Here is a 55,368-nt window from a genome sequence, read left to right as displayed (position 1 = left end):
AATCCGACGAGCAGCGCGATCAGCCCGACGAGGTTGAGGACGACGATACGGCGCGTCAGGCTCGACGAGGCGCGCTGGCCGATCGCGTCCCAGAGGGCGCGGGGCCAGGCGAGCGGGCGGGACAGAGCCTGGGTCAGGGTGGAGCGGTCTCGCGCATCCTCGGCCTGGGCGGGTGTGCGGGCGGTCACGCGGCGGATCCCGAAGGTCACGCCTCCTTGAACCGGTAGCCGACCCCGTACAGCGTCTCGATCATGTCGAAGCTCTGGTCGGTCACCTTGAACTTCTTGCGCAGGCGTTTGATGTGGCTGTCGATGGTCCGGTCATCGACGTAGACCTGATCGTCGTAGGCCGCGTCCATCAGTGCGTTGCGGCTCTTCACGACGCCGGGACGCTGGGCGAGAGCCTGGAGGATCAGGAACTCGGTGACAGTGAGCGTCACCGGCTCGCCCTTCCACGTGCAGGTGTGGCGCTCGGGATCCATCATCAGCGCGCCGCGCTCCAGGGAACGTGCCGCGACCTCCTCGGCCCCGCGCGGCGTGGCGCCGGGCGCTTCCTTGGCGAAGCGGCGCAGCACCGCCTTCACGCGCTCGACCAGCAGCCGCTGGGAGAACGGCTTATGGATGAAGTCGTCTGCGCCCATCTTGAGGCCGAACAGCTCGTCGATTTCCTCGTCCTTCGAGGTCAGAAAGATCACGGGAAGGTCAGATTTCTGCCGCAGGCGTCGGAGAAGCTCCATCCCGTCCATGCGCGGCATCTTGATGTCGAAGATCGCGAGATCGGGCGGGGAATGCCGCAGACCGTCGAGGGCGGAGGCGCCGTCCGTGTAGGTCTGGATGCGGTAGCCTTCGGTCTCCAGCGCGATCGACACAGAGGTGAGGATGTTCCGGTCGTCGTCGACGAGGGCGATGGTCGGCATGCGCGGTCCCTGACTGAACGGGTTCGGGCGCGGTCCCGGCTCAACGCGCAGGCCGCGCCGCGTCCCGGCCCCTGAGGGGCAGACAAGAGCGCGAACCGGGCGGTTTCGGCGCAGCCCGGCGCGCGCAAAGGGACAGGTGCTTTAGTACGGTCACATGGAAAAAGCGAGCGGCGGTCATAGCTTGGCTGTAATGACCAATCGATCGCCTCCTTCCGTGGCCGCTCCCGATGCCGCGGTCCGGTCGGTCCGGCCAATGCGCTGAGCGGTATCCGCTGTGGCACGTGGACCGTTGACGTGGCACGTGCCGTGATGTGACGCGGGCCAGACGTCTCGCGTGGCGCCGGCAGTGCCGTTAACGTGACCGGGCACTGCGGCGGCGATCCGGTTGGGACGGAACGGCATGGGCGAGACGAACGAAGACGCACCCCGGGGCCCGGCCCGGCCGCTGCCGGCGGAGGCAGCCCCGTTCGACGCCATCGGCCTGTCGCGGATCCTTCTGCGCAGCATCCGGTCCGGGGCGCTCGCGACCCTCGACCCGGACGGCACGCCCTTCGCCTCCCTGGTGACGATGGCGACCGACACGGATGGCACGCCGCTGATGCTGCTGTCGCGTCTCTCGGCCCACACCCGCAACCTGCTGGCCAATCCGCGCTGCTCGCTGCTGTTTTCGCAGGGCGGCAAGGGCGATCCCCTCGCCCATCCCAGGCTGACCGTCGTCGGCCGCGCCGTACAAACGGGGGAAGCGCGGGCCCGGGAGCGATTCCTCGCGCGTCATCCCAAGGCCAAGCTCTACGCCGACTTCCCGGATTTCGGGTTCTTCGCCCTCGATCCGGAAACCGGACACCTGAACGGCGGTTTCGCCAAGGCGGCGACGCTCACGCGCGACCAACTCCTTCTCGACCTCTCGGACGCGCAGGCTATCGTGGCGGGCGAGCGAGGCGCCGTGGAGCACATGAATGCCGACCACGCCGATGCCCTGGCCCTCTACGCCTCCGGCTCCGGGGTCGAAGCAGGGCTGCCCTGGCGGCTCAGCGGCTTGGATCCGGAGGGAATGGATCTGATCGCGGGTGACCGCACGGCCCGTGTCACCTACCCGGAGCGCGTGACCGACATGGGAATGCTGCGCAAAAGCCTCGTCGCCATGGCCGCGCGGGCGCGAACGACCGACTCACCGTCATGAGTCCAGAAGGACTTCATCCGGGGGCATGGCGAAACGTCGCTGAATGCCCCATATCGGCCCCATGAGCGACACGCAGACAGATACCTACCCCTTCAGCCTTGACGTTGAGCCGGTCGGCGAGAGCGGCTCGTTGTTCCAGTGGAGCATCCGCAAGCACGGCAAGCTGCACCAGCGCTCGGACCGGAAGCATCCGACCGAGGCTAAGGCGCGCTCCCACGGCGAGGCGGAGATCGAGCGCTTGATCCGGGATCGCGGCCGCTAAGCCGGTCGCCCGCGATTTCGTGCCAGACGCGACCTTGACCCGGGGGCCGGACTATTCCGGCCCCCGTCGTTTCGTCTGTGGGGGCCGACGGGATGGGGCTTTTCGTCATCCCTGCCGCGCAATCGTGGTATCCTAGGACTGAGCTATCGCCTCGACGACGACGCACGTCGGCGCTTAGGCCGCGCTTGGCGCCTTCCCGCCGCGCTGCTATCTCGCGCGGGAGCCGATCCATCCGAACACGTCCAGACGACAGACGGTGCGCGCCGGCGCGCGCCCGAACGGAATGCCGATGACAGCCCCGATCGAATCCATCCGCAACTTCTCGATCGTCGCGCATATCGACCACGGCAAATCGACCCTGGCAGACCGGCTGATCCAGGCCACCGGCACCGTGGCGCTGCGCGACATGAGCGAGCAGATGCTCGACTCGATGGATATCGAGAAGGAGCGCGGCATCACCATCAAGGCGCAGACCGTGCGTCTGGAATACAAGGCCGAGGACGGCAAGGACTACGTCCTGAACCTGATGGACACGCCCGGCCACGTGGACTTCGCCTACGAGGTCTCGCGCTCGCTTGCCGCCTGCGAGGGCTCGCTGCTGGTGGTGGACGCGTCCCAGGGCGTCGAGGCACAGACCCTCGCCAACGTCTACCAAGCACTGGACGCCAACCACGAGATCGTCCCGGTCCTCAACAAGGTCGATCTTCCGGCCGCCGAGCCGGACCGGGTGAAGGAGCAGATCGAGGAGGTGATCGGCCTGGACGCCTCCGACGCGGTGCCGATCTCGGCGAAGACCGGCCTCAACATCGAAGCGGTGTTGGAGGCCATCGTCACGCGCCTGCCGCCCCCGAAGGGCAACCGCGACGCACCCCTGAAGGCGCTCCTCGTGGACAGCTGGTACGACGCCTATCTCGGCGTCGTGGTGCTGGTGCGGATCATCGACGGGACCCTCAAGAAGGGCATGACCATCCGCATGATGGGCGCCGACGCCGTCTACGGCGTCGACCGGATCGGCGTGTTCCGGCCGAAGATGGCCGATATCGGCGAGTTGGGCCCGGGCGAGGTCGGTTTCTTCACCGGCTCGATCAAGGAGGTCGCCGACACCCGCGTCGGCGACACCATCACCGAGGACAAGCGCCAGACCACCGAGATGCTGCCGGGCTTCAAGGAAGTGCAGGCGGTGGTGTTCTGCGGCCTGTTCCCGGTGGACGCGGCCGAGTTCGAGAACCTGCGCTCTGCCATGGGCAAGCTCCGCCTGAACGACGCATCGTTCTCCTACGAGATGGAGAGTTCGGCCGCCCTCGGCTTCGGCTTCCGCTGCGGCTTCCTCGGGCTGCTGCACCTGGAGATCATCCAGGAGCGGCTGGAGCGCGAGTTCAACCTCGACCTGATCTCAACGGCGCCCTCCGTGGTCTACCGCCTCAAGATGCGCGACGGCGAGACCAAGGAGCTGCACAACCCGGCCGACATGCCGGACGTCATGAAGATCGAGACGGTCGAGGAGCCCTGGATCCGCGCCACGATCCTGACGCCCGACGAGTATCTCGGCGGCGTGCTCAAGCTCTGCCAGGACCGGCGCGGCGTGCAGATCGACCTCAACTACGTCGGCAAGCGCGCCATGGTGGTCTACGACCTGCCGCTGAACGAGGTGGTTTTCGACTTCTACGACCGGCTGAAGTCGATCTCGAAGGGCTACGCCTCCTTCGACTACCATGTGTCCGATTACCGCGAGGGTGACCTCGTCAAGATGTCGATCCTGGTCAACGCCGAGCCGGTGGACGCTCTGTCGATGCTGGTCCACCGCACCCGCGCCGAGTCGCGCGGCCGGGCGATGTGCGAGAAGCTGAAGGATCTGATCCCCCGCCACCTGTTCCAGATCCCCGTTCAGGCGGCGATCGGCGGCAAGATCATCGCCCGCGAGACGATCAAGGCGCTGTCGAAGGACGTGACCGCCAAGTGCTACGGCGGCGACATCTCGCGCAAGCGCAAGCTGTTGGACAAGCAGAAGGAAGGCAAGAAGAAGATGCGCCAGTTCGGGCGCGTGGAGATCCCGCAGGAGGCATTCATCGCCGCCCTGAAGATGGACGATTGAGGCAACTCCGCCCTCCCTCTCCCGCAAAGGGAGGGTGGAGCGCGCGGGTTACCCCGGCGGCAGCACATCGACCTGAATTCCAGAATAATACGCGGCCAGATTCGCGATATCGGCGTCCGTCAGATCCTTCGCGACCACGTTCATGATCTCGTTCTGCCGCTTGCCGTCGCGGTACTCGGTGAGCGCCTTTACCAGATATGGCTCGACCTGCCCGGCGAGGTTGGGCGCCTCCGGCAGCTTCGAGAGCCCGTCCATCCCGTGGCAGGTCTGGCAGGCGGTCGCGCGCTTCTTGCCCGCGGCGGCGTCGCCGGCCTGGGCCGCGAATGGGACGAGGGTGGCGATCAGGACGAAAAGCGGACGGATCATCAGGCGGGCTCGGATTGCGCGACGATACGCTCCTCCCCCTTGCGGGGAGGAGTTGGAGGTGGGGGTGGTGTAGGAGGCACCGCTGCGCCTCATCCTGCACCATCCCCACCCTCGATCCCTCCCCGCAAGGGGGAGGGAAGAACCCCTTATTTCTCGTACGAGATCCGGTAGATCGCCCCGGCGGAATCGTCCGAGACCAGCAGCGAGCCGTCGAGCATCACCGCCACGTCCACCGGACGCCCCAGATACTCGCCGTCACCGGTAAGCCAGCCCTCCGCGAAGGGCTTCACCGATTCGACCTTCCCGTCGGCCCCGAGCTTGGCGAACATCACCCGTGCGCCCACCGGCTCGGTGCGGTTCCACGAGCCGTGCTCGGCGATGAAGATCCCACCCTTGTACGAGGCCGGGAACTGCTTGCCGTTGTAGAAGGTCATGCCGAGATCGGCCGCGTGCGGCGGCAGCTCGGCCATGGGGGCGACGGCGTCGGCCGGCGGCGTCTGGTCCTTGTACTCGACCGTGCGGACGGATCCGCCGCCGAACCACGGGAAGCCGAAGTTCTCGCCGGCCTTGGTGGCGTGGTTCAGCTCGCCCGGCGGCTTGTCGTCGCCCATGCCGTCGACCTGATTGTCGGTGAACCAGAGCGTCTTGTCGGCGGCAAAATCCATTCCCACCGAGTTGCGGATGCCAGTGGCGTAGACTTCGCGATTCTTGCCGTCGGCATCGATGCGGATGATGCCGCCGATCCCCGCCTTCTTGTACAAATCCATCTTCTCGGCGGGCGGCACGTTGTAGGGCTGGCCGAGCGCGATGTAGGTCTTGCCGTCGGCACCCACCCGGCAGACCCGGGCGGTGTGGTTGAAGCTCTCCTCGGAGGCCGGGATCAGCTCGCCCTGCTTCACCAGCACGCCGGCGGCGACGTCGGGGTTCTCGTAGAAGAACTCGGCGGCCGGGAAGGCCAGCACCCGGTTCTGCTCCACCACGGTGAGCACGCCGTCCTTCGAGAAGCAGACGCCGTTCGGGATCTTGAACTCGATGCCCGGCGCGAAGGGGCGAACCTCGTCGGCGACCCGGTCCTTGTCGCGGTCGGTGACCGTGTAGATCTTGCTCTTTCGCGTGCCGACAAAGAGCACGCCGGCATTGGGGCCGACCGCGATGGCGCGGGCATCCGGTACGACGGCATAGAGGTCGATCTTGAAGCCGTCCGGCAGCTTGACCTTGCCGAGGTTCTTGCGGATCGCGTCCGCCCGCCGACCGGTCTGCGGCACCTCGGGGGCGGCCTGCGTGTTAGTGCTATGAAAGCCTTCGAGCTTCTCCAGATCGTCGGTCTTGGCCTTCGTCTCGGCCGGGGCGGCGCCCTGCGCCAGAGCGGGCGCGGCGGCGCCGGCCAGAAGTGCGGCGATGATCAATGATCGCATCGGAAACGTTCCTCCCGGCGGCCCTTGAACCTGGGCCTGTCCGGCAGCGAACGATAGAGGCGAGATTTCCAGGAACAAGCCGCGCCGGTGACGCGGCCCGATCCCTGTCGCCTGTCAGGCGACCTTCCGCGGCACGAGCCGCTCGCTGCCCAGCGCGGCCTGCGCGCCCGACACCCCCGCCTCCGTGTACTCGGCGTCCTCGTTGACCTGCCACACGTCGTGCCGGCGCCGGCCGCAGAGGATGTTCTCCACGGTCAGCATCGCGGTCATCATCGCGTGGTCTTGATTGTTGTACTTGTGCATGCCGTTGCGGCCGACGAGGTGCAGGGTCGGGAAATCCCGCTCCAGCTCTCGGCGCACCGTGGAGACGTGGCCGGCATATTCCTCGTCGTAGACCGGGTAAGCCTTCGGCTGGCGGACCACGCAGGCATCGACCACGTCGGCCGGGTCGATCAGGCCGATCTGTCCAATCTCGCGCTTCGCCAGGTCCACGAGGTCGGCATCCGTGGCGTTCCACAATCCGTCGCCCTCGAAGCAGAAGTACTCGAGGCCGAGGCAGGTGTGGCCCTCGTCGGGCACCATCTCGGGCGACCAGGAGCGGAAATTCTGCACGCGGCCGACCTTCACCGACGGATCGTGGATATAGATCCAGTTGTCTGGAAACTCCGTCCGGGATCTGGCGATGAGCGCGACGGTGAGGAAATCCCGATATTTCAGCGACCGCGCGTTGAAGGTGCTCAGCGGTCGCGGCCGCATCGAATCGATCAGGTCCCGCACCGGTGCCGAGGATACGACGTGGCGGGCCGTGAAGGTCTCGCGGGTGCCGTCGGCGCCGCGCGCCGCCACTGTCCAGAGACCTGTACCGGCATCGTAGCTGAGCGAGTCGACGCCGCGGTCCAGGAGCACCCGGCCGCCCTGCGCCCGGGTCTTGGCCGCGGCCGCCTCCCACATCATGCCGGGCCCGCGCCGCGGATAGCGAAACGACTCGATCAAAGTCTTGATCACCGGGCCGCTCGACCGGGCCCGCTTGTGCAGGCCGAGCGAGCGCTTGAGCCCGTCGCGGATCGCGGCGCCGAGGTCGAGCCCCTTGATCCGCTGGGCCGCCCAATCGGCCGATATCGCGTCGCAGGACATGCCCCACACCTTCTCGGTGTAAGTCTTGAAGAAGATGGTGAAGAGCCGCTCGCCGAACTGGTTGCGCACCCAGGCGTGGAAGGTCTTCGGGTCGGCCACCGGCCGCGCGCGGGCATGGAGGTAGGAGGCGAGGCAGGCCACGCTGGTCAAAACGCCGAGGTTGCGCAACGCCTCGAAAGCCTTGAGCGGATAGGCGTAGTAGCGGCCGCGGTAGTAGATCCGTGACAGGCGCGGACGCTCGATGAAATCGTTCGGCAGGATCTCGTCCCACAGATCGACCACAGCCTTCGACTTCGAGAAGAACCGGTGTCCGCCGATGTCGAAGAGGTAGCCGTTGTGTGAGACCGTCCGCGAGATGCCGCCGACCTGGGCCGGATCCCGCTCCAGGACGATGACCGAGCGCCCCTGCTTCGACAGCAGGTAGGCGGCGGTGAGCCCCGCGGGCCCGGCGCCGATCACCAGCGTCTCGGTGTGGTGGCTCATCCCCTGCTCCGGCTGGCTGCCCGGCCGGAACCCGTTCCGGCCCGCCGGTTATCGCAGGCGGATGGTTAAGGAATGTCGTCGCAGCGGATTGACCGGTCCTTAAGCGTCTTCGGAGATAGAGGAGCCGCCGCTCGCCCGCGGCGCGCAGGGGGAAGTGATGCCGTCCGCGGTCGCCGTCATGCCGGGCCGGATCGACCGTCGCGCGATCGTCTGGATGATCGTCGCGCTCTGCCTCGCGACCCTGTACCCGCCCCACGACGTCTGGGAGACGGTTCGTCATCTCCGGTTGCCCGATACCGATGATGCGATGCGGCTCGTCGAGGTGCGCGACCTCCTGGCCGGTCAGGGCTGGTACGACAACGTCCAGTACCGTTTCCTCGCCCCCGCGGGGGTACCGAGCCACTGGTCGCGTCTGGTGGACGCTCCCATCGCCGGGCTAGTCGCGGCGCTGGCCCCCGTCCTGGGCGTGCAACTCGCCCTCGGCGTGACGGCCGTGCTCTGGCCAGCCGCGCTGTTCGGCCTGTACGCCGTCGTGCTGTACCGCGGCACGCGCGCCAGCTTCGGCAGCCGGGCGGCGATCCTGGCCATCCTCGTGGCGACCCAGACCTTCGGGGTGGCCATCCAGTTCCAGCCGGGGCGCGTCGATCATCACAACGTCCAGATCCTCGCCATTCTGGGCCTAGCCTTCTGCATGATCCGCGGCGGCTTTCGGGCAGGCCTCGGCGGCGGGTGCCTGGCAGCCCTGTCGCTCGCAGTCGGGCTCGAGGGCTTGCCAGCCATCGCCCTCGCCGCTCTCTATCTGGTGGGGGATTGGTGCCTGCGCGGCCGTCCCGCCCTGCCAGTGCTGTCGGGCTTCGGCCTCGCCCTCGGAACCGCCGCGCCGCTGCTCTTCGCTGCCCAGACGTCTCCCGGACTCTGGACCGCGCCGCGCTGCGACGCGCTCTCGACACCCTGGCTATGGCTGACCTCCGGCGGCTTCGGCCTCGGATTTTCGGCCGTGATCCTGGCGCCTCACCTTGCCGCGATGCGGGCGCGTGCGGCTCTCGCCGGCCTGTTCGGCACCGTCCTTCTGTCCGGCTTCGTCCTCGCCTTCCCGGCCTGCCTCGGCGGCCCGTTCCCCGGCATGCCTGAGTTGGTAAGGGTCCACTGGCTGCTGACGGTCAACGAGATGGCCTCGGTGCCAAAGTTCGTCGATCACGGGCAGTGGGAGGTCCTGGTCTTCTACCCGGTGGCGCTGCTCGCGGGCCTGAGTGCTGCCTGGATGACGTGGCGCGGCCCGCAGCGGCGCGCGTGGTCCGTTATCGCGCTGTTCCTGTGGCCCGGCCTGATCCTCGGGTACTTCCAGTTCCGCGGCCTCTACATCGCCTCGGGTTTCGTGCCGCTCGTGGGCGGGGCGGTGATCGACCGCGCCGTCACCCGCGCGGGCGAGCCAGGCGGCGGCGCACGGCGCTGGGGTCTTCTGGCGCTGGGCTGCGGCCTCGTGAGCACCCTCTGGATGGTCCCGTCCATGCTTGCCGAGACCCTCGCGCCCGCATCGCGCACGGCCCTCGATCCCGCGGGCGCGGTCGCCTGCCAGAGCGAGGCCGCCCTGCGTCCCCTGGCCGCGCTTCCGCCCGGGACCGTACTGGCGCCGGTCTTCATGGGACCGACGATCCTGCTACGCACGCCCCACAGCATCGTGGCAGCCCCCTATCACCGCGCCATAACCGGCCTCACGGCGGCCATCGAAGGACTGGGCGGGACCGAGGCGGATCTCGACGCCGTGCTGCGGGATTTCGGGATCCGCTATCTCGTCGCCTGCCCGGATCGTCCGGCCGACGATCTCCAGGCCGAGCCCGCCTTCGCGAAGCGGCTCGCCGCCGGGGCGGTGCGATCCGAACGGCTGGAGCCCCTGGACTTGCCAGGCCCATTGAAGGTCTGGCGCGTGCCGCCGCGGTAGGCGCGCGCATCGGTCTGCGACCGCTCCTCGCGTCCGGCGCGCGGCGTCGGGTCAGAGAAGGCGGCGGTCGAGCCGGATGATCCGGCAGGGGTCGCCGGCCCTCGCGGCAGGCTCGTGCGGTAGGCGGAGCAGCAGCGCCTCGGCACGACCGAGGACTGCCAGCATCGAGGAATCCTGGCGCTGCTCCGGCGTCGCCACTGGCAGGCGGCCCGGCTCGACCGCGAGGGTCGCGCGCATGTAATCGGCGCGCCCGTCATTGGCCTGCAGATCGCGGCCCAGAGTCGCCGCCTCGCTGCGGTCTGCGCCCGCCTGGGGATCGCCCTGAAGTGCGCGGATCGCCGGCACAACGAACAGCAGGCCGCAGACGATGGACGAGACCGGATTGCCCGGCAGACCGATGACCAGCATGTCGCCGAGGCGCCCGTGCATCAGCGGCTTTCCGGGCCGCAGCGCCACGCGCCAGAAGCCGAGTTCCAACCCCTCCCTGGCGAGGGCTGCCTGGACGAGATCGTGATCGCCGACCGACGCGCCGCCGAGCGTCACCAGCACGTCGGCCCGCGCGTTTCGCGCGCGCCGGAACGCATCCTCCAGCGCGTCGTGTTTATCCGCCGCGATGCCGAGATCGATGATCTCGGCCCCGGCTTCCACGGCGAGCGCACCGAGCGCGAGGCTGTTCGAGGCGACGATTTGGTCCCAGGCCGGAGCTGCACCCGCCTCAACGAGTTCGTCGCCGGTCGCGAGAATCGCGACCCGTGGCCTGCGCCTGACGGAAAGGCGGGGATGGCCGGCCGCTGCCGCCAGGGCGAGGCGCCGGGCATCGAGGCTCATCCCGGCCGACAGCAGGGTATCGCCGGCGGTGAAATCGAGTCCGGCACGGCGGATGAAACGGTCGGGTTCCACCGGCTCGACGACCTGCACGGTGTCGCCGTCCGTCCGGGCGTCCTCCTGGATCAGGATCGCGTCCGCCCCTTCGGGCACGGGGGCGCCGGTGAAGATGCGCACCGTCTCGCCGGGACCGATCGCGCCAGTGTAGCCGTGTCCGGCCGCGCTGCTGCCGATGAGGCGCAGCCGCGCCCCCACAACATCCGCATCGGCGCGCCGGACCGCGTAGCCATCCATCGCGGAGGCAGGAAACGGCGGTTGGGTGCGCGTCGCGACGATATCGGCGGCAAGCGTCCGGCCGGCGGCCTGGGCCAGCGACACGATCTCGGGTTCGACGGGACCGGCGACGCTCGACAGGACGCGATCGAGCGCCTCCGCGACCGCGATCAGGCCGCTCATGCGGCGGGAGCCCGGTAGGCGCCGGAGCGGCCTCCGTCCTTGGCGACGAGCCTTATGCCCTCGATCCGCATGCCGCGATCGACGGCCTTCACCATGTCATAGACCGTGAGGCAGGCCACCGAAACCGCCGTCAGCGCCTCCATTTCGACGCCAGTGGGACCTTGGACCCGCACCTCGGCGACGACGCGCAAGCCGGGCAGCGCGTCGTCCGGCTCACACTCGACCCGCACCTTCGAGAGGAGCAGCGGGTGGCAGAGGGGAATCAGTTCGTGGGTGCGCTTGGCCGCCATGATGCCGGCGAGGCGCGCCGTGCCGATCACGTCGCCCTTCTTGGCATCACCTTCGCGGATCAGCGTCAGGGTTTCGGGCCTCATCACGATGACGCCCTCCGCGCGCGCGGTGCGGTCCGTGGCGGGCTTGTCGGTGACGTCGACCATATTGGCCGCGCCGCTGGTATCGAGATGGGTGAGCGTCGCGCCGGGCTGCATCGCTCAGCCCTTCTTCTTGACCTTGCCGCCCTTGGGCTCGGTGGCCTTGGCGTTGATCCCCGTTTCCTCGGCCTCGCCGAAGAGCAGCGCCCGGGTCGCCCGGGTGACGTCCGCCTGCCGCATCAGGCTCTCGCCGACGAGCACCACGCCGAGGCCATTCTCCCGAAGGCGCACCACATCGGCATGTCCGCCGATTCCGCTCTCGGCGACGGCGATCCTGTCCGACGGAATCCCCGCACCGAGGCGGATGGCGGTGTCGAACGACACCTCGAAGGTCTTCAGGTTCCGGTTGTTGATCCCGATGAGCGCGGCGCCCAGAGGGATGGCGCGCTCCAGCTCCGCCGCGTCGTGGACCTCGACCAGGACGTCCATCCCGAGGAGGTGCGCTGTCTCGACGAGGTCGACCGCCTCGTCATCGTCGAGGCAAGCCATGATGACCAAGATACAGTCCGCGCCCCAGGCCCGGGCCTCGTAGACCTGATAGGGCTCGAACAGGAAGTCCTTGCGCAGGACCGGCAGCCCGCAGGCGTCGCGGGCCGCCGTCAGGTATTCCGGCCGGCCCTGGAACGAGGGCTCATCGGTCAGGACGGACAGGCAAGTAGCGCCACCCGCTTCGTAGGCGGCGGCGAGTCGGGCCGGATCGAAGTCGGCCCGGATCAGGCCCTTCGAGGGCGAGGCCTTCTTCACCTCGGCGATCAGCCCAGGGCGTCCTTCGGCAAGGTGGGCCCGGATCGCCGCCGCGAAGCCGCGCACGGGCTCGGCCTGCGCGACCTTGCGCTCGAGCTTGGCGAGCGGCACCCGCAGCTTTGCCTCGGCGATCTCGCGGCGCTTGTAGGCCTCGATGCGGGCGAGGACGTTCGGGCGCTCGCTCTCCCCCTCGGGTGCAGCGACCCCCTTCGCCTCATGCGTGATCGCGCTCATCGGCCCTCCGGCCCAGTGGAGTGGTCGTTCGAGGCCCGGATCAGTCGGGCGAGTGTCGCCCGGGCCGCCCCGGACTCCACGGCATCCTGCGCCCGCGCAAGCCCGTCCGCTAGGGTCGCCGCGCCCCCCGCGACGACGAGTGCGGCCGCCGCATTGAGAACCGCGATGTCCCGGTAGGCGTTGCGTGCCCCGGCGAGCACCGCCTCCAGTGACCGGGCGTTGTCGGCCGGATCGCCGCCCCGCAACTCCTCGGGCGCGCGCAGCGGCAGCCCGAGGTCCCGCGGGTCGATGGTGAACCGCGAGATCCGGCCCTCGTCCAGAGCAACCACGCGCGACGGCCCCGTGACGGTGATCTCGTCGAGCCCGTCGGAGCCATGCACGGTCCAGACCCGGCGGCTGCCGAGTTCCGCCAGCACCCGCGTCAGCGGCTCGGCGAGGGCCTCCTGGGCAACACCGAAGAGCTGGTAGGCGACGCCGGCCGGATTGCTGAGCGGGCCGAGCAGGTTGAAGATCGTTCGCACCGGCAGTTCGGAGCGGACCGCCGCCACGTGGCGCATCGCCGGATGGTGCGCCTGGGCGAACAGGAAACAGAGGCCGGCTTCGTCGAGGCAGCGCGCTTGGCTCTGCGCGTCGAGCCCGAGCCGGACGCCGAGGGCGGCGAGCACGTCGGCGGCGCCCGAGCGCGAGGTCGCGGCACGATTGCCGTGCTTGGCCACCGGCACGCCGCAGGCGGCCACCAGGATGGCCGCGAGGGTCGAGACGTTCACGCTGCCGGAATGGTCCCCGCCGGTGCCGACAACGTCGACGGCGTTCTCGGGCGCCGCGACGCGGGTCATGCGTGCCCGCATGGCCTCGGCAGCGCCGACGATCTCCTCCACGGTCTCGCCGCGCACCTTGAGGGCAGCCAGGAAGGCGCCGGCCTGCACGGGCGTCACCTCGCCCGACAGCAGGTCGTCGAAGGCTGCGCGCGCCTCGTCACGGTCGAGGGCGAGGCCTCCGGCGACCTTCGCGAGATGGGGTCTGAAACTGTCCATGCGCTCTGTCGGAAGGCCCTCTCGGCCTCCGGGCGTCAATGCACGTCGACGCGGGTCCTGTCACGCGCCGCGTTCCAGGCGGCGGCCAGATCGAGGAAGTTCTTCACGATCTCCGTCCCGTGCTGGGAGCGGATGCTCTCCGGATGGAACTGGACGCCGTGGAGCGGGCGCTCGGTGTGTTCCAGGCCCATGATGAGACCGTCGGCCTCGGCGGTGACCCGAAGCGATTGCGGGCAGCTCGCACGATCGACCACGAGCGAGTGGTAGCGCGTGGCCTCGAAACTGTCGTTCAGTCCGCGGAAGAGTCCGCGGGCGCCGTGCCGGATTGTCGAGACCTTGCCGTGCAGTGGCAGCGGCGCCCGGACCACGTCGCCCCCGAACGCCTGCCCGATCGCCTGGAGGCCGAGACACACGCCGAAGATCGGGATCTCCTCCGAGAGGTCGCGCACGACGTCGAGGCATATGCCCGCCTCGTTGGGCGTGCAGGGGCCCGGCGAGAGCACGATCGCGTCCGGCGCCTTCGCGCGGATCTCGGGGACGGTGAGCGCGTCGTTGCGCACCACGTCGATCGCGCCGCAGAGCGGACCGATCAGGTGGACCAGATTCCACGTGAAGGAGTCGTAGTTGTCTATGACGAGGACGTTGGGCATCGCGGCGGCACGCTCGGGCATGGGCGCGATGTGACCGCTCGGGACGGAGCGGTCAACCATGCACTGCATCTGGCGACCGGCTTCGATCGGGGTGTCGTTTACTGCCCGCGCTTCGCCTGCGCGGCGAACCGCACCGCCTCCTCGGCCGCCCGAAACAGCGCCTTGGCCTTATTGACGCATTCCTGCTGCTCGGACGCAGGATCCGAATCGTAGACGATCCCGGCGCCGGCCTGGACGTGCATCCGCCCGTCCTTGACCACGGCGGTGCGGAGCACGATGCACGTATCCATCTCGCCGCGCGCGCCGAAATAGCCGATGCAGCCCGCGTAGGGCCCGCGCTTCTCGCGCTCCAGTTCGTCGATGATCTCCATGGCCCGCACCTTCGGGGCGCCCGAGACCGTGCCAGCCGGGAAGCCGGCCGCCAGGGCGTCGAGCGGGTCGTGGCGCGGATCGAGGTCGCCCTCGACGTTCGACACGATGTGCATGACCTGACTGTAGCGCTCGATGAAGAACGAATCGGTCACCCGAACGCTGCTGATCCGCGATACGCGGCCGGCATCGTTGCGGCCGAGATCGAGGAGCATCAGGTGCTCGGCGCGCTCCTTGGGATCGGCGAGGAGTTCGGCCGCGAGCGCCGCGTCTTCCGCCGGGGTCGCGCCGCGGCGGCGGGTGCCGGCGATCGGCCGCACCGTCACGGTGCCCTCCCGAACCCGCACCAGGATCTCCGGCGACGAGCAGACGATCTGGAAGGCTTCGAAGTCGAGGTAGCAGAGGAACGGCGCAGGGTTGGTGCGCCGGAGCGAGCGGTACAGGCTGAAGGCCGGCAGGGTGAACGGGGCGGAGAACCGCTGAGACAGCACGACCTGGAACACGTCGCCCGCGACGATGTACTCCTTGGCCCGCGCGACCATGGCGAAGAAATCGTCCGGCGGGGTGTTCGAGACCGCCTCGGGATGCGCGACCGCCGAGAGGTCCACCCGGGCCTCGATCGGAAGCGGTCCCTCGAGCGCGGCGGCCACCCGGTCGAGGCGCTGCAGCGCATCCTCGTAGGCCGCCCGGGGCGCGACGCCCGGCGCGGGCCGCACCGGCGAGACGACGGTGATGAGATCGCGGATCGAGTCGAAGACGACCATCACCCGCGGGCGGATCAGGATCGCGTCCGGCACGCCCAGGGGATCCGGATTCGGCTCCGGCAGCCGTTCCATGGCGCGGACCATGTCGTAGCCGAGATAGCCGAACAGGCCGGCGGCCATCGGCGGCAGGTCGGCATCCGCCGCGTCGCCGATGGCGCTCTCGGCGATCAGAGCCCGCAGGCTCGCGAGCGGGGCGCGGTCGTCCGGCTCGAAGTGGGTCAGGTCGGCACCGCGGGCGATTGCCGCCGCGCCGTCCTGGCAGCGCCAGACCAGATCCGGGTCGAGCCCGATCATCGAGTAGCGACCGCGAACGGCACCGCCCTCGACGGATTCGAGAAGGAACGCGGAGCCCGTTTGCCGATCCCGCAGCTTGAGGAAGGCAGCGACGGGCGTCTCAAGGTCGGCCACGAGGGTCAGCCCGACGAGACCCGGCTGGCCAGCGTCATAGCGTGCCGCGAAAGCCGCGTAGTCAGGCGCCTCGGCCATGCCTCAGTACTCGCCGCCCAACGCCCGGCGCAGGGCCGTCGCGTCGACCTTCACGCCCGCGTTCTTCTGGACCTCGCCGATGTACTGCGACAGCACGTCGTCGGCGAGTGCCGCCTGGAAGCTCTGGGTGATGGTCTTGTCGCTCGGGCTGTCGGCCACGAAGGCCGGCATCGTCGCCGCCGTGACCTTGAACACCGCGCGCGAATCGCCCGCCGCCGCCGTGCCAGCCTTGCCCACCGCCGTCGCGAAGATCAGGTTGACGTCGTCGGCGGTCAGCATGTCCTTGGCCTGATTGCGCGCGAGATCCTGCACCTCCTGCGCGTTGACGCCGACCTCTTGGACCACCGCCTCGATGGTCTCGCCCTTGTTGAGCTTCTCGACGAGCTCGCGCCCCTTGGCCTGGAGGCGCTTCGCAATCTCGGCGGCGGTCCAGCCGGCCTTCACGCCGTCCTTGACCTGATCGAGGGGCTTGTCGTGCGCGGGGTCGATGTTGGTGACGTCATACCAGACGTAGCCGCCCGCCTTGGTGCGCAGGGGCTCGTTATCGCCGCCGATCTCGGCGCGGAACAAGGCCGGCAGGGTCGTGTCGGGATCGGGGATGTCGGCGACTTTGCGGCCCTCCGGATCCTTGCCCTGGGGATCGATGGCCTTCACGGTCACGATCTTGAGCCCGCGCTCGGCCGCGATGTCGGTGAGCGGCTTGGCGCCCGCGCGCTGGTCCTCGATGGCGTCGCGGGTATTCTCCATGGTGTCGCGCGCCCGGGCCAGAGCCAGCCCCTTGCGGATCTCGCCTTCGACCTGGTCGAAGGGCTTCACTGTCCCGGACTCGATCTTGGTCACCCGCAGCAGCACCGTGCCGAACCGACCCTGGACCGGCTGGCTCACGCCACCCTCCGGCAGCGCGAAGGCGGCGTCCGCCACGGCCTTGTCGAACAGTTCGCTCTTCGTGAGCGTGCCCAGCGTCAGGTCCTTCTCGTCGGTACCCCGCTCGGTCGCCACGGCCTCGAAGGTCTTGGAGCCGTCCTCGATCGCCTTGCGGGCGGTCTCCGCGGCGGCAGCGTCGGGGAAGACGATCTGCTGGATCGTGCGCTTCTCCGGGCTGCCGTAGCGGTCCTTGTTGAGACCGTAGGCGGCGCGGGCGTCGGCGTCGGTGATCGCGTCGGGCTTCGCCATAGCCTCCGGATCGACCACGAGGAGATTGGCGGAGCGGAACTCCGGCGCCCGGAATCCCGATTTGTTGGCCTCGTACCAGGTCTTCAGCTCCTCGTCGGTCGGATCCGGGATCTGGCCGGCGGTGGAGGGCGTCAGCATCAGGTAGGCGGCGGAGCGGCGCTCGGTCGTGTAGCGATGGACTGCCTCGCGCATCGCCACCGGCACGTGCAGATCGGACGAGACAGCCTCGGCCAGCTGCAGGCGGGCGATGACCGAGCGCTGCTCGCGCACGAACATCCCCTCGTTCAGGCCGGCGCGTTGCAGCGTCTGGTAGAAGAGCTGCGGCTCGAACTGTCCCTGCGCGTTCTGGAAGCTCTTCTCGTCGTGAATCGCCCGGATCACCGCGGAATCCGGCACCGCGAGGCCGAGATCGTGCGTCTTCTGGTCGAGGGCCGCCTCGGTGATGAGCTGGGACATGACCTGCCGGTCGAGGCCGAGCATCCGTGCCTGATCGGGGGTCAGGGCGCGCTTCAGCTGCGCCTGATAGCGCTGCAGCTGGTTCTGATAGGCCTGACGCACCTGCTCGGCGGTGATCGGCGTGCTGCCGACGGTGGCCACGCGGTTGCTCGCGCCGCCGCGGAAGAACTCCTCGACGCCGTAGATGCCGACACCGGCGATCAACAGCGTGAAGATGACCGTCAAGATGATCTTGCCGAGCCAGTGCTGGGTTGCGTTGCGGATGCCCTGAAGCATGGTCTGTGATCGAATACCTTCGGCAGCCGCCCGTCGCCGGAGCGGCACCATCCCCGAGAGCCGACCGCGATAGACCATTCGGGTCCACAGGCAAAGGCTTGGCGGCCGAGACCTGTTTGCACGCTCAAGCTCGCTCTGGTAGGCCCCGGCAACGTCCGGCAGGCGGCGTGGCGCGAGGGCAGGAATGACGCAGTCGGGACGCAGGCCACTGGTCGCTGGCAACTGGAAGATGAACGGCACGCGGGCTTCGATCCAAGTGGTCGAAACGATCCGCGACCGGCTCTCGCAGGAGCTCGCTGGCCGGATCGACGTCCTGATCTGCCCACCCGCGACACTGATCAGCTCTTGCGTGGCGGCGTCTGCGGGCTCGCCCATCGCCATCGGCGGACAGAACCTGCACGCCCGCGAGAGCGGCGCCTTCACGGGCTCCATCTCGGCCGAGATGCTGGCCGATCTCGGCGCCAAGTACGTGATCGTCGGGCATTCCGAGCGGCGGGCCTACCACCACGAGACCGACGACGGCGTCCACGCCAAGGCGCTGGGCGCCCGCCGGGCCGGCCTGTGCGGCATCATCTGCGTGGGCGAGACCATCGAGGAGCGCGAGCAGGGCCGCGCCCTCGACATCGTCCGCGCCCAGCTCGCCATCGGCCTGCCGAAGGGCGCCAAGGCGACCGACACGGTCATCGCCTACGAGCCTGTCTGGGCGATCGGCTCGGGCCGCACCCCGACCCCGCGCGACATCGCGGAGGTCCACGCCTCGCTGCGCGAGATGCTCGACAAGCTCGTTGGCGACGAGGCGCAGAAGATCCGCATCCTCTACGGCGGCTCGGTGAAGCCGGGGAACGCCAAGGAGCTGCTGTCGGTCGACAACGTCGACGGCGCGCTGGTCGGCGGCGCGAGCCTCGTGGCCGAGGACTTCCTTGGGATCTGCGCCGCCTACGCGTGAGCGCGCTCGCGCCCTCGTGACGAGCTGAGGAAAGCTTAGATCAAGGACCCCGTCGACGTAGAGCAACGACCCGCGCCGTCAGTTCGGGGCGCCGAAGGCGAGCCCGGAATCCAGAGCCGCTGGCGGTGAAAGTTCTTGCTCGTCGGCGGTTCTTGATCCCGGGTGCCGCTACGCGGCCCCGGGATGATGCGGAGCGGTGGCATCGGTCCGTCATACCTGGAAAAGCACATTCGACGCGGGCGTTGTGCGGTAGCGGCCAGGGACGGAACCTTTGGCAGAAGGAGTGTCGCGAGGCGCGCGAGATCCGACTTCGTGGCGCCGCTCAAACGCTCCGCTCCGGAGAAAGGTCGAACGGCGCCGATCTCAGATCTTGAACGCCTGACGGGCCAGCAGCCGTCAGCGCCCGCCATCCCGGTGCCAGACCTGCATCACGCCGATATGCACCGGGGACGTCTTGCCGTTCGAGACGCTCTCGCCGGTGAAGACGTGCCGGGCGATGGCGTCGTCGCCTACAACCGAGACCGACCGGTCCGACAGGGTGATGCTCGGGAAGCTGGCGCGCTTGGCGGCCAGCGGCGCGATGAAGGCCGCCTTGTCCTGCACCAGCCCGCTGGAATGGCCGTAGCTCAACCCGTCGAGGGTCAGAGCCTCGAGTGCCGGCCCGTCCCCGGCCAGAAGGGCCTGGGTCAGGGCATCGACCGCCGACTCCACAGCGTCGGCCTCCGGGCTCGCGGCGCTTCCCGGACCCGTCCGCAGCAGGACGGGCGTTGCGAGAGCAGCGGCCAGCGCTGCGCGGCGTGAGATCGGCATGGCTTCCTTCCGGGACGGGACGGCTCGTTGGCGGGCCGTCCTTCCCTCGCAGACAGAGCACAGGCCGCGGGATGGCGCGAGACCCGCGGGCGACAGGCGCGACCCGATCATAAAGTTGGCGCCGGATCGCGAGTGGTGTATGGCCGGCGCAGATTTGTGGCCGATGCCGAGGGCAGCGGCCGCCGCGCGCCCGTGCCGGTCCCTGCGACCGGCCTGCCGGGATCGACGCGCGGACCTGAAGACGTTTTCGGAACACCGATGCAGACCGTCCTGATCGTCGTCCACCTCATCATCGTGCTCGCGCTGATCGGCGTCGTGCTGCTCCAGCGGTCCGAGGGCGGCCTGGGTCTGGGCGGCGGCGGGAGCGGCGGGGTGGCCGGCTTCATGACGGGCCGCGGACAGGCCAACGCCCTGACGCGGGCGACCGCGATCCTGGCGGCGCTGTTCTTCGCCACCAGTCTGATGCTGGCGATCCTGTCACACCGCTCGGCGGCGCCGAAGTCGATCCTCGACACCGGCGCGCCGCAGACATCGGGCCAGCCCGCCAAGCAGCCGACCGGCGCCGACAACCTGCTCGACACGCTGCGCCAGCAGCAGGACCGGGTTCCGGCCACGGCTCCGGCCCAGCCCGCGACCCCAGCTCAGCCGGCGATTCCGGACGCGCCGCAATCCCGCTGACGGCCTGCGCCGGGAGCGGCGCAGCGTCTCATCGCGCTTTTTGACGAATCGGCGTCAGCCGGTTCGTGCCATGCGTTCCGCGATCCCCAGCCCATGCACGGGCCGGGGCATCCGTCGTTTGGCAAACGCCAGCAGCTTCTTTATGGACCGACGCCCATGACGCGGTACGTTTTCATCACCGGCGGCGTGGTTTCGTCTCTTGGCAAGGGGCTCGCCTCGGCGGCCCTCGCGGCGGTGTTGCAGGCCCGCGGCTACCGGGTCCGGATGCGCAAGCTCGACCCCTATCTCAACGTCGATCCGGGCACGATGAGCCCGACCCAGCACGGCGAGGTCTTCGTCACCGACGACGGTGCCGAGACCGACCTCGACCTCGGCCATTACGAGCGCTTCACCGGCGTTCCGGCGAGCCGGGCCGACAACATCACCACCGGCCGCATCTATCAGGACATCATCGCCAAGGAGCGGCGCGGCGACTATCTCGGCGCCACGATCCAGGTGATCCCGCACGTCACCAACGCCATCAAGGACTTCGTCCTCGACGGCAACGACAGCTTCGACTTCGTGCTCGTGGAGATCGGCGGCACGGTGGGCGACATCGAGGGCCTCCCGTTCTTCGAGGCGATCCGTCAGCTCGGCCAGGAGCTGCCGCGCGGCACCTGCTGCTACGTCCACCTGACGCTGCTGCCCTACATCCCGTCCGCGGGCGAGCTGAAGACCAAGCCGACGCAGCACTCCGTGAAGGAGCTGCGCTCCATCGGAATCCAGCCCGACATCCTGCTCTGCCGCTGCGACCGGGACATCCCCACCGACGAGCGGCGCAAGCTCGCGCTGTTCTGCAACGTCCGCGAGACCGCGGTGATCGAGGCGCGGGACGTGGCCTCCATCTACGAGGTGCCGCTCTCCTACCGGACGGCCGGGCTCGATCGGGAGGTGCTCGGCCATTTCGGCCTGGAACACGGCGGCGAGCCGGATCTCGGCCGCTGGCGCACGATTGCCGAGCGCGTGCGAAACCCGGAAGGCGAGGTGTCCATCGCCATCGTCGGCAAGTACACGGGCCTGAAGGACGCCTACAAGTCGCTCACCGAGGCGCTGACCCACGGCGGCATCAGCCACCGGGTGAAGGTCAACCTCGAGTGGATCGAGGCGGAGGTGTTCGAGCGCGAGGACCCGGCGCCCTTCCTCGAAGGTCTCAACGGCATCCTGGTTCCGGGTGGATTCGGCCAGCGCGGCGCCGAGGGCAAGATCCGGGCGGCCCGCTACGCCCGCGAGAAGCGCATCCCCTATCTCGGCATCTGCTTCGGCATGCAGATGGCGGTGATCGAGGCCGCCCGATCCCTCGCGGGCATGCCGGAGGCCAATTCCACAGAGTTTGGGGAAACTGCCGAGCCGGTGGTCGGCCTGCTCACCGAGTGGCTGCGCGGCAACGAGCTGGAGCGGCGCGCCGCCGCCGGCGACCTCGGCGGCACGATGCGGCTCGGCGCCTACGAGGCCAAGCTCGATCCGGAATCGAAGATCGCCCAGATCTACGGGTCCGAGCAGATCTCCGAGCGGCACCGCCACCGTTACGAGGTCAACATGGCCTATCGCGAGCGGCTTGAGGCCAAGGGCCTGCGCTTCTCGGGTGTCTCGCCGGACGGGCTCCTGCCCGAGACGGTGGAACATGTCGGGCACCCGTGGTTCATCGGCGTGCAGTTCCACCCGGAGCTGAAGTCGCGTCCCTTCGAGCCGCACCCGCTGTTCAAGGGCTTTGTCGGCGCGGCGATCGAGCAGAGCCGGCTGGTCTGAGGGGGCTCGGGGCGCGGCGGCGCGCCGCTCCTCGCAGGACGGTCCCGCACCCTATATGGACGGGGCCGTGACCGAGATCCTCTTCTACCACATGCAGCGTCAGCCCTTGGAGAAGGTGCTGCCGAACCTCGTCGAGCGCTCGCTGGACCGCGGCTGGCAAGCGGCCGTCCAGGCAGCCAGCGAGGAGCGGCTGCAAGCTCTGGACGATCATCTCTGGACCTACTCCGACGAGAGCTTCCTGCCGCACGGCACCGACCGCGAGCCGGATGCCGGGAGTCAGCCCGTGGTGCTGACCCTGCGCGACGTGAACCCGAACCGAGCCTCGATCCGCTTCCTGGTCGAGGGCGCCGATCTCCCGCCCGATGCGGGTGCCTACGAGCGGATTTGCATCCTGTTCGATGGAACCGATCAGGACGCCCTGCTGCGCGCCCGCGAACAGTGGAAGCAGGCGAAGGATGCGGGTCATGCGGTCGCTTATTGGCAGCAGGACGATTCCGGGCGCTGGAACAAGAAGGCCTGACCGTGACCCTCAGCATCCGTCTCGCGGGCACCGCCCTCGCCCTAACTCTGGCGCTGGCCGCACCCGTGCGCGCTCAGGATGCACCGCACGGCCATCCACAGGGGGAGTCGCGGCAGGAGGCCCGGCCGGCGCCGCGCGGTCCGGAGGGGCGTCGTCTGCCGCCCGACTCGACGACCAAGCACAGCCTGACGCTTCCGGACGGCAAGACGCTCGACTTCACCGCCACGGCGGGAAGCCTGCCGCTCGTCGACGAGGCCGGCAAGCTGCAGGCCGAGATCGCCTACGTGGCCTACACGATGGCACCCGAGGCCGGTCGCGCGCGGCCCGTCACCTTCGCGGTCAACGGCGGCCCGGGCGCGTCGTCGGCCTATCTGAACATCGGCGCGATCGGCCCGTGGCGGCTGCCCGTCGGCAAGGACAGCATCAGCCCGTCGCAACCGGTCACGCTGACGCCCAACGACGGCACGTGGCTGGGCTTCAGCGATCTCGTCTTCCTCGACCCGGTGGGAACCGGCTACAGCCGCGCCGCCGACGGCAACGGCAAGAGTTACTGGTCGATCGACTCCGACGCCTCGACCCTGGCGGCGGTGATCGCCCGCTATCTGCGGGTGAACGACCGGATGGCGAGCCCGAAATTCTATGTCGGCGAGAGCTACGGCGGATTCCGCGGGCCCCTAATCGCCGAGAAGCTGCAGGAGGATATCGGCGTCGGCCTGTCGGGGATGGTCCTGCTCTCGCCGGTGCTCGATTTCGGCTGGCTCGAGACGCCGCGCGCCAATCCGTGGGGCTACGTGCTGAAGCTGCCCTCCCTGGCGGCCGGCGCGCTGGAGCGGGCCGGCACCGTGCCGAGGCCGAACCTGCTGGCCGACGCGGAAGCCTACGCGTCGGGGCCCTACTTGGCGGATCTCCTGAAAGGGCCGGGCGACGCGGCTGCGGTGGCGCGGATGACCGAGAAGGTCGCGCCGCTCGTCGGCCTCGACGCCGGCCTCGTCCGCGCCCAGGCGGCGCGGCTCACGACGCGGAGCGTCCAGCGCGAGATCGACCGGTCGGACGGCCGCGTGACGAGCGCCTACGACACCGGGATCACCGGTTGGGATCCGAACCCGGAGGCCGCGCAATCGAGCTTCGAGGATCCGCAGCTCACCGCCCTGCAGGCGCCGCTCACCAGCGCGATGCTTGATCTCAACGCGCGTACGTTGAAGTGGCCCGTACCCAACATGCGCTACGAGCTCCTCAACAACGCCGTGAACCGCGGCTGGTCCTGGGGGTCCGGGCGTCAGGCTCCGGAGGTGCTCTCGAACCTCAAGGGCGCGCTCGCCCTCGACGGGCGCCTGCGCGTCCTCGTCGCCCACGGCTTCACCGATCTCGTGACCCCCTACTACGCTTCGAAGCTGCTGCTCGCGCAGGTTCCCGCCTACGCCGCCGGCCGCCTCAGCCTTTCGGTCTACCCGGGCGGGCACATGTTCTACACGCGGCCGGATTCACGCACGGCATTCCGGACGGACGTGGAGCGGCTCTACGCGGACGCTGTCCGAGCGCGCGACGCCGAGAGCGCGCCGGCCGAGCGTTCCGCGGACCGGCCCTGAAGCCCGCCGGAATTTAAAGCGAAGCTGAGGGCCTCCGCGAATAGCGACAGATCCTCGGCCACCAAGGCAAGCGCGCCGGGTTACTTCAGCACGAGGCCGGCTGCCGGAATCGGGGCCATGCGGTCGTCGGCCCGGGCGGGCAGGAGAGTCGCCGCACGCGTGGCCGGCGAGCCAGGTCCCGTCGATCGAGGTCCTCGCCGGCCCGAAGCACGATCCGCGACATCGTCCCGATGGCGCCGCCCGGCGCAGACCCTGGATCCTGCGCAGGATTCCACCGCGTCTCCGTTGTGCGGAGGCTGTCATGCGTCTACAACGGTCCCGTGACGGTGCCCCGGCGACGGGGTGAAAAGGGAATGCGGTGAGGGGTGCGAACCTCGAATCCGCGGCTGCCCCCGCAACTGTGAGCGGCGAGTGCCTGCCAGAGTGCCACCGGAGCGATCCGGGAAGGCGGCCGGCGCGCAGAGCCGCGAGCCAGGAGACCTGCCGTCACGACAGGATCCCGAAATGCCGCCGGTGGGGCGGCTGGAGACAGGCAGATGACCACTTCGACCCTCGCCCCCGCCGCCCTCGGCACCCGCGTCGCCGAACGTCCGGTCGCCGTCGCCCTCGCGGCCGTCCTGGGTCTCGGCCTGCTCTTCATGGTGGGCTTCTCGCCGGCGATCGCGTTCCACAACGCGGCGCACGATTTCCGCCATACGCAAAACTTCCCCTGCCACTGACGCCCGCGTCCCAGGGATGATCATCCGGCTTCTGTCGGCGGCTCTGGCCGCCGGCTTCATCGCGGCTGCCGTCGTGAGCGGTCTCGAACTCACGCTGACCTCGCCGCTGATCCTCGCCGCTGAGCGCTACGAGCATGCCGAGCCCTCCCATCAGGCCTCGAAGGCGCTGCCGATCGTGCTCGCCCATGGCGGGCACGAGCACGCCACGCCCGAGGCAGCGCCGGAATGGCAGCCCGCGGAGGGCCTGCCGCGCATGGCCTTCACAGCCCTGGCGACCCTGGTCGGCGGCGTCGGCTACGCCCTGCTGCTCGGCGCCGTGATGCTCGCCTGCGGCCGCGAGCCGACGCCGCCGACCTGCCTCGCCTTCGCGATCGCGGGCTTCGGCAGTGTCGCCCTGGCGCCGGGCCTCGGCCTGCCTCCCGAACTGCCCGGCAGCGAGGCCGCGCCCCTGGCTGCCCGTCAGGCGTGGTGGGTGATGACCGCGGCGGCGACCGGCATGGGACTCTACCTCATCGCGATCCGCCGCTCGCTCATCGCGATCCTGGGCGGCCTCGTCCTGCTGATCGCGCCGCACGTGGCCGGCGCGCCCCAGCCCCCGACGGGCGCCTCCGAGCTTCCGGCCGCCCTCGCCGCCCAGTTCGCGGCCCGCTCCCTGGCGATCAGCTTCGTCTTCTGGGTCATGATCGCGCTCGGGTTCGGCTGGGCGTGGCAGGCCTTCGCCCGCGACAACGCGCGGGGTTCTGCCCGTGCCTGAGACGATCCTGTATGTCTGCACCACCTGCCGCCGGGAGGGCGACGATCCGGACGGACCCCGCGCTGGCGCCCGCCTGCTCGATGCCCTGAGGGCGCGGGTCGGCGACGCGCAGCAACTGCGCATCGAGCCGGTGGAGTGCCTCTCCGTCTGTAAGCGGCCCTGTACGGTGGCGGTGGCGTCGGCCGGCCGGTGGACCTACGTGTATGGCGATATGGATCCCGCCGCCTCCGCCGAGACGATCCTCGGCGGCCTCGGCGCGTACGCCGCCACGACGGACGGCATCGTGCCGTGGCGCGAGCGCCCGGCGGCGTTTCGCACCGGCGTCATCGCCCGCATTCCCCCCTTCCCCGAGCCCCGCCCGCTCCCGGCCGGCACCCTGGAGGCCGCCGAATGACCATCGTGTCTAAGATCCCCTGCACCATCGTCACGGGGTTCCTGGGAGCCGGCAAGACCACCCTGGTTCGCCACGTGGTCGAGAACGCCAAGGGTCGCCGCCTCGCGATTCTGGTCAACGAGTTCGGCGATGTCGGCTTCGACAAGTCGTTCCTGGCGGCCTGCGGCGTCGAGGGCTGCACCGAGGACGCCATCGTCGAGCTGCCCAACGGCTGCATCTGTTGCACGGTGGCGGACGACTTCGTGCCCGCCCTCGAGACCCTGCTCGCGCGCGCCGAGCCGCCGGAGCACATCCTGATCGAGACCTCAGGTCTCGCCCTCCCCAAGCCGTTGGTTCAGGCCTTCCAATGGCCGGCGATCCGCTCGCGCGTGACGGTGGACGGCGTCGTCGCGGTGGTTGACGGGCCGGCGGTGGCGTCGGGCGCCTTCGCGGAGGATCCGGCGGCCCTGGAGGCCCAGCGTGCCGCCGATCAGTCGGTGGACCACGACAATCCGCTGGAGGAAGTGTTCGAGGATCAACTCCTCTGTGCCGACCTCGTGGTGCTCAACAAGGCCGACCTGATCGACGCGCCGACACGCGCCCGCGTCCGCGCCGAGGTGGAGGGCCATCTGCCCCGCGCCGTGAAGGTGGTCGAGACCGCGAACGGCGTCATCGATCCCCGGGTGCTGCTGGGTCTCGGTGCGGCGGCCGAGGACGATCTCGACGCGCGGCCTTCGCACCATGGCGAGGGCGAAGACCACGACCACGACGATTTCGAGACCGTGGCGTTGCCGATCCGCCCGGCAATCACGGCCGGTGACCTCGCGGCCCGTGTAGAGCGGGCGGCGGGGACGGACGGTGTGCTGCGGATCAAGGGGTTCGCGGAGGTTGAGGGCAAGGCGATGCGCCTCGTGGTGCAGGGGGTCGGACGCCGCGTCGTCCACCACTTCGACCGGCCCTGGCGGGCGGGCGAACCGCGCGACGGCACGCTCGTGGTGATCGGCTTGAAGGGCTTCGACCGGGACGCGGTCGCCGCGGCGCTCGCGGGATGATGTCCGTCGCGCGCGCCCGTTCGGATACGCTCTGAGGGGCCGCCGCGATGCATCTGGTGCGCATCGATTCCGTTTCCCTCGACGAGGGTGAGGCAGCTGTGGATCTCGGGCAGGAGCCCGGCGATCTCGTCGTCGTGTCCTTCACCGACACCGACCTGTCCGGGATCGTCCAGGCCCACGCGGCCGAGCCAGGGCTTCCGAGCCTGCGGCTGGCCAAGCTCGCCAAGCTTCGTCACCCGCTCTCGGTCGACCTCTACGTGGATCGGGTGGTGACGCGGGCGAAGGTCGTGGTGATCCGCTGCCTCGGCGGCCTGGATTACTGGCGCTACGGGATCGAGCGCTGCGCCGAGGCCGCCCGTGCACACGGTGTCGTGCTGGCGGTGCTGCCCGGCGACGACCGCCCCGACCCGCGGCTCGCCCCCTTCTCGACCGACCCGGACTTCGCCGACCGCCTCGATGGCTACTTCCGCGCCGGGGGCATCGACAATCTGCGGCGGATGCTGCGGATGCTGGCCGCTCGAACCGGTTCCGGCCACGCGGTCGAGCCACCGCAGCCGCTGCCGCGCGGGTTTGCCTGGTGTGCGGGCTGCGGCGTCCTGCCCGTCGACGTCGCTCTCGCCGCGGCCGGTTCGGCGGTTCCGCTCGCAGCGTCGTCGGCCGCGCCGATGGCCCTGCTGCTGGTCTACCGCTCCGCCGTGCTCGGCGGCGACACCGCACCCTTCGTCGCGCTCACGGCCGCGCTGCGCGCCCGCGGGATCGGCGTCCTGGCGATGGCGGTGTCGAGCCTGAAGGAACCGGAGGCCGCCGCCGCGGTGGCCGACGCCGTCCGGAGGCGCCGGCCCGATCTGGTGATCGCCGCCACGGCGTTCTCGGCCCGCGAGGACGGCATCGACTTCGTCCTCGACGGCGCCGATTGCCCGGTGCTGCAGGCCTTCACCGTGGGGTCTCCGCAAGCGGCCTGGGCGTCGTCGGCCCGGGGCCTCGGCGCGGCTGATCTCGCCATGCAGGTGGCCCTACCCGAGTTCGACGGTCGTCTCTCCGGCTTCCCGATCTCCTTCAAGGAGGAGGCTCCTGAAATCGCTGGCTTCGCCGAGCGCCGGGCCGTCCCCTACGCCCCCGGAATCGGAGCGCTGGCGGACCGGGCCGCCGGCTGGCTGCGCCTCGCCGCCCGGCCCCCGGCCGCGCGCCGTGTCGCAATGGTCCTGTCCGATTATCCGGCCCGCGGCGGCCGGGCCGGGTTCGCGGTGGGCCTCGACACGCCCGAGAGCGCCCGCGCGATCGCCGCCGACCTCGCGGAGGCCGGATACGCGGCGGGCGCCCTGCCGGATGCAGTCGCGCTGATGGAGTCCCTGACCCAAGGGCCGGCGGCGTTCGGCGTACCGCTGGCGGTCTATGCTGCCTGGCTCGGCAGCCTTCCCATAACGAGTCGCGCCGCCCTCGTGGAGGCGTGGGGCGAACCGGAGGACGACGCCACCTGCGTGGACGGTGCGTTCCGCTTCCGGATGGTGGAAGGTTCGCGGGCGGTGATCGACGGGGACAGGGCTTCACCCGACACGGTTGACACAGCCGGTCGCGGAACTCTCGCCGTCTTCCTCCAGCCGGATCGCGGTCGCGACGCGGACCGGAAGGCTGGCTACCACGATCCGGAGCGCCTCCCGACCCACGCCTATCTGGCGTTCCATCTCGGCCTGCGGCAGCACTTCGACGTGCTGGTGCAGCTCGGGACCCACGGCACCACGGAGTGGCTGCCCGGCAAGGCGGTGGCGCTGTCCCCCGATTGCCTGCCGGCTGTGTGCGTCGGCGGCCTGCCGGTGATCTACCCGTTCGTCGTCGATGACCCGGGCGAGGCCGCTCCGCTGAAGCGCCGCCTCGGCGGCGTGGCGCTCGGCCACCTGACGCCGCAGACGACTGCGCATGACCTCCCCCCGGAGGCAGCCCGCCTGCGCGAACTGGTGGAGGAGTATGCCGCCGCCAGCGTCCTCGACCCGCGCCGCGCGGAGATCATCGCCCGCGCCATTCTGGAGGAGGCCGAGGCGGCCGGTCTGCTCGACGGGGCCGCGATCGATGCCGACACGCCGATGGACGAGGCATTGACGCGCCTCGACGCCCACCTGTGTGACCTCGGCGAGACGACGTTCCGCGATGGCCTGCACGTTTTCGGCCGTTCGCCCGACGATGACGACGGACCGGTAGTGGCGAGCGCGGCCGGCGAGCGCGCCGGCCTCCTGGCAGCCCTCGGCGGCCGGTTCGTGCAGCCCGGACCCTCGGGCTCTCCGTCGCGAGGCCGGGCCGACGTGCTGCCCACCGGGCGGAACCTCACGACCCTGGATCCGCGCGCGATCCCGAGCCGCGCCGCCGCGCTGCTCGGCGCCCGGGCCGCGGACGCCGTCGTCACCCGCTATCTTCAAGATGAGGGCGGCTACCCGGCGCGGATCGTCATGGATCTCTGGGCCTCCCCCACCCTGCGCACCGGCGGGGAGGACGTGGCGCACGCCCTGGCGCTCATGGGCGTCCGGCCGGTCTGGGACCATGCCAGCACCCGCGTCACCGGCTTCGAGGTGCTGCCGCTGGCCATGCTCGACCGCCCGCGGATCGACGTGACGGTGCGGATCTCCGGCGCGTTCCGCGACACCTTCCCGGACACGCTGGCGCTGATCGATCGCGCCGCCCGAGCGGTGGCCGGACGCGACGAGCCGGACGATGAGAACCCCCTCGCGGCGGCCCGACGCCGCGGCGAGGCGGCGACACGGGTCTTCGGCGCGGCGCCCGGTCGGTACGGGGCCGGAACCGCCGCCACCGCGCTGGACGGGACCTGGGATGCCCGCGCCGATCTCGGCCGAGCCTACCTCGCGGCGAGCACCCACGCCTACGGTGACCAAGAGGCCGCCGACGCGGATTTCGCGGCCCGCGTGGCGGCCGCCGACGCCTATCTGCACGCCTTCGACGTCGCCGAGCGCGACCTGTTCGACGGGGACGCCGCCGTGGACGCGATGGGCGGCTTCGCGGCCGCCGCCGCCCTGGCCGGCGGGACGCCCGCCCTCTACAGCCTCGACGTCTCCGTGCCGGAGCGGCCGAAGGCGCGAACCGCACGGGAGGATGTGGCGCGCCTGATCGGCGGACGGCTCGCCGACCCGCGCTGGATCGCCGCGCAGTTGCGTCACGGGTACCGGGGGGCGCAGGAGCTGGCCCAGGGGCTCGACGCCGTCTTCGTCCTCGCCGCCGCGAGCGATGCCGTCACGGACGCCGCTTTCGACCGGCTCTATGCCGCCTGGATCGCGGACGCCGAGGTGTTCGAGCGCCTCCGGGCCGCCAACCCGGCCGCCACCCGCGCGATCCTCGAGCGGTTCGACGAGGCCCGGGACCGCGGCCTCTGGCACAGCCGGCGCAACGCCCTCCCGGCGGACGCGCTGCTGCGGGAGGCGGCCGAGTGAGCGCACGCCACCATCGCCGTATGCTGCCGGAGGCACCGGCCCGGCGGAACTGGTGCCCGGGGCTGGCGCGCCCCATGCCCACGGGCGACGGGCTCCTCGCGCGGGTGCATCCGCCGCTCGGGATCCTCACCCTCGATCAGGCCCGCGCCGTGGCTGAGGGCGCGCGCCGCTTCGGCAATGGGCATCTTGACCTGACCGCCCGGGCCAACATCCAGATCCGCGGCGTCACCGAGGCGACACGTGCGCCCTTGGCTGACCTGCTCGGAGACGTGGGCCTCGGCGACGTGCGCGCCGACGGCGGCCCTCAGCGCCTGACGCTCACGAGCCCGCTCGCGGGCCGCGATCCGGACGAATTGGTCGACGTCCCGCGCTTGGCCCGCGCCATCGAGGCTGCAGGGCTCGACATCCCCGGACTGCCGGCCAAGACCCTCGTCGTCGTCACGGGCCGCCGCGACACGGCGCTGCCGGAGGCGGATTGCTCGGTGATCGCGCGCGGTCCGGCCATCGTGGCGATCGCGATCGAGTCCGGACAGGGGCTTCGCGACATCGCGACCTGCGGCGAGGGCGAGGCGCCCGGCCTGATCGGGGCGCTGCTCGCCGCTTTCGCGCGGACCGGCCGACGCCGGATGCGCGACCTGTCGGACGACGAGAGGACGGCGCTGGCCGAGACGCTCGACGTCAAGGTGCTGGCGCAGGATCCCGCTCGTTGTCGGGAGACGGAGCCCGGCGGCATCTCGCGGAGCAGGGTGCCGTTCGCGCCAACGCCCGGCCGTCACGAGGGCAACGCCAGTCAAATCCTTGTCATCGACGCGCCGTTCGGTCGTTGCACCGCGGACGCCTTCGACCGGATCGTGGTCGCCGCCGTCGCGATCGGCGCGAGCGAGATCCGCCTTTCACCGGCGCGCGGCTTCGTGCTGTCGGCCGCGGCGGATGTTCCTGCCCCATCGGTTCTGGAGGGGCTCGCCGACGCCTTCATCACCGCGCCCGACGATCCCCGCAATCGCATCGACGCCTGCACCGGCGCGCCGGGCTGCGCCTCCGGATCGACCCCGACCCTCGCGGACGCGGGTCGCCTCGCGGGGGCGCTCGATCGCGACGTCTCCGCGCACGTCTCCGGCTGCGCCAAGGGCTGCGCCCGGCCGGGCCCGGCGGAGCTGACGCTTGTCGGTCGCGACGGCTTCTACGGAATCATCATCGGCGGCGCGCCCGGCGATGAGCCGGCATGGGATCTCCCTATCGAGGCCGTGCTGGAGCGGTTAGGAAGGGCCAAGACTGTCGGGCTGGCCGCCGCTTTCGCGCCGGATACGGCCGCGACGGAGTTCGGGAGGACCAGGAGACCGGCATGAGCGCGAGCCAGAACGCCCTGCGCCAGACAGGATCGGAGCCGGCCGCGGCCCACGAGACCCCGTCCCGCTACGAGTATGTCCGCGACGGCGGCGCGATCTACGCGCGCTCCTTCGCGATGATCCGGGCCGAGGCCGATCTGGCGCGGTGGTCCGGCGCGGCCGAGCGCGTCGTCGTCCGGATGATCCACGCCTGCGGCATGACCGACCTCCCGGCCGACGTGGAGATGTCGCCCGGCTTCGCCGAGGCCGGCGTCGCGGCGCTCGAGGCCGGCGCCCCGATCCTGTGCGATGTCCGCATGGTGGCCGACGGTGTCACCCGGGCGCGCCTGCCGGCCGACAACCGCGTGATCTGCACCCTGGGCGATCCGCGCGTTGCCGATCTGGCGAAGAGCCTCGGCACCACCCGGTCCGCCGCCGCCATGGAGCTGTGGCGCGAGCACCTGCCGGGCAGCGTCGTGGCGGTGGGCAATGCGCCGACCGCCCTGTTCCGCCTGCTGGAGCTGCTGGACGAAGGGCTGGCGCCCCCCGCCGCCGTGATCGGCATCCCGGTCGGCTTCGTCGGCGCCGCGGAATCCAAAGAGGCGCTGGCCCGGGACGGGCGCGTGCCCTTCGTCGTGGTCCACGGCCGCCGCGGCGGCAGCGCCATGACGGCCGCGGCCGTGAACGCTCTGGCCAGCGAGGTCGAGTGATGGACGGGTTCGAACGGCTGGATTCCCCCGCCGAAGAAATTCTAGTCGCGGCCGTCACCGGCACGCTCTACGGCGTCGGGATGGGCCCGGGGGATCCGGAGCTGCTGACCGTGAAGGCGCAGCGCATCCTGCAGTGCGCGCCGGTGCTGGTGCATTTCTGCAAGCGCGGCCGGCGCGGGAACGCCCGCACCATCGCCGACGCGATCCTGCGCGACCCCGCCCGCGAGATGGCGCTGGCCTATCCCTACACCACCGAGATCCATCCCGAGCATCCCGACTACGTCGCGGCGCTCGCGGGCTTCTACGACGATGCGGCGGGGCAGCTCGCCGACCATCTCGGCGCCGGACGCGACGTGGCGATCCTGTCGGAGGGCGATCCGTTCTTCTACGGCTCGTTCATGCACCTGTGGCGGCGCCTGAAGGACCGCTTCCCGGTCGAGGTGGTGCCGGGCGTGACCGGCATGTCCGGCTGCTGGACCCGGGCCGGCACGCCGATCACCTGGGGGGACGACGTCCTCACCGTCCTGCCCGCGACCCTGCCGCTCGCCGCCTTGACGGAGCGCCTGCGGGTCACGGATGCCGCGGTGGTGATGAAGCTCGGCCGCCACCTGCCGAAGGTGCGCGCGGCGCTCGCCGCTGCGGGCGTCCTGGAGCGGGCGATCTACGTTGAGCGCGGCACGATGGCGGGCGAGCGCGTCGTGATGCTGGCCGACAAGGCGGACGACGACGCGCCGTATTTTTCCATGGTCCTGTTGCCGGGCGAGGGGCGGCGGCCTTGAGTGGCAGCCTCGCCGTCATCGGCCTCGGTCCGGGCGACGCCGGCCTGCTGACCGAGTCGGCGCGCCGCGCGCTCGATGCGGCAGAGGATGTCGTCGGCTATTTTCCCTACGTCGCCCGGGTACCGGAGCGTCCGGGCCTGACCCGGCACGCCAGTGACAACCGGGTGGAAGTGGACCGCGCCCGGCACGCCCTGCAGCTTGCCGCCTCCGGGCGCCGGGTGGCGGTGGTCTCGGGGGGCGACCCCGGGGTGTTCGCCATGGCGGCGGCCTTGTTCGAGGCGGTGGAACACGGCGAGCCGGGCTGGCGCGACCTCGCCATCACGGTGGAGCCGGGCATCACCGCGATGCTGGCGGCGGCGGCGCGGCTCGGGGCACCGCTCGGCGGCGATTTCTGCGCGCTGTCGCTGTCGGACAACCTGAAGCCCTGGCCGGTGGTGACCGCCCGCCTGGAGGCGGTGCTGCGCGCCGATCTGGTGATCGCGCTCTACAATCCGATCTCGACCGCCCGGCCCTGGCAGCTGGGCGCCGCCCTGGAGATCGCCGCAGGGATCCGCGCGCCGGACACACCGGTGATGTTCGCCCGCGCGATCAGCCGGCCCGACGAAGCGATCCGCGTCACGACCCTCGCGGAGGCGCGCGCAGTGCCGGCCGACATGGCCACGATGGTGATCCTCGGCGCCTCGACGACGCGGTTGATTCCCCGAACCGGCCGACTGCCTTTCGTCTACACCTCGCGCCGGGTCGAGGGCGCGGCGTGATCGTCGGCATCGAGCCAGCGAAGCGCGGCCGCGCTGTCGACGACGCTCGGAACGTCGGGTTTGTCCGGCCGCCGCACCATGACGACGGGGATCCCGAGGGCGCGCGCCGCCGCGATCTTGCCGTAGGTCGCCGCGCCGCCGGAATTCTTGCTCACCAGGATCTCGGTGCCGGCCTCGCGCATCAGCGCGGCCTCGGCCTCCGCGTCGAAGGGTCCCCGCGCCGCGATGGTGGTGAGATGCGGCACGCGCAGCACGTCCCGGAGCGGTTCGACCGCCCGCGCGAGATAGGCGTGCTGCGGCGCGGCCGCGAAGGCGGCGGCTTCCTGGCGGCCGATCGTCAGGAACACCCGGCGCGGCCGCGAACCGAGGGCGGCGACGGCCGCCTCCACGCTGCCGACCGCGATCCAACGATCGCCGGGCACCGGGGTCCAGGCCGGACGGCGGATCGCGAGGAGCGGCACCCCCGCCCGTGCTGCCGCGCGCGCGGCATTGGCCGACATGGCGGCGGCGAAGGGATGGGTCGCGTCGATCAGGCGCCCGATCGCCTCGTCGTGCAGGTACCGCGCGAGACCGTCGGCGCCGCCGAAGCCGCCCGCCCGCGTCGGTACGGGCTCTGCCTTCGGCGCGGCGGTGCGCCCGGCCAGCGACAGCATCACGGACAGGTCGCCACGCCCCGCCAGCGCCCGCACCAGGGCGCTCGCCTCGCCGGTCCCGCCGAGGATCAGGATTCGCTTGTCGCGCCGCATCATGGGCGCTTTGTCCATGAGCGGTGAGCCCCTGTCGAGCGCCGGTTCGCGTACCCCGTGGCTGTCGATCGTCGGTATCGGCGAGGACGGTCGGGCCGGACTGAGCCAAGCCGCGACGGCCGCGCTCGATGCCGCCCGCGTGGTCTATGGCGGGCGTCGCCATCTGTCCCTCGCGGGCCCGCTCGCGGCGGAGACGCGGCCCTGGCCGAGCCCGATCCACGAGGCCTATCCGGAGATCCTCGCCGGAAGGGGCGAGCCCACATGCATCCTGGCGACCGGCGATCCGTTTCACTACGGGATCGGCGCCGAGATTGCCCGGCTGGTGCCACCGGCGGAATTTCGCGCCTTCCCGCAACCCTCGGCCTTCACCCTCGCCTGCGCGCGCCTCGGCTGGCCCCTGGCGGAGTGCGGCCTCGTCACCCTGCACGGCCGGGCGCTGACCCGGATCGTGCCGCACCTGCAGCCGGCCGCCCGGCTGCTGGTCCTGTCCTGGGACGGCGCAACCCCGGCGGCGCTCGCGGGGCTGCTCCGCGAGCGGGGCTTCGGCGCCTCGACCCTGACGGTCCTCGAAGCCATGGGCGGCCCCCGCGAACAGGTCCGCGCGGCGCGCGCGGAAGACTTCAACCTCGGAGCCATCGACGCCCTCAACACGGTCGCGGTCGCCGTTTCGGGTGACGGCCCTGCCCTCCCCCTCGCGCCGGGCCTCGACGATGACCTCTTCGAGAATGACGGGCAGCTCACCAAGGCCGAGATCCGCGCCCTCACCCTGGCGGCCCTGCGCCCGCATCCGGGACTGCATCTCTGGGACATCGGGGCCGGCGCCGGCTCGATCGGCATCGAGTGGATGCTGCGCCATCCGAGCCTGCGCACCACGGCGATCGAGGCGCGGCCCGACCGCGCCGAGCGCGTCCGGCGCAACGCCGGGACGCTGGGCGTCCCGGACCTGTCCGTGGTGGTCGGCGCGGCACCCGACGCCCTCGCGGGCCTTGAGATTCCCGACGCGGTGTTCATCGGCGGCGGCGTCTCGGAGCCCGGCCTGCTGCCGGCGGCTCTGGGCGCCCTCCGGTCCGGCGGACGGTGCGTCGCCAACGCGGTCACCCTCCAGGGCGAGGCCGCGTTGCTGGCCGCCTTCGCGGCGCAGGGCGGCACCCTGCGGCGCTTCGCGGTCGACCGGGCGAGTCCGGTCGGCGGCCTGCACGGTTGGCGGCCCGCCATGCCGGTGACGCAGTGGGCCTGGACGAAGCCATGACGGGCGCCGTGGTCGCCGGCATCGGGTTTCGCCGCAGCACCGGTGCCGATGAGATCGTGGCGCTCATCGTCCGCGCCCTCGGCCTCGTCGGAGCCGATGAATCCGACCTCGCCGTCGTCGCCACCGCGGCCGACCGGGCCGTCGAGCCGGCGATCCGCGACGCTGCGGCCTCCTTCGGCCTGTCACCCTGCCCCGTCGCCGCAGAGGCGCTGGAGGCCCGAGACGGGCAGGTCGTGACCCGCTCAGCGCGAATCGAGGGTCTGCGCGGCGTCGGCTCCCTGGCGGAAGCGGCGGCGCTGGCCGCTGCCGGGCCGGAAAGCCGTCTCGCCCTGCCCCGCATCGCGAGTTCCGGCGCGACCTGCGCGCTCGCTGTCCGTCCGACACCGAACCTCGAGCCATGACCGTCCACTTCATCGGCGCCGGCCCCGGCGCGGCCGACCTCATCACCGTGCGCGGGCGCGACCGCATCGCGGGCTGCCCGGTCTGCCTCTACGCGGGATCCCTGGTCGCCCCCGAGATCCTCGGCTGGTGCCCGCCGGGGGCGCGGATCGTCGACACGGCGCCCCTCGACCTCGACGCGATCATGGCGGAGATCGCGGCTGCCCACGCCAACGGGGAGGACGTGGCGCGGCTGCATTCCGGCGATCTGTCGATCTGGAGCGCCCTGGCCGAGCAGATGCGCCGGCTCGACGCCCTCGGCATCCCCTACACGGTCACACCCGGCGTCCCGGCCTTCGCGGCCGCCGCCGCCCTGTTGCGGCGCGAGCTGACCGTGCCGGGCGTCGCGCAATCCGTCGTCCTGACGCGCACCTCCGGCCGGGCGAGCGCCATGCCGGAGCGCGAGACCCTGGCGGCCTTCGCGGCCACCGGCGCGACGCTGGCGATCCATCTCTCGATCCACGTGGTCAGGACCGTCGCGGCCACGCTGATCCCCTTCTACGGCCCGTCCTGCCCGGCGGCGGCGGTGTTCCGCGCCTCCTGGCCGGACGAGCGCGTGCTGACGGGCGAACTCGCCGCCCTGCCCGGGCTGGTCGCGGAGGCGGGCCTGGAGCGCACCGCGCTGATCCTCGTCGGGCCGGCGCTGGGGGCCGAAACTTACCGGGAGAGCGCGCTCTACGCCGCCGATTACGACCGGCGCTACCGTCCGGGCGGCGCTGTCGGGGGCGGCGCGTGAGCGCCCGCGGGATCCTCGTCGCGGCGCCGCGGTCGAGCTCCGGCAAGACCACGGTGGCGCTGGCGCTGATGCGCGCCCTCGCCCGCCGGGGGCTGCGCGTGCGCGGCGCCAAATGCGGGCCGGACTACATCGATCCAGCCTTCCACCACGCCGCGACCGGGCTGCCGAGCTTCAACCTCGACAGCTTCGCCATGGCGACGCCGCTCCTCGATGCCCTCGCCGGCGCGACGACCGCGGAGGCCGACATCGTCGTCGCCGAGGGATCCATGGGCCTGTTCGACGGCGTGCGGGCGGCCGAGAGCCGCACCGGCGCCAACGCCGACATCGCGGCCCGCTACGGCTGGCCCGTCGTGCTGGTCGTGGACGTCTCCGGCGCGGCGCAGTCGGCCGCCGCGGTCGCCCTCGGGTGCAGGCTCTACGACCCGCGGGTGACGATCGCCGGGGTCATCCTCAACAAGGTTGCGAGCGCGCGCCATCGCCGCCTCGTCGAGGCCGGCATGGAGCGCGCGGGCCTGCCGGTCCTCGGTGCCCTGATGCGGGACGCGCAGCTCGTCCTGCCCGAGCGTCACCTCGGTCTCGTCCAGGCCGGCGAGACGAGCGATCTGGAAGCGCGGCTCGACCGCTTGGCCGAGCTCGCGGAGGCGGGAATCGATCTCGACGCCGTGACCGCCTGCGCGGGCGGCTCCGTGCCGGCCTCCACGGGATCGCTGCCGCCGCCGCCGGGACAACGCATCGCCGTGGCGCGCGATGCAGCCTTCAGCTTCCTCTACCCGCATCAAGCGGCTGGCTGGCGAGAGGCCGGCGCCGACCTCATCCCGTTCTCGCCGCTGGCCGACGAAGCGCCGCCGGAGGACTGCGACGTCTGCTGGTTGCCCGGCGGATATCCGGAGCTGCACGCAGGCCGGCTCGCGGCGGCGTCACGGTTCCTCGACGGACTGCGCAGCTTCGCGCGAACGCGCCCGATCCACGGCGAGTGCGGCGGCTACATGGTGCTCGGCCGGACGCTGGAGGATGCCGAGGGCGCGGCGCACCTCATGGCGGGCTTGCTCCCGGTGGAGACGTCGTATCGCCGCCGCAAGCTCCATCTCGGGTACCGCGTGGCGCGACTCTGCGGCGACGGTCTCCTCGGCCTGCGCGGCGCACGCCTCGTCGGACACGAATTCCACTACGCGAGTGAGCTGTCGGCCGCTCCGTCCGAGGCGGAGGCCCTCGCCCGGGTGACGGACGCGGAAGGCACCGATCTCGGTTTCGCGGGCCACCGTGTCGGTACGGTCTCGGGGAGCTTCTTCCACCTCATCGCCGCGGATGGGCCACCCTGACGACAGGATAGGTTCGTGCGAATGACCGGAAACGCCCGTCGTCGCACGCGCGACGTCCGGTCAGCCCCCAATCATCGAGATCGGCGTGTGTCTGCGGCTCGGGAAGAAGTGATCCCGGAATTGGGCCGCTGACTGTGAGCCTGCTCCCGATGTGTTCTCTCGCAGCTCGCGACGAGGCGCTTCGTTTGAAATACCGCCGGGAGCAGCGATCGCCGTCAAGCCGGATCGACGGGTAATGCGCCGCGAACCTGCGCGAGGCGCGCGGCACTGCGGACGAGGGCCAGCACGTCCCGCCGCATTTGTTCGTCCTCGATCTGCGCGTACGCGCGCAGCAACTCGATAGCTCCGTGGGCGCTCAGGAAGCCGAACACGTCTTCCTGGGTCTTCTCGCGCGTCTCGCTCTCCTCGAAGAACGCCGATACCGGCACTTCGAGCAGGCGGGCGATCTCGCGCAGGCGCCCGGCTCCGACCCGGTTCTGGCCCTTCTCGTATTTTTGAACCTGCTGGAAGGTCACGCCGACCGCGTTGCCCAGCGCGGTCTGGCTCATGCCCCGCGCCTTCCGCAGCGCTGTGATACGGATCCCGACCAAACGATCAACGTCGGTGGTCTGCTTCGGCATCGTCTGACCGATCGGGTCCTTCACGGAAGATTGGACTGCGTCCTGCTGCGAACGCGATGTTTTCGCCTCGCCGTCGCGCTGCTTCACCGTCCGCCCCTACGTCCTATGCCGTACAAGTGTATCGCACGACCCAAGAGCTGGCAGCCCGCTTTCGGGCCACCTCAAGCCGTCCGACAGTAGGACACCAAGTTGTCAAGCTTCGCAAGTCAATGATTACACCTTCTAGTTTAAGCGCACACAACTTTGCAACATTGTTGCTGAAATGTCGATGTACGAACTCTGCGCGGATTCTTCGACTGCGCCGTGTCGCCGCGCCGTGGTCGCCTTCGCGCCAGCCGGCTTGTAGGGTCGTCGCTTCGAAGGAGATGTGCATGTTCATCGCGATGAATCGGTTCAAGGTCGTCAAGGACGCGACTGCGGACTTTGAGGCCGTGTGGCTCGGCCGTGACAGCCATCTTGGCGAGATGGAGGGCTTCGTCGAATTCCACCTCCTCCGCGGGCCCGAGCACGAGGATCACGTCCTGTACGCGTCGCACACGATCTGGCGGACACGGGCCGACTTCGAAGCCTGGACCCGGTCCGAACAGTTCCGGAAAGCGCATGGCCGCGTTCCCACGACCAAGCCGCTCTACCTGGGCCATCCGCAGTTCGAGGGCTTCGAGGCGATCCAGACCGTCGGGGGCGCCAGCGACGCGCAGCGGCGGGCGGAGGCGGTCTGAGTCTCACTCTCGCGCCGGAGGGACCGATCGGCCCCGTCCGGCGCGAGGCGTCATCGGCGGGCCGACGCGCACCGGTTGTAGATCTTCAGAAGCATCGCGCCTGAATTGCTATGGGCCACACATACCACGCTCAGCCTGCCTAAGATCCTCGAGGCTGCGCGTCGAGGATTCACTCAGCAACAATCGCCTTATTGCGGGATTCCATAGACCGTACTAGCTGACACCGTTCTTGAGCCGACCAGACAGCGATTCTTCGAGGCCCGCCGCTTGCTCCGTCGCTTGCATCGGCCGGCCCTGAAACCTTTCCTGTTTCAGACTGGTACATAGTCCGATCAGAACGGGACTTGGCGCGCCAGATGTTTCACGAACGGCTCCCGGAAACGTTCCAGGTTCTCCCGAACGCGGCCGAACGCCGTCGCGACGTGTGGTCGGCCCTGATGCCGCGCCGCGGCCAGGCAGTCGCTCGGATCGCCCTCTCGGCGGCGCTGGCAGCCGCCGACATCGCGACGATCGTGGCGATCACCCTGACTCTGGAGCTGAGCTATCATTGCGTCTGGGAGGACGGCTCGGCCTGGGCCAACGGGCTGCGCGGCCTGCGGCTCTCGGCGCTGCTGAGCCTCGTCATCGTCGCCACGAACGCGTTGCGTGCGGAGTACAACCTCGACAACGCGATGACGCAGAAGAGCAATCCGCAGCGGACGATCTCACTGTGGTTCCTGGCCTGGGCGGTCGTCCTCGTCGTCAGCTTCATGACGAAGACCACGAACGACTACTCCCGCATCGTTTCCTTCGGCATCTTCTGCCTCGGCTTGCCGGCTCTGGTTCTCACGCGGGCCGCCATGGTCCGCCTCGTGCGGCGGAGCCTGAGCGCCGGATCGACTTCGGCGAGCCGGGTGCATCTCGTCGGCTACGAGGAGGATATCGCCCGGTTCTACGCGGGCAACGAGGCCGACCACCTCGGACTCCGGATCGTGGGAACCAGCTACCTGCGCCGCGTCGATCCGGGCGCCGACACGGCCGCTCGGCATGACCAGTTACAAGAGGATTTGGACCTCGCGGTCTCGGTCGTCCGCTTCCTGCGGCCGGACGACGTGTTCGTTCTGGTGCCGTGGACGGACGCCGCCGAGGTCGAGCGTTGCATCGACGCGTTCCTGCGCGTGCCCTCGGCGCTGCATCTGCGGCCCGGCGCCGTCCTCGACCGGTTTCCAGATCTGCAGGTTACCCGGGTCGGTGGCGTCTCGGGCATCAACATCGGCAGGCGCCCGCTGAATCTGGGCGAGGTTCTGGTGAAGCGCGCGCTAGACCTGATCGTGGCGACGATCGCCCTGGTGGCGCTTTCGCCGCTGCTCGCGTTGATCGCCCTGGCGATCAAGCTCGACAGCCCGGGGCCGGTTTTCTTCCGTCAGAAGCGCTACGGCTTCAACCAGCAGCCGTTCGGTGTGTTCAAGTTCCGTTCGATGCGCGCGGATGCCGGCGCCGCATTCCGGCAGGCGACACGCAACGACAACCGCATCACCCAGGTCGGCGCCCTCCTCCGGCGGACCAACCTCGACGAGCTGCCACAGCTCATCAACGTCCTGCGGGGGGAGATGTCGCTGGTGGGACCCCGCCCGCACGCCCTCGCCCACGACCGCAGCTTCGAGCGGCGGATCGCCCTTTACGCGCGCCGCCACAACGTGCGGCCCGGCATCACCGGATGGGCGCAAGTGAATGGCTATCGCGGCGAGACTCAGACCGATCTCGCCATGGAGCGGCGCGTCGCCTGTGACCTGCATTACATCGACAATTGGTCGATCTGGTTCGACATCCAGATCATGATCCAGACCGTGATCTCGCGCCGCGCCTACCGGAACGCGTTCTGAGGCGTCAGGGCACCCGCTTCAGCTCGCGGCAGGTGCCACAATCGCCCTCGACCTCAAGGATGCTGTGGACCGGCGTGAAACCGGCCCGCTCCAGCGTCCGCCCGAGACCGCCCTCAACGTCCTCCGTAGACGCCTCGTCGACGCCACCGCAGGTGCGACAGATGAGAAAGATCACGCCCTCGCCCGGGGCGTGGCCGTGGGCGCAGGGAATAAACGCGTTGCGGCTGGCGATCCGGTGCACCAGACCCTGCTCCATCAGGAAGTCGAGGGCGCGGTAAACGGAGACCGGGGCGACGCGCTTGCCCGGCGCGCTGAGGCGCTCGGCGATGTCGTAGGCGCCCTGGGCTTTGCCGGAGACCGACACGGCCTCCAAAACCTCGCGGCGCAACGGCGTGAACTGCAGCCCGCGCTCCCGGCAGATCGTCTCCGCGCGCGCGAGCATGTCATCGGCGCCCGCGTGGCACGCGTCGTGACCCTCGTGGCGGTGCATGATGTCTCCAACGGACAGATCCGCAGGTTGTCCCGCGGGTTTGTTACAGTGTATCACCGCCGCCCCGGACCGCACCAGTACCAGCTGCCCTGCACGGTCCCCGCGCCGGCACGAACGCGCGATGAGGACGCCTTGCCCCGCAGACAGAGCCCGACACGAGTGGCCGCGCCCTCCCTGTTCCGCAGCGGGGTCGGGCCGCGCCTAGCCTTGGCGGGGGCGTTCTCGGCCCTCGTCTGGCTGACCATCGCGTGGGCGCTGGCCATATGACTCCGCAGCACGCCCCGATCCGCCTCGTCGGACTGACCCTGGGCTATGACCGCCACCCCGCGGTCCACCACCTCGACGGGACCGTTCAGGCGGGGGACCTGCTGGCGCTGGTGGGCCCGAACGGCGCGGGCAAGTCGACCCTCCTGAAAGGCATGGTGGGCGAGATCCGTTGCCTGGAAGGGCGCGTCGAGCGGGCGGGCGCCATCGCCTACATGCCGCAGGCCGACGAGATCGACCGAAGCTTCCCGCTGAGCGTCCTGGACCTGGCCGGCATGGGGCTCTGGCAGCGTGCGGGCGCGTGGCGCAGCCTGAACCGGCACCGTCCAGCGATTGAGACCGCCCTCGCGGCGGTCGGCCTCGAAGGCTTCGAGTCGCGGCCGATCGGGACCCTTTCAGGCGGCCAGTTCCGCCGGGCACTCTTCGCGCGTCTGATCCTGCAGGATTGCCCCGTGGTGCTTCTCGACGAGCCCTTCACCGGAATCGACGCCCGCACGGTGGAGGATCTGCTGGCGCTGCTGCGCCACTGGCACGCCGAAGGCCGAACCGTGGTGGCCGCTCTCCACGACCTGTCCCAGGTGCGCGCGCATTTCCCCAGCACCCTGCTCCTCGCCCGCGAGCCGGTGGCCTGGGGTCAGACCGCGCGGGTGCTGACGCCCGAGAATCTCGCCCGTGCGCGCAGCCTTTCGGAGGCCTGGGACGAGGACGCGGCGATCTGCGCCGGGCCGCATGCGAGCGCCGGTCATGCGCACGAACACGCCCCGGGACAGGCTCACGACCACGGTCCGGGCAACCACCATCACCATGAGGACGCCGCGTGATCGAGCCGCTCGGGTCGCTGGTCTCGCCTTTCGTGGAATTCGGCTTCATGCGCCGGGCGTTGGCCGGCTGCTTGGCCCTGTCGGTGTCGGCGCCCCCGATCGGCGTGTTCCTGACGCTACGCCGGATGAGCTTGATGAGCGACGCGATGAGCCACGCGATCCTGCCGGGCGCCGCTGCCGGCTTCTTGGTCGCGGGCCTGTCGCTTCCGGCGATGACGCTGGGCGGCCTCGTCGCCGGCCTTGCGGTGGCGCTGCTCGCTGGCGCTGTGACCCGTGCCACGGTGGTGCGCGAGGATGCCAACCTCGCGGCCTTCTATCTGATCTCGCTGGCGGCAGGCGTGTTGCTGGTGTCGCTGCGCGGTTCGCAGATCGACCTCATGCACTTCCTGTTCGGCTCGGTCCTGGCCCTGGACGACGACGCCCTGACGCTCCTCGGCGGGATCAGCACCCTGACCCTCGTGGTCCTCGCCCTGATCTTTCGGCCGCTCGTGATGGAATGCGTCGACCCGCTATTCCTGCGCACCGTGAGCCGCGGCGGCGGACCGGTGCATCTCGTCTTCCTCGCCCTGGTGGTGGTCAACCTCGTCGGCGGGTTCCAGGCCCTCGGGACGCTCCTGGCGGTCGGCCTGATGCTGCTCCCGGCGGTGGCGGCTCGGTTCTGGGCTCGCGATCTCGGCGGCCTGATCCCGGTTTCGATGCTGATCGCCGCGATCGCCAGCGTGGCGGGCTTGAGCCTGTCCTACCAGTTTGACCTGCCGAGCGGCCCGGCCATCGTACTGGCGGCCGGAACCCTCTACCTCGCCTCCATGCTGGCGGGCCCACAGGACGGCCTGCTCCGCCGCCTGGGACGACCGCGGCACCTCGAAGCCTGATCAGGGCTGATCTTTCAGCGCCGCCAGCCCCTCACGGTAGGTCGGATAGGTGAGATCCACGCCGAGTTCGTCCCGGATCAGCCGGTTTCGGACGCGCTTGTTCTCGCCGTAGAAGCTTCGCGCCATAGGCGAGAGGTCGGCCGTCTCGAAGTCGATCTCCGGTGGCAGCGGCAAGCCGGTCAGGGCGGCGGCGTGCTCGGTTACGGTCTGCGGCGCCGTCGGCTCGTCGTCGGTGACGTTGTAGATGGCGCCGGCCCGCGGCCGGTCGATCGAGGCCAGCAGGGTAGTGGCGATGTCGTCCACGTGGATGCGGTTGAAGACCTGGCCCGCCTTGATAATCCGCTGGGAGCGGCCTTCGCGCAGCTTCACGATCGGGTTGCGCCCCGGCCCATAGATCCCAGACAGCCGGAACACCTGCACGGCCTTGCCGGCCCGCGCTCCGAGAGCGAGCCATGCCGCCTCGGCGTCCAGCCGGACCTTCGAGCGGGCGCTGCGCGGGATGGCCGGCGTCGCCTCGTCGATCCAGGCGCCGCCCTGGTCGCCGTAGACACCGATCGTCGAGAGGTAACCGATCCAGCCGATCCGGCTCACCGTGATGGCGTCAGAATACCGGGCGAGCACCGGGTCGCCGTCCTCGCCGGGGGGCGCCGAGATGAGCAACACATCGGTGTCGGCGAGGTCTTCGGCGATGCCCGGATCATCCGCTTCCGGGCCGAAGGCGCGCAGAGTGAAGCCCGTCTCGGAGGCGAGCCGCGCCGCGGCGGCGGGATCGGTGACGGTGGCGCGGACGCGCCCGAACCGGTTGCGCGCCCGCTCGGCGAAGCGGCGACCGGTGAAGCCCAGACCGAAGATGAAGACGTTCATGCGGCGGATGTCTCGTCCGCCCACGGTTCCGTCAAGCCGGCGGCGGCGCGCCATTCCGCGCGAACGTGGGGATCGGCCTCGCCCGGCCCGTAGCGGCGGTGCAGGGCGCGGACGACTTCCGGCTCCAGCAGCTGGCCGCAGGCCCAGACCGCCATGCCTCGCACCAGCGACGAGTCGTCCGCGAGACGCGCGATGGCCGGGTCCGCGAGATCCCGCGCACCGGAATTGCCGACGGCGATCATCACGTTGCGCAGGAACCGGTCCCGCCCCGTCCGTTTCACTGGCGTCCCGGCGAACAGGCTGCGGAAGGCGGCGTCGTCCAGGGCCGCGAGATCCGCAAGAGGGGGCGCATCCAGCTCCACCCGAGCGGCCAGACGCGTCTCGGCGGAGGTGCGGGCGAACTTGTTCCAGGGGCAGACGGCGAGGCAGTCGTCGCAGCCGAAGACGCGATTGCCGATCGCGGGGCGGAACCCGACGGGAATCGGGCCAGCGTATTCGATGGTCAGGTACGAGATGCAGCGCCGCGCATCGAGGCGGTAGGGCGCAGGGAACGCGTCGGTGGGACAAATATCCAGGCACGCGCGGCACGAGCCGCAATGGTCGCGCCCGGACACGTCGGGCTCGAACTCCGCGCTGGTGTAGATCGCCCCGAGGAGTAGCCAATTGCCGTGCGCGCGGGAGATCAGCACCGTATGCTTGCCCTGCCAGCCGAGCCCGGCCGCCTCCGCGAGGGTCTTCTCCATCACTGGAGCGGTGTCACAGAAGACCTTTACGCGCACGTCGCCCTTGGCCGACAAATAGCCGCCAAGCTCCTTGAGCTTCCCCTTCAAAACCTCGTGATAGTCGCGCCGCTGTGCGTACGCGGCGACCGCGCCTCGATCCTTCAGCGCCACGAGCGCCAGCGGATCGTTCTCGGGACGATAGTTCATCGCGACGACCACGATGCTGCGCAGGCCCGGCCAAAGGCCGGTCGGGCGAGCGCGCTGGTCGGCGCGCTCGCTCATCCAGTCCATCGTGCCGTGAGCGCCCTCAGCGAGCCAAGCCGAGAGCCGGCCCGGCAGGTCTGGCAGACGGTCGGGCCGCGTGACGCGCAGGCCGCAGAAGCCGAGATCGCGGGCTCGGGCCTCCAAGAGCCGGCGCAGGTCGGCGCCGTGATAGATCCGTCGCTGTTTCAGAAATCGAGATCCGCGTAGTGAGCAGCCGGAGCCATCCCCGGCACCCGGTCGGCGAGCAGGCCGCGGAACGAGGGTCGCGATTTGATCCGGGCATACCAATTTCGCGCCATCTCGTCCTCGTCCCAGGGGACGTCGCCGAGATAGTCGACGCAGGAGAGATGGGCGGCCGCAGCGAGATCGGCATAGGTCAGGTTGTCGCCGGCGACCCAACGGCGGCGCGCAATCAGGTAGCCGATATACTTGAGATGGTAGCGCACGTTGGTGCGCGCGGCGCGGATCGCGTTCATGTCGGGCGGGCCGCCGCCCTCGCGGGCCGCCATGAAGCGTTTCGAGATCTTCTCGTTGACGAGGTAGCCGGTCACCTCGGAATCGAACTTGACCAGGAACCAGTCGAGCAAGCGCCGCACCTCGACCCGGTCCACCGTCTCGTCGGGCATCATTCGCCGGCCCGAAAGGCCGAGGCCGCGGGTCTCGTCGAGATACTCGGCGATCACGCCCGCGCCCGGGATGACGAGTCCGCTCTGCTCCAGCAGCACGGGCGTCGTCCCCGCCGGGTTGATCAGCAGGAAGTCGTCACGGTGCTCCCAGGGCCGTTCCTCGAACAGCGTCGGCTCCATGCCCATCTCGGCGAGTACGAGACGGATGAACCGGGAATTCGCGCAGAAGGGAAAGTGGTAGAGCGTTGCCATCGAGGCCGTAGGAGCGGTTCGGTCTGACGGCGCGGCCGGTCCGCGCGGTCGATCCAGACGCACGGGACTCCGGCGCGCAGGACTTCGGACCGAGCGTTATTGCCCGACCGTTGCCGAGCCCTTAACACGCGCAGCCGGCTCCGGTAACCGCCCGTCAACCCTGATGGGCGAAGGCACCGGGACAGTATTGGATCGGTACGCGGCGCGCCCGAGACGGGCCGGCGTGCGCCCGGGCGCGAGGCACCACGATGGATCTGACAAGCATCGGGAAGGCGGTCCTGCTCGCCCTGGTCGAGGGCGCGACCGAATTTATCCCGGTCTCGTCCACGGGCCACCAGCTCCTGGTCGGCCACTTCATCGGCTTCCACTCGCCCAACAACACCTTCGAGGTGCTGATCCAGCTCGGGGCGATCCTGGCGATCCTGCTGGTCTATTTCCGCCGCCTGCTCGGCATCGCGACGGCGCTGCCGTCGGACCCCAAGGCGCGCCGGTTCGTGCTCGGCATCTTGGTGGCCTTCCTCCCGGCAGCCATCATCGGGGGCATCTCCTCGAAGATGATCAAGGCGTATCTGTTCAACCCGTGGATCGTGTGCGCGACCCTAGTGGCAGGCGGCCTGGTCCTCCTCGTCATCGATGACACCGACCTCGAAGCGAAGAAGACCGACGTCTACGACTTCTCCCTGCCGATGGACCTGAAGATCGGCATTTTCCAGTGCCTCGCCATGATCCCCGGCGTCTCGCGTTCGGGCGCCACCATCGTCGGCGCGATGCTGATGGGCGCCGACAAGCGCTCGGCCACCGAGTTCTCCTTCTATCTGGCGATGCCGACCATGGCTGGCGCCTTCGCCAAGGATCTGCTCGACAACTACAAATACCTGTCGAGCAACGATGTCGGGCTGATCGTGATCGGCTTCATCGTCTCGTTCATCTCGGCCCTGTTCGTGGTGCGGGTGCTTCTCGACTACGTCTCGCGCCACGGCTTCTGGCTGTTCGCGTGGTGGCGGATCATCGTCGGCGCCCTTGGATTCGCAGGGCTGATCATCTTCGGCTGAGGGCCTAGCCGGCGGCGCGCGATCGCTGCGGCAATTCTCATCAAAGATCGGTGACCGGTGCCTTGAGGTTTCCTCAACCATCGGGCGATTGCCTCCGGCGATGCGCCGTGCGAGGCAATCCTTTCAAAGCGGTGCGGGAGACGCCGCGCTCTGGGACGAACCGATGGAAGACAGACCGCTCGCCGATCTCTTCGAGCCCGCCGACCGGGCGCGATGGCTCGGCCTCGTCGAAGGCGTGCTGAAGGGTGCCGACTTCGAGAAGCGGCTTGTGTCCCGGACGGCCGACGGCCTGCGGATCGAGCCGCTCTACGGCTGCGCGGACGCAGTCGCCCAGCCGGTGCGCGCCCCGGGTCCCTGGCGCATCGCCCAGCGGGTCGACCATCCGGATCTCGCCACCGCGAACGCGCAGGCGCTCGCCGACCTTGAAGGCGGTGCCGACGCCCTCATCCTCGCCTTCGCGGGCGCCCCGGGGGCCCGCGGCTACGGCCTGACTGCTACGACCGTTGAGGACCTCGACGCCGCCCTCAAGGGCGTGATGCTGCCGCTGATCGCCCTGCGTCTCGACGCGGGCGGCCGGGGCCTCGAGGCGGCGAGCCTCGTGCGGGCGCTGGCCGATCGCCGCGGCGAGGATCTCTCCACCTACGATCTGGATCTCGGCATCGACCCCGTCGGCGTGCTGGCGGCGACCGGCAGCCTCGGCGCGGTGTGGAGCGAGATCGCCCCGCGGCTCGCCGAGACCGCGGCGGAGCTGGAGGCGTCCGGCTTTCAGGGTCGAGCCTTCCTGGCCGACGGACGGCCGTACCACGAGGCCGGCGCGAGCGAGGCGACCGAGATCGGCGCCGTGCTCGCCACCGCTCTGGCCTATCTCCGCGCCCTCGAGGCCGCCGGCCACGATCTCGCCGGCGCCCGCGACCGCGTCGCCGTGCTGCTGACCGCCGATGCCGACGAGTTCGTGACCGTCGCGAAATTCCGTGCGATGCGGCGTCTCTGGGCCCGGGTGGAGCAGGCCTGCGGCCTGGAGCCGAAGCCCCTCCGCCTCCACGCCGAGACCGCGTGGCGCATGATGACCAAGCGCGATCCGTTCGTGAACATCCTCCGTACCGGCATGGCGGCGGCGACCGCCGGCATGGGTGGCGCCGACAGCGTCGCGGTCCTCCCCTATACTCAGGCCCTCGGACTGCCCGACGCCTTCGCCCGCCGCGTCGCCCGCAACAGCCAGATCGTGCTGATCGAGGAGGCGCACCTCGCCCGCGTCTGCGATCCGGCGGCGGGCGCCGGCGGGTTCGAGGCGCTCACCGGCGCGATCGCGGAGGCGGCCTGGCAGGCGTTCCAGGCGGTCGAGGCGGAGGGGGGCGTCGTTGCCTCGCTCAGCGTCGGCAAGCTGCAGCGGCGGATCGAGATGACCCGGGAGGCTCGGACGAAGGCGGTGGCCAGCCGGCGCGAGGCGTTGACCGGCGCGAGTGAGTACCCGAACCTCGCCGAGAAGCCCGTCACGGTGCTGGACGTGCCGCGGGTGAGCGCGCCCGGCGGCCCGAATTTCGGCTCCGGGTCGGCGGTCGCCTGCGACGCCCTGCCATCGCAGCGCCTCGCCGAGCCCTACGAGGCCCTGCGCGACGCCTCCGACGCCTACCTTGCCAAGACCGGAAGCCGCCCGGCGGTCTTCCTCGCCAATCTCGGTCCCGTGGCAGCCTTCAACGCGCGGGCGACCTTCGCGGCCAACGCGTTCGCTGCCGGCGGTATCGAGGCTCTGTCGAACGAGGGCTTCGACGACCCTGCCGCCCTGGCGGAGGCCTTCACCGCCTCCGGGGCCACCCTCGCCTGCATCTGCTCCACCGACGCGATCTACGCCGAGCGCGCGGTCGAAGCGGCAGAGGCCTTGACGCAGGCCGGCGCCGGCACGGTCTACCTGGCTGGAAAGCCGGGCGATCTGGCGGAGCCGCTCCAGCAGGCAGGTGTGACCACCTTCCTGCATGTCGGCTGCGACATGCAGGCCCTGCTCAACGCGGCGCTGCGCGCGGCCATGCGCGCGCCCGCCCCTCCGCGCGCCGCCTGACGGTTCGAGCAGACCCGGTCGCTTCAATCCAGCCAATGAATCGGAGCCGCATGACGCGCCTCATCGCTGCAATCCTGTTCCTGGCTGCCGCGGCACCCGCCGCCGCGGCCCCGCCTCGGGTCGCTGGCCCGGACCGGTTCGACGGCACGTGGAGCGTGGAGATCATCACCGAGTCCGGCACCTGCGACCGGGCCTACCGCTACCCCGTGAAGATCGAGCATGGCCGGGCACGCTTCGTCGGCACCGCCTTCACGGTCGAGGGCGGCGTCACGGGAAGCGGCGCGATCCGGGGCTCGATCTCGAACGGCACCTCCACGGCGGATGTGCGCGGTCGGCTCGGCCGCGACGGTTTCGGCGTGGGGAGTTGGGTATCGTCCGGCCTGCTGCAGTGCCGCGGCCGCTGGAACGCCGAGCGCCGCGGCTGAGACGCCGCGAAACGGTCCGGATCTTGCCCGCAATCGGGCACGCCGATCGCCGCGTCAGCCCCGTTCCCGACGCAATCATGAGGGAATGCTGAACGCGGTTCGGAACCCGACGAGACCGCCCGCATGAAGTCCTTGCTCCTCGCCACGATCGCCGTCCTCGCCCTCGTGCCGTCGGCGCAGGCGCGCCCGCATCGGCATCCGGCAGCCCCTGCGGTGAACGCCGAGGCGGCCGAGAAGGTGCTGGCGCCTCTCCGGCAGGCCGCGACCGAGTGCTTCGCCGACACGGTTCTGTCCAATCCTAAGGCCACCGCCGAGGCGCGCGCCGGTCACTGGTACGAGGCCGTGGGCATCACGGGCTTCCTCTGCCGGCCGGAGGTCGCCGCCATGATTCAGGCGCACGACCGGATCTACGGCGCCAAGACCGGCGAGCGCTACTTCAAAGGCGCCTACGTCAAGCATCTGGACCAGCAGCTCGCCCAGCGGCTCGAGCCGATGCTGACCCGCAAGGCCGTCGCCAGCGCGGAGCCGCCGATCGACAAATCGGCCGAGGACGCCGCGCCGGGCAACTGACAAGGTCGTACCGCTGCCGGCGATGCCGTACGAATTGCACTACTGGCCGATGATCCAGGGTAGAGGCGAGTTCGTCCGCCTCGCCCTCGAGGAAGCCGGCGCCCCATATATCGACGTCGCCCGTCAGGACGACGACGCGGGCGGCATCGGTCCGATGCTCGACCGCCTGTCCGATCCGGACAACCCGCGCCCGCCGCTGGCGCCGCCCTTCCTGCGCGACGGCGACGTGGTCATCGGGCAGACCGCCGCGATCCTGCTGTATCTCGGCCCGCGTCTCGGGCTCGTCGGCGAGTCGGAGGCGGACCGGATCTGGACCCATCAGCTCCAGCTCACCATCGCCGATGCCGTCAACGAGGCGCACGACACGCACCATCCGGTGGGTGTCGGCCTCTACTACGCGGATCAGAAGGCCGAGGCCCTGCGCCGTGCCGCGGAGTTCCGGGCCGAACGCATCCCGAAATTCCTTGGCTACTTCGAGCGGGTCCTGGCGGCCAACGGCGGTGAGCATCTGGTAGGCACCGCCCTTTCCTACGCCGACCTCTCCCTGTTCCAGCTCGTGGCCGGGCTGCTCTACGCCTTCCCGAAGGCCACGGCCGCCGCGTTGACCGACGTGCCGCAGGTTGCACGACTGCACGCGGCCGTGTCGCGGCGTCCGCGGATAGCCGCCTACCTCGCGACCCCGCGGCGGACCCCGTTCAGCGAGGATGGCATCTTCCGCCGCTATCCCGAACTCGACCCCTGAGGCCGCCGGCTCACCTTGCCTTCTGCGCGATCAAGATCGCCGCGAGCGTGAATGCCACGACAAACAGCGCCAGCGATAGCAGCCGCCAGAACAGCAGCGGATCGCGATCGAGGAGCGAGGCCTTCCGGGTATCGGTGAAGGCCGGATTGGGGTGCCGCAGGTCGTGGACGAACTCCGACAGCGCCGGATAGCGCCGCAGGGGGTTGGGATGCACCGCCCTCCGCAGCGCGCCGTCGACCCAGATCGGTAGCAGCGGACGGGCCGAGAGGGCCGAAGCGTAACGCAACTTGCGCTGCGCCGCGCGCGTCCGCGCTCGGGGCACGGCGTCTCCGTAAGGCAGCCGTCCGGTGAGCATCTGGTAGGCGATGGCGCCGACAGAAAAGATGTCGGAGACGGCGCTGGAAGGTTCGCCGAGGAAGCATTCCGGCGCCGTGTACTGCACGGTCCCGAGAATCTCGGCCGTGTCGATCCGCGGATCGCCCTCCACAACGCCGGCGACCTTCGTGGCGCCGAAGTCGATGACCTGTACGGTACCGGACGCATCGATCAGAACATTGTCCGGACGCAGATCCTGGTGGACCATTTCCCGGCGATGGAACGCCTGCACGCCACGAGCGAGCTGTTCCACGAGGCGGCGCACGGTCTCGAGCTCCGGGGCCGCGTGATCGCGCATCCACTGGGTCAGCGTCTGGCCCTCGACGTAGCGCATCACCGTGTAGAGGTGGCTGCGGCGACGGGTCTGCGGGTGGGCCTTGAGGACGTGCGGGTTGTCGATCCGACGCGCGATCCACTCCTCCATCATGAACCGGCGGCGCTGCGCGGGGTCGTCGCGGAGGTCGAGTGAGAGGACCTTCAGGGCGACCTTCGCTTCGGTCCCATCCTCGACGGCGAGGTACACGCGGCTGCGCGGTCCGGAATGAAGGGTGCGTAGGAGCCGGTAACCGTCGAACGCCGCCGGCGGGTCGAGGAGCGGCGCCGGATCGAGGCCCTCGATTTCGCCGAGGAGATCGTTCGGCTCGGCCTCAGGGAGCGCGTCGATCCGCACGATCTGGATCGTGAGGTTGTCCGTGCTGCCGGCGGCCAGGGCCGCATCGACGATCGCGCGTGCCGCCGCATCGAGGTCGTCGGCCGCCGCGACCGCCGCCGCCATGTCCCGAGGCCGGACGTGCTCGTGGACGCCGTCCGTGGTGAGCAGGAAGACGTCGCCGCGCTCGATGCCGACCGCATGATAGTCGATCTCGACCCGGCCGTTCGCCCCCAGCGCGCGGCCGAGATACGATTCGGCCGCCGAGACCACGACCCGATGATCCTCGGTGAGCTGCTCGAGGGACCGCCCCGCCACGCGCCAGATCCGGCCGTCGCCGACATGGAACAGGTGCGCGGTGCGCGCCTTGAGGATCAGGGCGTCGAAGGTGGTCACGTAGCCCCGGTCGGCATCGTACGGGTCGATGCCCCGGCGGGTCTGGGCGTAGAGCCAGGAATTCGCCGCCGCGATCACCCGATGCGCCGCGTTCTTCACCGACCACGTGTCGGGCGTGGCGTAGTAATCGCCTAGGAAGCTCTTGACTGCGGTCTCGGCAGCGGCAGCCCCGGCGCTGCTGCTGCTGATCCCGTCGGCGAGGGCCATCGCCATCCCCTTCAGACTCAAGGCCGGCTGTGCCGGCACGAGGGTGCCGTGAAAATCCTGGTTGGCCCCCTTACGGCCGGCCGTGCTGTATTGGCCGATGGAGACCGCCAACTCGCGCGCCGCCGCTCCGGGCTCGCTCACGCGGCAGCCGCCGCGCCGTCGGCGCGTCCGCGGTAGGAAAGCGCCTCGGCGAGGTGCAACCGTCGCACCTGCGGCTCACCATCGAGATCGGCAAGCGTCCGGGCCACGCGGAGCGTCCGGTGAAAGCCGCGGGCTGAGAGCCGCATGGTCTCGGCGGCCTGCCGGATCAGCGCCGTCCCGTCCGCATCGGGACTCGCGACCTCCGCGATCAGGTTCGCCGGGCAGGTCGCGTTGGTAGTTGCCGCCGGCAGTCCGCGTCCCGCATAACGCGTCGTCTGAAGCGCCCGGGCCGCCGCCACCCGCCCGGCCGCCTCGCGGGACCCCTCCGCGGGCGGCGGCAGGATCAAATCCGCCGCCGTCACCGCCGGAACCTCGATGCGCAGGTCGATCCGGTCGAGCAGCGGCCCCGAGATCCGCGCCTGATACTGCGCCGTGCAGCGGGCGTTCGGGCCACGTCGGCAGGCGTAGCCCGGCTCCAGCGCCTGGCCGCAGCGGCACGGGTTCATCGCCGCCACGAGCTGAAAGCGGGCCGGATAGGTAACCCGGTGATTGGCTCGGGCAATCATCACCGTGCCGGTCTCCATGGGTTGGCGCAGGCTGTCGAGGACCTGAGCGTTGAACTCGGGCAGCTCGTCCAGGAACAGGACGCCGCCATGGGCCAGGGAGACCTCGCCCGGTCGCGCGCCCAGGCCGCCGCCCACGAGGGCCGCCATGGAGGCGGAGTGGTGGGGCTGACGGAACGGCCGCCGGTTCGACAGGGCACCGCCCTTCAGCTCGCCCGCCACTGACTGGATCATCGAGATGTCGAGCAGCTCCCGAGGGCCGAGCGGCGGCAGGATCGAGGGCAGCCGGGCGGCCAGCATCGATTTCCCCGAACCGGGTGGCCCGTTCATCAGCAGGTTGTGGCTGCCGGCCGCGGCGATCTCCAGCGCCCGCTTGGCACCCTCCTGGCCCTTGATGTCGGCGAGATCCGGCAGCGGCCCCGCGCCGGCCGCCACGGACGGCACCGGCCGGGCCATCACCTGACTGCCCTTGAAGTGGTTGGCGAGCTGGATCAGGGAGCGTGGGGCGAGCACGTCGAGGTCGCCCCCGGCCCAGGCGGCCTCGGGACCGGTGGCGGCCGGGCAGATCAGGCCGAGGCCGCGCGCCGCCGCCGCGATGGCGGCCGGCAGCACGCCGTTCACCGCCGTGATGCTCCCGTCCAGGGCGAGTTCTCCGAGCACGCAGTAGCCGGCGAGCGCGTCGGCCGGGATCGCCCCGATCGCCGCCATGACGCCCAGGGCGATGGGCAGGTCGTAGTGCGAGCCCTCCTTGGGCAGGTCCGCGGGGGCGAGGTTGACGGTGATGCGCTTGGCCGGCAGCGCCAGCCCGGACGCGATGAGGGCACCCCGAACGCGCTCTCGCGATTCGGCCACGGCCTTGTCGGGCAGGCCGACGACGGTGAACACCACCGAGCCGGGGATGATCTGGATCTGCACGTCGACCGCGCGCGCCTCGATGCCCTCGAAGGCCACGGTGGCGACGCGGGTGACCATAGGCGCAAAATCCTCGCGGCGATCGGAACGGCCCAGGTTTGAGGGAGAATCACGGGGTGCTCAAGAGGATCGGCGCCGGGACGGAACCCCAGTGCCGCAATCCTGTTCACAGCCGGCATTCCGCGACCAACAGGAGACTGACATGCGTCTTGCCCCGCCACTCCTCGCCCTCGCCCTGATCGCCGGCGTCGGCGCCGCCGCCCATGCGGACGAGAAGCTCCCGCCCGATCAGCAGGCCAAGGTCGAGGCCATGCTGAAGCAGGAAGGCTTCACCAAGTGGGACGAGATCGAGCTGGACGACGGCATGATCGAGGTCGACGACGCTATCGACGCCAACGGAAAGAAGTTCGACCTGAAGCTCGATCCCAAGACGCTCGCCATCGTGAAGCGCAAGGCCGAGTAGGCGACGTGACGCGGCGGCGCTTGCGTTCGCAGCAAGCCCCGGCCA

53 protein-coding genes and 1 riboswitch (1 of these 54 only partly in view) are annotated in these 55,368 nt (G+C 70.3%); of the genes, 32 read left to right on the top strand and 21 right to left on the bottom strand.

The genetic code is table 11. The features are described 5' to 3' along the window. Both MMSR116_RS15260 and MMSR116_RS15255 read right to left on the bottom strand, forming a co-directional pair. Positions 1-137, bottom strand: the start of a protein-coding gene (locus tag MMSR116_RS15260) for a stimulus-sensing domain-containing protein (protein WP_432419908.1). Its footprint begins 1,621 nt before the window's first position; only the first 137 of its 1,758 coding nucleotides appear in the window; its start codon is at positions 135-137; the stop codon falls past the left edge of the window. A 68-nt stretch (positions 138-205) separates the two neighbouring features. Further along, complete coding sequence (locus MMSR116_RS15255) at positions 206-916, bottom strand: response regulator transcription factor (protein ID WP_010682252.1); 711 nt, start codon at positions 914-916, stop codon at positions 206-208. A gap of 400 nt (positions 917-1,316) precedes the next feature. Here MMSR116_RS15255 and MMSR116_RS15250 point away from each other — a divergent pair, with 400 nt between their 5' ends. The 3 genes from MMSR116_RS15250 (at position 1,317) to lepA (ending at position 4,450) form a co-directional block, all read left to right on the top strand. Next, a complete protein-coding gene (locus MMSR116_RS15250; RefSeq protein WP_010682253.1) occupies positions 1,317-2,096 on the top strand; it encodes a HugZ family protein in 780 nt (259 codons plus the stop codon). A gap of 61 nt (positions 2,097-2,157) precedes the next feature. Next, positions 2,158-2,358: a hypothetical protein gene (locus MMSR116_RS15245; RefSeq protein ID WP_010682254.1), complete on the top strand. Its 201-nt coding sequence runs from the start codon at positions 2,158-2,160 to the stop codon at positions 2,356-2,358. Between the two features lie 289 nt (positions 2,359-2,647). Then, positions 2,648-4,450 carry a translation elongation factor 4 gene (gene lepA, locus MMSR116_RS15240; protein ID WP_010682255.1) on the top strand — a complete coding sequence of 601 codons (1,803 nt, stop codon included), beginning with the start codon at positions 2,648-2,650 and terminating at the stop codon, positions 4,448-4,450. A gap of 48 nt (positions 4,451-4,498) precedes the next feature. Here the strand turns inward: lepA and MMSR116_RS15235 are convergent, their stop codons facing one another. The 3 genes from MMSR116_RS15235 to MMSR116_RS15225 all read right to left on the bottom strand — a co-directional run bounded on the left by MMSR116_RS15235 (position 4,499) and on the right by MMSR116_RS15225 (position 7,848). Beyond that, positions 4,499-4,816: a c-type cytochrome gene (locus MMSR116_RS15235; RefSeq protein ID WP_039892228.1), complete on the bottom strand. Its 318-nt coding sequence runs from the start codon at positions 4,814-4,816 to the stop codon at positions 4,499-4,501. Positions 4,817-4,962: 146 nt separating this feature from the next. After that, on the bottom strand, positions 4,963-6,231 hold the full coding sequence (locus MMSR116_RS15230) for a PQQ-dependent sugar dehydrogenase (RefSeq protein ID WP_010682257.1): 1,269 nt from the start codon (positions 6,229-6,231) through the stop codon (positions 4,963-4,965). A 114-nt stretch (positions 6,232-6,345) separates the two neighbouring features. Next, entirely contained in the window at positions 6,346-7,848 is a 1,503-nt protein-coding gene (locus tag MMSR116_RS15225) for an NAD(P)/FAD-dependent oxidoreductase (protein ID WP_010682258.1), read from the bottom strand. Positions 7,849-8,005: 157 nt separating this feature from the next. Between MMSR116_RS15225 and MMSR116_RS15220 the strand changes: the two genes are divergently transcribed. Then, positions 8,006-9,787, top strand: coding sequence for a hypothetical protein (locus tag MMSR116_RS15220; protein WP_010682259.1), 1,782 nt, complete (start codon positions 8,006-8,008; stop codon positions 9,785-9,787). Between the two features lie 51 nt (positions 9,788-9,838). Here MMSR116_RS15220 and MMSR116_RS15215 read toward each other — a convergent pair whose 3' ends face one another. The 7 genes from MMSR116_RS15215 to MMSR116_RS15185 all read right to left on the bottom strand — a co-directional run bounded on the left by MMSR116_RS15215 (position 9,839) and on the right by MMSR116_RS15185 (position 17,685). Beyond that, complete coding sequence (locus tag MMSR116_RS15215) at positions 9,839-11,068, bottom strand: molybdopterin molybdotransferase MoeA (RefSeq protein WP_010682260.1); 1,230 nt, start codon at positions 11,066-11,068, stop codon at positions 9,839-9,841. Next, a complete protein-coding gene (moaC, locus tag MMSR116_RS15210) occupies positions 11,065-11,556 on the bottom strand; it encodes a cyclic pyranopterin monophosphate synthase MoaC (protein WP_010682261.1) in 492 nt (163 codons plus the stop codon). The genes MMSR116_RS15215 and moaC overlap by 4 nt, the downstream gene beginning before the upstream one ends. A gap of 3 nt (positions 11,557-11,559) precedes the next feature. After that, positions 11,560-12,477, bottom strand: coding sequence for an indole-3-glycerol phosphate synthase TrpC (gene trpC / locus MMSR116_RS15205; protein WP_010682262.1), 918 nt, complete (start codon positions 12,475-12,477; stop codon positions 11,560-11,562). Next, entirely contained in the window at positions 12,474-13,511 is a 1,038-nt protein-coding gene (gene trpD / locus MMSR116_RS15200; protein WP_039892233.1) for an anthranilate phosphoribosyltransferase, read from the bottom strand. The genes trpC and trpD overlap by 4 nt, the downstream gene beginning before the upstream one ends. 35 nt (positions 13,512-13,546) lie before the next feature. After that, on the bottom strand, positions 13,547-14,161 hold the full coding sequence (locus MMSR116_RS15195; protein ID WP_039892524.1) for an anthranilate synthase component II: 615 nt from the start codon (positions 14,159-14,161) through the stop codon (positions 13,547-13,549). A 98-nt stretch (positions 14,162-14,259) separates the two neighbouring features. Continuing rightward, positions 14,260-15,780: an anthranilate synthase component I gene (gene trpE / locus MMSR116_RS15190; protein WP_010682265.1), complete on the bottom strand. Its 1,521-nt coding sequence runs from the start codon at positions 15,778-15,780 to the stop codon at positions 14,260-14,262. A gap of 3 nt (positions 15,781-15,783) precedes the next feature. Continuing rightward, positions 15,784-17,685, bottom strand: coding sequence for a peptidylprolyl isomerase (locus tag MMSR116_RS15185; protein WP_039892235.1), 1,902 nt, complete (start codon positions 17,683-17,685; stop codon positions 15,784-15,786). A gap of 184 nt (positions 17,686-17,869) precedes the next feature. Here MMSR116_RS15185 and tpiA point away from each other — a divergent pair, with 184 nt between their 5' ends. Next, positions 17,870-18,631, top strand: coding sequence for a triose-phosphate isomerase (gene tpiA / locus MMSR116_RS15180; RefSeq protein WP_010682267.1), 762 nt, complete (start codon positions 17,870-17,872; stop codon positions 18,629-18,631). Between the two features lie 396 nt (positions 18,632-19,027). Here tpiA and MMSR116_RS15175 read toward each other — a convergent pair whose 3' ends face one another. Next, positions 19,028-19,441, bottom strand: coding sequence for a nuclear transport factor 2 family protein (locus MMSR116_RS15175; RefSeq protein ID WP_010682268.1), 414 nt, complete (start codon positions 19,439-19,441; stop codon positions 19,028-19,030). A 258-nt stretch (positions 19,442-19,699) separates the two neighbouring features. Here MMSR116_RS15175 and secG point away from each other — a divergent pair, with 258 nt between their 5' ends. From secG to cobJ, 13 genes are all read left to right on the top strand, one after another. Continuing rightward, complete coding sequence (secG, locus tag MMSR116_RS15170) at positions 19,700-20,119, top strand: preprotein translocase subunit SecG (RefSeq protein ID WP_010682269.1); 420 nt, start codon at positions 19,700-19,702, stop codon at positions 20,117-20,119. 156 nt (positions 20,120-20,275) lie between these two features. After that, positions 20,276-21,904, top strand: coding sequence for a CTP synthase (locus tag MMSR116_RS15165; RefSeq protein WP_010682270.1), 1,629 nt, complete (start codon positions 20,276-20,278; stop codon positions 21,902-21,904). 67 nt (positions 21,905-21,971) lie between these two features. Continuing rightward, positions 21,972-22,424, top strand: coding sequence for a DNA polymerase III subunit chi (locus MMSR116_RS15160; protein ID WP_039892526.1), 453 nt, complete (start codon positions 21,972-21,974; stop codon positions 22,422-22,424). Between the two features lie 2 nt (positions 22,425-22,426). Next, positions 22,427-24,010, top strand: coding sequence for a S10 family peptidase (locus MMSR116_RS15155; protein ID WP_010682272.1), 1,584 nt, complete (start codon positions 22,427-22,429; stop codon positions 24,008-24,010). A 307-nt stretch (positions 24,011-24,317) separates the two neighbouring features. Continuing rightward, a riboswitch (cobalamin riboswitch) is annotated at positions 24,318-24,512 on the top strand. Between the two features lie 34 nt (positions 24,513-24,546). Further along, on the top strand, positions 24,547-24,729 hold the full coding sequence (locus tag MMSR116_RS15150) for a CbtB domain-containing protein (RefSeq protein WP_039892237.1): 183 nt from the start codon (positions 24,547-24,549) through the stop codon (positions 24,727-24,729). 16 nt (positions 24,730-24,745) lie between these two features. Continuing rightward, positions 24,746-25,483: a CbtA family protein gene (locus tag MMSR116_RS15145; RefSeq protein ID WP_010682274.1), complete on the top strand. Its 738-nt coding sequence runs from the start codon at positions 24,746-24,748 to the stop codon at positions 25,481-25,483. Continuing rightward, the gene (locus MMSR116_RS15140; RefSeq protein ID WP_010682275.1) at positions 25,476-25,877 is read left to right on the top strand and encodes a DUF1636 domain-containing protein; all 402 of its coding nucleotides are present in this window, start codon (positions 25,476-25,478) and stop codon (positions 25,875-25,877) included. Before MMSR116_RS15145 ends, MMSR116_RS15140 begins: the two co-directional genes overlap by 8 nt. Beyond that, positions 25,874-26,908: a cobalamin biosynthesis protein CobW gene (gene cobW / locus MMSR116_RS15135; protein WP_010682276.1), complete on the top strand. Its 1,035-nt coding sequence runs from the start codon at positions 25,874-25,876 to the stop codon at positions 26,906-26,908. The genes MMSR116_RS15140 and cobW overlap by 4 nt, the downstream gene beginning before the upstream one ends. A gap of 47 nt (positions 26,909-26,955) precedes the next feature. After that, positions 26,956-30,339 carry a cobaltochelatase subunit CobN gene (cobN, locus tag MMSR116_RS15130; RefSeq protein WP_010682277.1) on the top strand — a complete coding sequence of 1,128 codons (3,384 nt, stop codon included), beginning with the start codon at positions 26,956-26,958 and terminating at the stop codon, positions 30,337-30,339. 74 nt (positions 30,340-30,413) lie between these two features. Continuing rightward, a complete protein-coding gene (locus MMSR116_RS15125; RefSeq protein ID WP_010682278.1) occupies positions 30,414-31,685 on the top strand; it encodes a precorrin-3B synthase in 1,272 nt (423 codons plus the stop codon). Between the two features lie 116 nt (positions 31,686-31,801). Continuing rightward, on the top strand, positions 31,802-32,374 hold the full coding sequence (locus MMSR116_RS15120) for a precorrin-8X methylmutase (protein WP_051072136.1): 573 nt from the start codon (positions 31,802-31,804) through the stop codon (positions 32,372-32,374). Further along, positions 32,374-33,153, top strand: a complete 780-nt coding sequence (locus tag MMSR116_RS15115) for a precorrin-2 C(20)-methyltransferase (RefSeq protein WP_010682280.1) — start codon at positions 32,374-32,376, stop codon at positions 33,151-33,153. Before MMSR116_RS15120 ends, MMSR116_RS15115 begins: the two co-directional genes overlap by 1 nt. After that, positions 33,150-33,911, top strand: coding sequence for a precorrin-3B C(17)-methyltransferase (gene cobJ / locus MMSR116_RS15110; RefSeq protein WP_010682281.1), 762 nt, complete (start codon positions 33,150-33,152; stop codon positions 33,909-33,911). The genes MMSR116_RS15115 and cobJ overlap by 4 nt, the downstream gene beginning before the upstream one ends. Here cobJ and MMSR116_RS15105 read toward each other — a convergent pair. After that, complete coding sequence (locus MMSR116_RS15105; RefSeq protein WP_010682282.1) at positions 33,878-34,675, bottom strand: cobalt-precorrin-6A reductase; 798 nt, start codon at positions 34,673-34,675, stop codon at positions 33,878-33,880. The genes cobJ and MMSR116_RS15105 overlap by 34 nt on opposite strands. On the opposite strand from MMSR116_RS15105, the gene MMSR116_RS15100 reads away from it, so the two are divergent. From MMSR116_RS15100 to MMSR116_RS15085, 4 genes are read left to right on the top strand one after another with little or no spacing between them, the layout of a single operon-like run. Continuing rightward, on the top strand, positions 34,674-35,906 hold the full coding sequence (locus MMSR116_RS15100; protein WP_039892240.1) for a bifunctional cobalt-precorrin-7 (C(5))-methyltransferase/cobalt-precorrin-6B (C(15))-methyltransferase: 1,233 nt from the start codon (positions 34,674-34,676) through the stop codon (positions 35,904-35,906). The two genes, MMSR116_RS15105 and MMSR116_RS15100, sit on opposite strands and share 2 nt — an antisense overlap. Next, a complete protein-coding gene (locus MMSR116_RS15095) occupies positions 35,903-36,307 on the top strand; it encodes a cobalamin biosynthesis protein (RefSeq protein WP_010682284.1) in 405 nt (134 codons plus the stop codon). Before MMSR116_RS15100 ends, MMSR116_RS15095 begins: the two co-directional genes overlap by 4 nt. Next, complete coding sequence (gene cobM, locus MMSR116_RS15090; protein WP_010682285.1) at positions 36,304-37,080, top strand: precorrin-4 C(11)-methyltransferase; 777 nt, start codon at positions 36,304-36,306, stop codon at positions 37,078-37,080. The genes MMSR116_RS15095 and cobM overlap by 4 nt, the downstream gene beginning before the upstream one ends. Continuing rightward, positions 37,077-38,399, top strand: a complete 1,323-nt coding sequence (locus MMSR116_RS15085; protein ID WP_039892242.1) for a cobyrinate a,c-diamide synthase — start codon at positions 37,077-37,079, stop codon at positions 38,397-38,399. Before cobM ends, MMSR116_RS15085 begins: the two co-directional genes overlap by 4 nt. 215 nt (positions 38,400-38,614) lie before the next feature. On the opposite strand, the gene MMSR116_RS15080 is transcribed toward MMSR116_RS15085, so the two are convergent. Further along, the gene (locus MMSR116_RS15080; protein ID WP_039892533.1) at positions 38,615-39,019 is read right to left on the bottom strand and encodes a helix-turn-helix domain-containing protein; all 405 of its coding nucleotides are present in this window, start codon (positions 39,017-39,019) and stop codon (positions 38,615-38,617) included. A 371-nt stretch (positions 39,020-39,390) separates the two neighbouring features. On the opposite strand from MMSR116_RS15080, the gene MMSR116_RS15075 reads away from it, so the two are divergent. Both MMSR116_RS15075 and MMSR116_RS15070 read left to right on the top strand, forming a co-directional pair. After that, positions 39,391-39,738: an antibiotic biosynthesis monooxygenase family protein gene (locus MMSR116_RS15075; protein ID WP_010682288.1), complete on the top strand. Its 348-nt coding sequence runs from the start codon at positions 39,391-39,393 to the stop codon at positions 39,736-39,738. A 356-nt stretch (positions 39,739-40,094) separates the two neighbouring features. Next, positions 40,095-41,600 (top strand): undecaprenyl-phosphate glucose phosphotransferase, encoded by a 1,506-nt coding sequence (locus MMSR116_RS15070; RefSeq protein ID WP_010682289.1) that lies wholly within the window; start codon positions 40,095-40,097, stop codon positions 41,598-41,600. Positions 41,601-41,604: 4 nt separating this feature from the next. Here MMSR116_RS15070 and MMSR116_RS15065 read toward each other — a convergent pair whose 3' ends face one another. Beyond that, on the bottom strand, positions 41,605-42,090 hold the full coding sequence (locus MMSR116_RS15065) for a transcriptional repressor (RefSeq protein ID WP_039892244.1): 486 nt from the start codon (positions 42,088-42,090) through the stop codon (positions 41,605-41,607). Positions 42,091-42,353: 263 nt separating this feature from the next. Here MMSR116_RS15065 and MMSR116_RS15060 point away from each other — a divergent pair, with 263 nt between their 5' ends. Continuing rightward, positions 42,354-43,175, top strand: a complete 822-nt coding sequence (locus MMSR116_RS15060) for a metal ABC transporter ATP-binding protein (RefSeq protein ID WP_010682291.1) — start codon at positions 42,354-42,356, stop codon at positions 43,173-43,175. A 47-nt stretch (positions 43,176-43,222) separates the two neighbouring features. Next, positions 43,223-44,047, top strand: a complete 825-nt coding sequence (locus tag MMSR116_RS15055) for a metal ABC transporter permease (protein WP_051072137.1) — start codon at positions 43,223-43,225, stop codon at positions 44,045-44,047. On the opposite strand, the gene MMSR116_RS15050 is transcribed toward MMSR116_RS15055, so the two are convergent. Genes MMSR116_RS15050 through MMSR116_RS15040 form a run of 3 tightly spaced genes read right to left on the bottom strand, consistent with a single transcriptional unit; the run spans position 44,048 to position 46,775 of the window. Further along, complete coding sequence (locus MMSR116_RS15050; protein ID WP_010682293.1) at positions 44,048-44,911, bottom strand: SDR family oxidoreductase; 864 nt, start codon at positions 44,909-44,911, stop codon at positions 44,048-44,050. Continuing rightward, a complete protein-coding gene (gene queG / locus MMSR116_RS15045) occupies positions 44,908-46,053 on the bottom strand; it encodes a tRNA epoxyqueuosine(34) reductase QueG (RefSeq protein WP_083920193.1) in 1,146 nt (381 codons plus the stop codon). Before queG ends, MMSR116_RS15050 begins: the two co-directional genes overlap by 4 nt. A gap of 29 nt (positions 46,054-46,082) precedes the next feature. Continuing rightward, the gene (locus MMSR116_RS15040) at positions 46,083-46,775 is read right to left on the bottom strand and encodes a glutathione S-transferase family protein (protein ID WP_010682295.1); all 693 of its coding nucleotides are present in this window, start codon (positions 46,773-46,775) and stop codon (positions 46,083-46,085) included. A 248-nt stretch (positions 46,776-47,023) separates the two neighbouring features. On the opposite strand from MMSR116_RS15040, the gene MMSR116_RS15035 reads away from it, so the two are divergent. From MMSR116_RS15035 to MMSR116_RS15015, 5 genes are all read left to right on the top strand, one after another. Continuing rightward, on the top strand, positions 47,024-47,827 hold the full coding sequence (locus tag MMSR116_RS15035) for an undecaprenyl-diphosphate phosphatase (RefSeq protein ID WP_010682296.1): 804 nt from the start codon (positions 47,024-47,026) through the stop codon (positions 47,825-47,827). Positions 47,828-47,990: 163 nt separating this feature from the next. Further along, a complete protein-coding gene (locus MMSR116_RS15030; protein WP_010682297.1) occupies positions 47,991-49,880 on the top strand; it encodes a methylmalonyl-CoA mutase subunit beta in 1,890 nt (629 codons plus the stop codon). A 50-nt stretch (positions 49,881-49,930) separates the two neighbouring features. Continuing rightward, positions 49,931-50,305 carry a hypothetical protein gene (locus MMSR116_RS15025; protein WP_010682298.1) on the top strand — a complete coding sequence of 125 codons (375 nt, stop codon included), beginning with the start codon at positions 49,931-49,933 and terminating at the stop codon, positions 50,303-50,305. A gap of 123 nt (positions 50,306-50,428) precedes the next feature. Beyond that, positions 50,429-50,875 (top strand): hypothetical protein, encoded by a 447-nt coding sequence (locus tag MMSR116_RS15020; protein WP_010682299.1) that lies wholly within the window; start codon positions 50,429-50,431, stop codon positions 50,873-50,875. Between the two features lie 22 nt (positions 50,876-50,897). After that, positions 50,898-51,617 carry a glutathione S-transferase family protein gene (locus MMSR116_RS15015; RefSeq protein ID WP_039892246.1) on the top strand — a complete coding sequence of 240 codons (720 nt, stop codon included), beginning with the start codon at positions 50,898-50,900 and terminating at the stop codon, positions 51,615-51,617. A 10-nt stretch (positions 51,618-51,627) separates the two neighbouring features. On the opposite strand, the gene MMSR116_RS15010 is transcribed toward MMSR116_RS15015, so the two are convergent. Both MMSR116_RS15010 and MMSR116_RS15005 read right to left on the bottom strand, forming a co-directional pair. Beyond that, positions 51,628-53,385, bottom strand: a complete 1,758-nt coding sequence (locus MMSR116_RS15010) for a bifunctional protein-serine/threonine kinase/phosphatase (protein ID WP_039892248.1) — start codon at positions 53,383-53,385, stop codon at positions 51,628-51,630. Continuing rightward, a complete protein-coding gene (locus MMSR116_RS15005) occupies positions 53,382-54,920 on the bottom strand; it encodes a YifB family Mg chelatase-like AAA ATPase (protein ID WP_010682302.1) in 1,539 nt (512 codons plus the stop codon). The genes MMSR116_RS15010 and MMSR116_RS15005 overlap by 4 nt, the downstream gene beginning before the upstream one ends. 142 nt (positions 54,921-55,062) lie before the next feature. Between MMSR116_RS15005 and MMSR116_RS15000 the strand changes: the two genes are divergently transcribed. Beyond that, on the top strand, positions 55,063-55,323 hold the full coding sequence (locus tag MMSR116_RS15000) for a PepSY domain-containing protein (protein WP_010682303.1): 261 nt from the start codon (positions 55,063-55,065) through the stop codon (positions 55,321-55,323). Positions 55,324-55,368 lie beyond the last annotated feature (45 nt).

Origin of the sequence: Methylobacterium mesophilicum SR1.6/6 (assembly GCF_000364445.2) — a bacterium.
In the GTDB taxonomy this organism is placed as follows: Bacteria; Pseudomonadota; Alphaproteobacteria; order Rhizobiales; family Beijerinckiaceae; genus Methylobacterium; species Methylobacterium mesophilicum_A.
This window is presented reverse-complemented; position numbering and strand designations above follow the sequence as displayed.

What these genes read in the sequence shown, in the direction of transcription:
- MMSR116_RS15015 (WP_039892246.1), top strand. Translation starts at nt 50,898, where the DNA reads ATGCCGTACGAATTGCACTACTGGCCGATGATCCAGGGTAGAGGCGAG.
- MMSR116_RS15005 (WP_010682302.1), bottom strand. Translation starts at nt 54,920, where the DNA reads ATGGTCACCCGCGTCGCCACCGTGGCCTTCGAGGGCATCGAGGCGCGC.
- MMSR116_RS15230 (WP_010682257.1), bottom strand. Translation starts at nt 6,231, where the DNA reads ATGCGATCATTGATCATCGCCGCACTTCTGGCCGGCGCCGCCGCGCCC.
- MMSR116_RS15100 (WP_039892240.1), top strand. Translation starts at nt 34,674, where the DNA reads ATGAGCGGTGAGCCCCTGTCGAGCGCCGGTTCGCGTACCCCGTGGCTG.
- MMSR116_RS15185 (WP_039892235.1), bottom strand. Translation starts at nt 17,685, where the DNA reads ATGCTTCAGGGCATCCGCAACGCAACCCAGCACTGGCTCGGCAAGATC.
- MMSR116_RS15225 (WP_010682258.1), bottom strand. Translation starts at nt 7,848, where the DNA reads ATGAGCCACCACACCGAGACGCTGGTGATCGGCGCCGGGCCCGCGGGG.
- MMSR116_RS15030 (WP_010682297.1), top strand. Translation starts at nt 47,991, where the DNA reads ATGGAAGACAGACCGCTCGCCGATCTCTTCGAGCCCGCCGACCGGGCG.
- MMSR116_RS15220 (WP_010682259.1), top strand. Translation starts at nt 8,006, where the DNA reads ATGCCGTCCGCGGTCGCCGTCATGCCGGGCCGGATCGACCGTCGCGCG.
- MMSR116_RS15195 (WP_039892524.1), bottom strand. Translation starts at nt 14,161, where the DNA reads ATGCCCAACGTCCTCGTCATAGACAACTACGACTCCTTCACGTGGAAT.
- MMSR116_RS15245 (WP_010682254.1), top strand. Translation starts at nt 2,158, where the DNA reads ATGAGCGACACGCAGACAGATACCTACCCCTTCAGCCTTGACGTTGAG.
- MMSR116_RS15215 (WP_010682260.1), bottom strand. Translation starts at nt 11,068, where the DNA reads ATGAGCGGCCTGATCGCGGTCGCGGAGGCGCTCGATCGCGTCCTGTCG.
- MMSR116_RS15105 (WP_010682282.1), bottom strand. Translation starts at nt 34,675, where the DNA reads ATGGACAAAGCGCCCATGATGCGGCGCGACAAGCGAATCCTGATCCTC.
- MMSR116_RS15075 (WP_010682288.1), top strand. Translation starts at nt 39,391, where the DNA reads ATGTTCATCGCGATGAATCGGTTCAAGGTCGTCAAGGACGCGACTGCG.
- trpD (WP_039892233.1), bottom strand. Translation starts at nt 13,511, where the DNA reads ATGGACAGTTTCAGACCCCATCTCGCGAAGGTCGCCGGAGGCCTCGCC.
- MMSR116_RS15235 (WP_039892228.1), bottom strand. Translation starts at nt 4,816, where the DNA reads ATGATCCGTCCGCTTTTCGTCCTGATCGCCACCCTCGTCCCATTCGCG.
- MMSR116_RS15060 (WP_010682291.1), top strand. Translation starts at nt 42,354, where the DNA reads ATGACTCCGCAGCACGCCCCGATCCGCCTCGTCGGACTGACCCTGGGC.
- MMSR116_RS15120 (WP_051072136.1), top strand. Translation starts at nt 31,802, where the DNA reads ATGATCCGGGCCGAGGCCGATCTGGCGCGGTGGTCCGGCGCGGCCGAG.
- lepA (WP_010682255.1), top strand. Translation starts at nt 2,648, where the DNA reads ATGACAGCCCCGATCGAATCCATCCGCAACTTCTCGATCGTCGCGCAT.
- trpC (WP_010682262.1), bottom strand. Translation starts at nt 12,477, where the DNA reads ATGAGCGCGATCACGCATGAGGCGAAGGGGGTCGCTGCACCCGAGGGG.
- cobN (WP_010682277.1), top strand. Translation starts at nt 26,956, where the DNA reads ATGCATCTGGTGCGCATCGATTCCGTTTCCCTCGACGAGGGTGAGGCA.
- secG (WP_010682269.1), top strand. Translation starts at nt 19,700, where the DNA reads ATGCAGACCGTCCTGATCGTCGTCCACCTCATCATCGTGCTCGCGCTG.
- MMSR116_RS15050 (WP_010682293.1), bottom strand. Translation starts at nt 44,911, where the DNA reads ATGAACGTCTTCATCTTCGGTCTGGGCTTCACCGGTCGCCGCTTCGCC.
- MMSR116_RS15115 (WP_010682280.1), top strand. Translation starts at nt 32,374, where the DNA reads ATGGACGGGTTCGAACGGCTGGATTCCCCCGCCGAAGAAATTCTAGTC.
- MMSR116_RS15145 (WP_010682274.1), top strand. Translation starts at nt 24,746, where the DNA reads ATGATCATCCGGCTTCTGTCGGCGGCTCTGGCCGCCGGCTTCATCGCG.
- MMSR116_RS15125 (WP_010682278.1), top strand. Translation starts at nt 30,414, where the DNA reads ATGCCCACGGGCGACGGGCTCCTCGCGCGGGTGCATCCGCCGCTCGGG.
- moaC (WP_010682261.1), bottom strand. Translation starts at nt 11,556, where the DNA reads ATGCAGCCCGGCGCGACGCTCACCCATCTCGATACCAGCGGCGCGGCC.
- MMSR116_RS15165 (WP_010682270.1), top strand. Translation starts at nt 20,276, where the DNA reads ATGACGCGGTACGTTTTCATCACCGGCGGCGTGGTTTCGTCTCTTGGC.
- MMSR116_RS15250 (WP_010682253.1), top strand. Translation starts at nt 1,317, where the DNA reads ATGGGCGAGACGAACGAAGACGCACCCCGGGGCCCGGCCCGGCCGCTG.
- MMSR116_RS15025 (WP_010682298.1), top strand. Translation starts at nt 49,931, where the DNA reads ATGACGCGCCTCATCGCTGCAATCCTGTTCCTGGCTGCCGCGGCACCC.
- MMSR116_RS15065 (WP_039892244.1), bottom strand. Translation starts at nt 42,090, where the DNA reads ATGCACCGCCACGAGGGTCACGACGCGTGCCACGCGGGCGCCGATGAC.
- cobW (WP_010682276.1), top strand. Translation starts at nt 25,874, where the DNA reads ATGACCATCGTGTCTAAGATCCCCTGCACCATCGTCACGGGGTTCCTG.
- trpE (WP_010682265.1), bottom strand. Translation starts at nt 15,780, where the DNA reads ATGGCCGAGGCGCCTGACTACGCGGCTTTCGCGGCACGCTATGACGCT.
- cobM (WP_010682285.1), top strand. Translation starts at nt 36,304, where the DNA reads ATGACCGTCCACTTCATCGGCGCCGGCCCCGGCGCGGCCGACCTCATC.
- MMSR116_RS15080 (WP_039892533.1), bottom strand. Translation starts at nt 39,019, where the DNA reads ATGCCGAAGCAGACCACCGACGTTGATCGTTTGGTCGGGATCCGTATC.
- MMSR116_RS15055 (WP_051072137.1), top strand. Translation starts at nt 43,223, where the DNA reads ATGCGCCGGGCGTTGGCCGGCTGCTTGGCCCTGTCGGTGTCGGCGCCC.
- MMSR116_RS15150 (WP_039892237.1), top strand. Translation starts at nt 24,547, where the DNA reads ATGACCACTTCGACCCTCGCCCCCGCCGCCCTCGGCACCCGCGTCGCC.
- MMSR116_RS15095 (WP_010682284.1), top strand. Translation starts at nt 35,903, where the DNA reads ATGACGGGCGCCGTGGTCGCCGGCATCGGGTTTCGCCGCAGCACCGGT.
- MMSR116_RS15175 (WP_010682268.1), bottom strand. Translation starts at nt 19,441, where the DNA reads ATGCCGATCTCACGCCGCGCAGCGCTGGCCGCTGCTCTCGCAACGCCC.
- tpiA (WP_010682267.1), top strand. Translation starts at nt 17,870, where the DNA reads ATGACGCAGTCGGGACGCAGGCCACTGGTCGCTGGCAACTGGAAGATG.
- MMSR116_RS15040 (WP_010682295.1), bottom strand. Translation starts at nt 46,775, where the DNA reads ATGGCAACGCTCTACCACTTTCCCTTCTGCGCGAATTCCCGGTTCATC.
- MMSR116_RS15020 (WP_010682299.1), top strand. Translation starts at nt 50,429, where the DNA reads ATGAAGTCCTTGCTCCTCGCCACGATCGCCGTCCTCGCCCTCGTGCCG.
- MMSR116_RS15255 (WP_010682252.1), bottom strand. Translation starts at nt 916, where the DNA reads ATGCCGACCATCGCCCTCGTCGACGACGACCGGAACATCCTCACCTCT.
- MMSR116_RS15000 (WP_010682303.1), top strand. Translation starts at nt 55,063, where the DNA reads ATGCGTCTTGCCCCGCCACTCCTCGCCCTCGCCCTGATCGCCGGCGTC.
- MMSR116_RS15035 (WP_010682296.1), top strand. Translation starts at nt 47,024, where the DNA reads ATGGATCTGACAAGCATCGGGAAGGCGGTCCTGCTCGCCCTGGTCGAG.
- MMSR116_RS15070 (WP_010682289.1), top strand. Translation starts at nt 40,095, where the DNA reads ATGTTTCACGAACGGCTCCCGGAAACGTTCCAGGTTCTCCCGAACGCG.